The sequence below is a fragment of the Paeniglutamicibacter sp. ORCA_105 genome (genome assembly GCF_045798545.1).
Taxonomy (GTDB): Bacteria; Actinomycetota; Actinomycetes; order Actinomycetales; family Micrococcaceae; genus Paeniglutamicibacter; species Paeniglutamicibacter sulfureus.
In genome coordinates, this window is record NZ_JBIXLM010000004.1 from 110,435 (window position 1) to 167,745 (window position 57,311).

At 64.8% G+C, this 57,311-nt stretch carries 54 protein-coding genes (2 of these 54 running past the window's edge); 40 read left to right on the plus strand and 14 right to left on the minus strand.

What is annotated here, in order from left to right:
• Together ACIPUB_RS03300 and ACIPUB_RS03305 are read left to right on the plus strand one after the other, a co-directional pair.
• A protein-coding gene (locus ACIPUB_RS03300; protein ID WP_407606045.1) for a class I SAM-dependent methyltransferase crosses the window boundary here: on the plus strand, window positions 1-220 show its end. 431 nt of this gene lie to the left of the window's left edge; 220 of the gene's 651 nt are visible here — the last part of the coding sequence; the start codon falls outside the window, past its left edge; its stop codon occupies window positions 218-220.
• Window positions 221-389: 169 nt separating this feature from the next.
• Window positions 390-737 (plus strand): monooxygenase, encoded by a 348-nt coding sequence (locus ACIPUB_RS03305; RefSeq protein WP_407606046.1) that lies wholly within the window; start codon window positions 390-392, stop codon window positions 735-737.
• On the opposite strand, the gene ACIPUB_RS03310 is transcribed toward ACIPUB_RS03305, so the two are convergent.
• From ACIPUB_RS03310 to ACIPUB_RS03325, 4 genes are all read right to left on the minus strand, one after another.
• On the minus strand, window positions 734-1,921 hold the full coding sequence (locus tag ACIPUB_RS03310; RefSeq protein ID WP_407606047.1) for a siderophore-interacting protein: 1,188 nt from the start codon (window positions 1,919-1,921) through the stop codon (window positions 734-736). The two genes, ACIPUB_RS03305 and ACIPUB_RS03310, sit on opposite strands and share 4 nt — an antisense overlap.
• A gap of 124 nt (window positions 1,922-2,045) precedes the next feature.
• Entirely contained in the window at window positions 2,046-3,527 is a 1,482-nt protein-coding gene (locus ACIPUB_RS03315; protein WP_407606103.1) for a carboxyl transferase domain-containing protein, read from the minus strand.
• Between the two features lie 26 nt (window positions 3,528-3,553).
• Window positions 3,554-4,786 (minus strand): CaiB/BaiF CoA transferase family protein, encoded by a 1,233-nt coding sequence (locus ACIPUB_RS03320; protein ID WP_407606048.1) that lies wholly within the window; start codon window positions 4,784-4,786, stop codon window positions 3,554-3,556.
• Window positions 4,787-4,837: 51 nt separating this feature from the next.
• A complete protein-coding gene (locus ACIPUB_RS03325; protein ID WP_407606049.1) occupies window positions 4,838-6,202 on the minus strand; it encodes an SLC13 family permease in 1,365 nt (454 codons plus the stop codon).
• Window positions 6,203-6,338: 136 nt separating this feature from the next.
• On the opposite strand from ACIPUB_RS03325, the gene ACIPUB_RS03330 reads away from it, so the two are divergent.
• On the plus strand, window positions 6,339-7,040 hold the full coding sequence (locus ACIPUB_RS03330; protein ID WP_407606104.1) for a FadR/GntR family transcriptional regulator: 702 nt from the start codon (window positions 6,339-6,341) through the stop codon (window positions 7,038-7,040).
• Between the two features lie 21 nt (window positions 7,041-7,061).
• Here ACIPUB_RS03330 and ACIPUB_RS03335 read toward each other — a convergent pair whose 3' ends face one another.
• A complete protein-coding gene (locus ACIPUB_RS03335; RefSeq protein ID WP_407606105.1) occupies window positions 7,062-7,952 on the minus strand; it encodes a LysR family transcriptional regulator in 891 nt (296 codons plus the stop codon).
• Window positions 7,953-8,082: 130 nt separating this feature from the next.
• Between ACIPUB_RS03335 and ACIPUB_RS03340 the strand changes: the two genes are divergently transcribed.
• Window positions 8,083-9,498, plus strand: a complete 1,416-nt coding sequence (locus tag ACIPUB_RS03340; protein ID WP_407606050.1) for a M20 family metallopeptidase — start codon at window positions 8,083-8,085, stop codon at window positions 9,496-9,498.
• Window positions 9,499-9,522: 24 nt separating this feature from the next.
• On the plus strand, window positions 9,523-10,830 hold the full coding sequence (locus ACIPUB_RS03345) for an MFS transporter (RefSeq protein ID WP_407606051.1): 1,308 nt from the start codon (window positions 9,523-9,525) through the stop codon (window positions 10,828-10,830).
• Between the two features lie 70 nt (window positions 10,831-10,900).
• Here ACIPUB_RS03345 and ACIPUB_RS03350 read toward each other — a convergent pair whose 3' ends face one another.
• On the minus strand, window positions 10,901-11,800 hold the full coding sequence (locus tag ACIPUB_RS03350; RefSeq protein WP_407606052.1) for a LysR family transcriptional regulator: 900 nt from the start codon (window positions 11,798-11,800) through the stop codon (window positions 10,901-10,903).
• 85 nt (window positions 11,801-11,885) lie between these two features.
• Between ACIPUB_RS03350 and ACIPUB_RS03355 the strand changes: the two genes are divergently transcribed.
• Window positions 11,886-12,812 (plus strand): EamA family transporter, encoded by a 927-nt coding sequence (locus ACIPUB_RS03355; RefSeq protein WP_407606053.1) that lies wholly within the window; start codon window positions 11,886-11,888, stop codon window positions 12,810-12,812.
• Between the two features lie 257 nt (window positions 12,813-13,069).
• On the opposite strand, the gene ACIPUB_RS03360 is transcribed toward ACIPUB_RS03355, so the two are convergent.
• The 8 genes from ACIPUB_RS03360 to ACIPUB_RS03395 form a co-directional block, all read right to left on the minus strand.
• Window positions 13,070-13,408 carry a hypothetical protein gene (locus tag ACIPUB_RS03360; protein ID WP_407606054.1) on the minus strand — a complete coding sequence of 113 codons (339 nt, stop codon included), beginning with the start codon at window positions 13,406-13,408 and terminating at the stop codon, window positions 13,070-13,072.
• Complete coding sequence (locus tag ACIPUB_RS03365) at window positions 13,405-14,283, minus strand: 3-hydroxyacyl-CoA dehydrogenase family protein (RefSeq protein WP_407606055.1); 879 nt, start codon at window positions 14,281-14,283, stop codon at window positions 13,405-13,407. The genes ACIPUB_RS03360 and ACIPUB_RS03365 overlap by 4 nt, the downstream gene beginning before the upstream one ends.
• Complete coding sequence (locus ACIPUB_RS03370) at window positions 14,280-15,467, minus strand: thiolase family protein (RefSeq protein ID WP_407606056.1); 1,188 nt, start codon at window positions 15,465-15,467, stop codon at window positions 14,280-14,282. Before ACIPUB_RS03370 ends, ACIPUB_RS03365 begins: the two co-directional genes overlap by 4 nt.
• Window positions 15,468-15,533: 66 nt before the next feature.
• A complete protein-coding gene (locus ACIPUB_RS03375; protein WP_407606057.1) occupies window positions 15,534-16,781 on the minus strand; it encodes an acyl-CoA dehydrogenase family protein in 1,248 nt (415 codons plus the stop codon).
• A gap of 52 nt (window positions 16,782-16,833) precedes the next feature.
• Window positions 16,834-17,604: an SDR family NAD(P)-dependent oxidoreductase gene (locus tag ACIPUB_RS03380; protein WP_407606058.1), complete on the minus strand. Its 771-nt coding sequence runs from the start codon at window positions 17,602-17,604 to the stop codon at window positions 16,834-16,836.
• Between the two features lie 27 nt (window positions 17,605-17,631).
• Entirely contained in the window at window positions 17,632-18,645 is a 1,014-nt protein-coding gene (locus ACIPUB_RS03385) for an LLM class flavin-dependent oxidoreductase (protein WP_407606059.1), read from the minus strand.
• Between the two features lie 4 nt (window positions 18,646-18,649).
• Window positions 18,650-20,791, minus strand: a complete 2,142-nt coding sequence (locus tag ACIPUB_RS03390; RefSeq protein ID WP_407606060.1) for an acetate--CoA ligase family protein — start codon at window positions 20,789-20,791, stop codon at window positions 18,650-18,652.
• A complete protein-coding gene (locus tag ACIPUB_RS03395; RefSeq protein WP_407606061.1) occupies window positions 20,788-22,833 on the minus strand; it encodes an FAD-dependent oxidoreductase in 2,046 nt (681 codons plus the stop codon). Before ACIPUB_RS03395 ends, ACIPUB_RS03390 begins: the two co-directional genes overlap by 4 nt.
• Window positions 22,834-22,961: 128 nt before the next feature.
• Between ACIPUB_RS03395 and ACIPUB_RS03400 the strand changes: the two genes are divergently transcribed.
• The 34 genes from ACIPUB_RS03400 to ACIPUB_RS03565 all read left to right on the plus strand — a co-directional run.
• Entirely contained in the window at window positions 22,962-24,029 is a 1,068-nt protein-coding gene (locus ACIPUB_RS03400; protein ID WP_407606062.1) for an ABC transporter substrate-binding protein, read from the plus strand.
• A gap of 38 nt (window positions 24,030-24,067) precedes the next feature.
• Window positions 24,068-24,883: an ABC transporter ATP-binding protein gene (locus tag ACIPUB_RS03405; protein WP_407606063.1), complete on the plus strand. Its 816-nt coding sequence runs from the start codon at window positions 24,068-24,070 to the stop codon at window positions 24,881-24,883.
• A gap of 6 nt (window positions 24,884-24,889) precedes the next feature.
• Window positions 24,890-25,732, plus strand: a complete 843-nt coding sequence (locus ACIPUB_RS03410) for an ABC transporter permease (RefSeq protein ID WP_407606064.1) — start codon at window positions 24,890-24,892, stop codon at window positions 25,730-25,732.
• A 125-nt stretch (window positions 25,733-25,857) separates the two neighbouring features.
• Window positions 25,858-26,625, plus strand: a complete 768-nt coding sequence (locus tag ACIPUB_RS03415; RefSeq protein WP_407606065.1) for an enoyl-CoA hydratase/isomerase family protein — start codon at window positions 25,858-25,860, stop codon at window positions 26,623-26,625.
• A gap of 169 nt (window positions 26,626-26,794) precedes the next feature.
• Window positions 26,795-27,976 carry an acyl-CoA dehydrogenase family protein gene (locus ACIPUB_RS03420; RefSeq protein ID WP_407606066.1) on the plus strand — a complete coding sequence of 394 codons (1,182 nt, stop codon included), beginning with the start codon at window positions 26,795-26,797 and terminating at the stop codon, window positions 27,974-27,976.
• A 102-nt stretch (window positions 27,977-28,078) separates the two neighbouring features.
• Window positions 28,079-29,263, plus strand: a complete 1,185-nt coding sequence (locus tag ACIPUB_RS03425; protein WP_407606067.1) for an acyl-CoA dehydrogenase family protein — start codon at window positions 28,079-28,081, stop codon at window positions 29,261-29,263.
• On the plus strand, window positions 29,260-30,066 hold the full coding sequence (locus ACIPUB_RS03430; RefSeq protein WP_407606068.1) for an amidohydrolase family protein: 807 nt from the start codon (window positions 29,260-29,262) through the stop codon (window positions 30,064-30,066). The genes ACIPUB_RS03425 and ACIPUB_RS03430 overlap by 4 nt, the downstream gene beginning before the upstream one ends.
• Window positions 30,067-30,077: 11 nt before the next feature.
• On the plus strand, window positions 30,078-30,593 hold the full coding sequence (locus tag ACIPUB_RS03435) for a pyridoxamine 5'-phosphate oxidase family protein (protein WP_407606069.1): 516 nt from the start codon (window positions 30,078-30,080) through the stop codon (window positions 30,591-30,593).
• Between the two features lie 517 nt (window positions 30,594-31,110).
• A complete protein-coding gene (locus tag ACIPUB_RS03440) occupies window positions 31,111-31,536 on the plus strand; it encodes a nuclear transport factor 2 family protein (protein ID WP_407606070.1) in 426 nt (141 codons plus the stop codon).
• Between the two features lie 33 nt (window positions 31,537-31,569).
• Complete coding sequence (locus ACIPUB_RS03445) at window positions 31,570-33,126, plus strand: AMP-binding protein (protein ID WP_407606071.1); 1,557 nt, start codon at window positions 31,570-31,572, stop codon at window positions 33,124-33,126.
• A complete protein-coding gene (locus tag ACIPUB_RS03450) occupies window positions 33,116-33,559 on the plus strand; it encodes a hypothetical protein (RefSeq protein WP_407606072.1) in 444 nt (147 codons plus the stop codon). The genes ACIPUB_RS03445 and ACIPUB_RS03450 overlap by 11 nt, the downstream gene beginning before the upstream one ends.
• Window positions 33,556-34,023, plus strand: coding sequence for a MaoC family dehydratase (locus ACIPUB_RS03455; protein ID WP_407606073.1), 468 nt, complete (start codon window positions 33,556-33,558; stop codon window positions 34,021-34,023). The genes ACIPUB_RS03450 and ACIPUB_RS03455 overlap by 4 nt, the downstream gene beginning before the upstream one ends.
• On the plus strand, window positions 34,020-34,454 hold the full coding sequence (locus ACIPUB_RS03460) for an acyl-CoA thioesterase (RefSeq protein ID WP_407606074.1): 435 nt from the start codon (window positions 34,020-34,022) through the stop codon (window positions 34,452-34,454). The genes ACIPUB_RS03455 and ACIPUB_RS03460 overlap by 4 nt, the downstream gene beginning before the upstream one ends.
• Window positions 34,455-34,924: 470 nt before the next feature.
• The gene (locus tag ACIPUB_RS03465) at window positions 34,925-36,658 is read left to right on the plus strand and encodes an FAD-dependent oxidoreductase (protein WP_407606075.1); all 1,734 of its coding nucleotides are present in this window, start codon (window positions 34,925-34,927) and stop codon (window positions 36,656-36,658) included.
• Window positions 36,659-36,758: 100 nt separating this feature from the next.
• On the plus strand, window positions 36,759-37,937 hold the full coding sequence (locus ACIPUB_RS03470; protein WP_407606076.1) for an ABC transporter substrate-binding protein: 1,179 nt from the start codon (window positions 36,759-36,761) through the stop codon (window positions 37,935-37,937).
• Window positions 37,938-38,014: 77 nt separating this feature from the next.
• The gene (locus tag ACIPUB_RS03475) at window positions 38,015-38,902 is read left to right on the plus strand and encodes a branched-chain amino acid ABC transporter permease (protein WP_407606077.1); all 888 of its coding nucleotides are present in this window, start codon (window positions 38,015-38,017) and stop codon (window positions 38,900-38,902) included.
• Window positions 38,899-39,858 (plus strand): branched-chain amino acid ABC transporter permease, encoded by a 960-nt coding sequence (locus ACIPUB_RS03480; protein ID WP_407606078.1) that lies wholly within the window; start codon window positions 38,899-38,901, stop codon window positions 39,856-39,858. The genes ACIPUB_RS03475 and ACIPUB_RS03480 overlap by 4 nt, the downstream gene beginning before the upstream one ends.
• Window positions 39,855-40,628, plus strand: a complete 774-nt coding sequence (locus ACIPUB_RS03485; RefSeq protein ID WP_407606079.1) for an ABC transporter ATP-binding protein — start codon at window positions 39,855-39,857, stop codon at window positions 40,626-40,628. The genes ACIPUB_RS03480 and ACIPUB_RS03485 overlap by 4 nt, the downstream gene beginning before the upstream one ends.
• Window positions 40,621-41,337: an ABC transporter ATP-binding protein gene (locus ACIPUB_RS03490; protein WP_407606080.1), complete on the plus strand. Its 717-nt coding sequence runs from the start codon at window positions 40,621-40,623 to the stop codon at window positions 41,335-41,337. Before ACIPUB_RS03485 ends, ACIPUB_RS03490 begins: the two co-directional genes overlap by 8 nt.
• Complete coding sequence (locus ACIPUB_RS03495) at window positions 41,330-42,556, plus strand: ABC transporter substrate-binding protein (protein WP_407606081.1); 1,227 nt, start codon at window positions 41,330-41,332, stop codon at window positions 42,554-42,556. Before ACIPUB_RS03490 ends, ACIPUB_RS03495 begins: the two co-directional genes overlap by 8 nt.
• Before the next feature lie 43 nt (window positions 42,557-42,599).
• Entirely contained in the window at window positions 42,600-43,070 is a 471-nt protein-coding gene (locus ACIPUB_RS03500; RefSeq protein WP_407606082.1) for a nuclear transport factor 2 family protein, read from the plus strand.
• A gap of 177 nt (window positions 43,071-43,247) precedes the next feature.
• On the plus strand, window positions 43,248-44,822 hold the full coding sequence (locus tag ACIPUB_RS03505; protein ID WP_407606083.1) for an AMP-binding protein: 1,575 nt from the start codon (window positions 43,248-43,250) through the stop codon (window positions 44,820-44,822).
• Window positions 44,822-45,610, plus strand: coding sequence for an enoyl-CoA hydratase/isomerase family protein (locus ACIPUB_RS03510; protein ID WP_407606084.1), 789 nt, complete (start codon window positions 44,822-44,824; stop codon window positions 45,608-45,610). Before ACIPUB_RS03505 ends, ACIPUB_RS03510 begins: the two co-directional genes overlap by 1 nt.
• A 191-nt stretch (window positions 45,611-45,801) precedes the next feature.
• Complete coding sequence (locus ACIPUB_RS03515) at window positions 45,802-46,623, plus strand: SDR family NAD(P)-dependent oxidoreductase (protein ID WP_407606085.1); 822 nt, start codon at window positions 45,802-45,804, stop codon at window positions 46,621-46,623.
• A 41-nt stretch (window positions 46,624-46,664) separates the two neighbouring features.
• Window positions 46,665-47,714 carry an LLM class flavin-dependent oxidoreductase gene (locus ACIPUB_RS03520; protein ID WP_407606086.1) on the plus strand — a complete coding sequence of 350 codons (1,050 nt, stop codon included), beginning with the start codon at window positions 46,665-46,667 and terminating at the stop codon, window positions 47,712-47,714.
• A gap of 378 nt (window positions 47,715-48,092) precedes the next feature.
• On the plus strand, window positions 48,093-49,748 hold the full coding sequence (locus tag ACIPUB_RS03525) for an AMP-binding protein (RefSeq protein WP_407606087.1): 1,656 nt from the start codon (window positions 48,093-48,095) through the stop codon (window positions 49,746-49,748).
• Between the two features lie 37 nt (window positions 49,749-49,785).
• Entirely contained in the window at window positions 49,786-50,952 is a 1,167-nt protein-coding gene (locus ACIPUB_RS03530; protein ID WP_407606088.1) for an acyl-CoA dehydrogenase family protein, read from the plus strand.
• Window positions 50,952-51,842 carry an HpcH/HpaI aldolase/citrate lyase family protein gene (locus tag ACIPUB_RS03535; protein ID WP_407606089.1) on the plus strand — a complete coding sequence of 297 codons (891 nt, stop codon included), beginning with the start codon at window positions 50,952-50,954 and terminating at the stop codon, window positions 51,840-51,842. Before ACIPUB_RS03530 ends, ACIPUB_RS03535 begins: the two co-directional genes overlap by 1 nt.
• Complete coding sequence (locus ACIPUB_RS03540; RefSeq protein WP_407606090.1) at window positions 51,839-52,312, plus strand: MaoC family dehydratase; 474 nt, start codon at window positions 51,839-51,841, stop codon at window positions 52,310-52,312. Before ACIPUB_RS03535 ends, ACIPUB_RS03540 begins: the two co-directional genes overlap by 4 nt.
• Window positions 52,309-53,796 (plus strand): aldehyde dehydrogenase family protein, encoded by a 1,488-nt coding sequence (locus ACIPUB_RS03545; RefSeq protein ID WP_407606091.1) that lies wholly within the window; start codon window positions 52,309-52,311, stop codon window positions 53,794-53,796. The genes ACIPUB_RS03540 and ACIPUB_RS03545 overlap by 4 nt, the downstream gene beginning before the upstream one ends.
• Window positions 53,797-54,037: 241 nt before the next feature.
• Window positions 54,038-54,478: a nuclear transport factor 2 family protein gene (locus ACIPUB_RS03550; RefSeq protein WP_407606092.1), complete on the plus strand. Its 441-nt coding sequence runs from the start codon at window positions 54,038-54,040 to the stop codon at window positions 54,476-54,478.
• A gap of 112 nt (window positions 54,479-54,590) precedes the next feature.
• Window positions 54,591-55,544, plus strand: coding sequence for an alpha/beta hydrolase (locus ACIPUB_RS03555; RefSeq protein WP_407606093.1), 954 nt, complete (start codon window positions 54,591-54,593; stop codon window positions 55,542-55,544).
• Window positions 55,541-57,139, plus strand: coding sequence for a flavin-containing monooxygenase (locus ACIPUB_RS03560; protein WP_407606094.1), 1,599 nt, complete (start codon window positions 55,541-55,543; stop codon window positions 57,137-57,139). Before ACIPUB_RS03555 ends, ACIPUB_RS03560 begins: the two co-directional genes overlap by 4 nt.
• An 82-nt stretch (window positions 57,140-57,221) precedes the next feature.
• A protein-coding gene (locus ACIPUB_RS03565) for a GMC family oxidoreductase (protein WP_407606095.1) crosses the window boundary here: on the plus strand, window positions 57,222-57,311 show its beginning. 1,488 nt of this gene lie beyond the right edge of the window; only the first 90 of its 1,578 coding nucleotides appear in the window; its start codon is at window positions 57,222-57,224; the stop codon falls past the right edge of the window.

Sequence of the window (57,311 nt, forward strand, 5' to 3'; positions counted from 1 at the left end):
CCACGATGCCTCCAACCTCGAGCATGGGACTGGAGGTCCGCAGGATCCCGCAGTGCTGCAGACCCCGGCCCAGGTGGCCGGCTGGGTGCGCGCTGCGGGAATGTCCATCTTGTCCGCTGAAACCAGAACCAGGGCCGTGGCCGGCAAACTTCGCCCGGCCCTGGACTGCGTCGTCGTTGCCCAGGCTTCACCGGGCGACAATGAACGAAACCGTGCGTAGCGTCAATAGTTGACGCACCGCACCGCAGGGCCTCTTTTTGCGTGTGGCACGCCCCCGATAGTGTGGGGCTTGTCCCTGATGCCTGTGACAATCGTCCGCCCTGCCGGACTTCGGAACTCATTCAACTGCGGCACATCGTGCTCGCCACCATGGAAAGTGAAGCCAAACAATGACTACTACAAATAACGACGCCCTCCGGTCGGAAGAGAGCCTGTGGATGGTTCAGGTCGACTTCCCCACGGACGGGCCCTTTGGAGATGAGATGGCCAAAGGCTATGCCGAGTTGGCCCACAGCATCGCACAGGAACCCGGCCTGATCTGGAAGCTGTGGACCGAGAACAGCGAGACGGGCGAGGCCGGGGGAGTCTACCTGTTCACCGCGGAGGAAGACGCCCGGGCGTACCTGAAGATGCACAGCGCCAGGCTGACAGGATGGGGGATTACCGGTATCCGCGGGAAGGTCTTCCAGGTGAACCGTTTTCTGTCGCAGATCACCCGGGGCCTTCCGTCCGCCTAATCGACCGTCCCGCCGGTCTGTTGTTTGGACTCGGTGTGGGGACCGTCGGTGGCCAGCACTGGCCACATGCGCCCGGGGCGGCGCGCGGTCCAGTAGCTGGAAACGTGGATGTTGCGCTGCTCGATGTCCCAGTGCGAGGCCAGCTTGCGGATGTCGCGCACCGCGTCGCGCCCGCCCAGCGCCAGAACCTCGACGCGTCCATGCGGAGCCGGAATGTCCCGAAGCGCGTCGGCCAACAGGTTGCTGACGGCCGCGGGTTCGCCGTTGCGGTGGAGCCAGGTGAGTTCCATGTGCAGGGGTAGGTCGAACTCCTGTTCGTCCTCCGGGCCCTCCACATCGAGGAAGACCCTCCCCGATGCCGTGCGCGGCAGCATTTCCAGCGCCGCGGCGATGGCCGGGATCCCCGCGTCGTCTGCCGCGTAGAGGTGCTGCTCGGCCTTCGGATCGGGACGGAACTTGCCCTTGGACTTGGAGAGCACCAGCTGGTCGCCGGGCTGCGCGGCCGCTGCCCAGGCGGCGGCCGGACCGGCGGGCTCGTGGATGAAGAATTCGATGGCCAGTTCCCGGGCCACCGGGTCGTGGCGGCGGATCGTGTAGGAACGGGAAACCGGGAAGTCCTCGCGCCGCAGCGTCTTGCGCAGCGAACGCATGTCGTAGGGCGGGAGCAGCCCGAGGGCCGGGTTCGCGAAGTAGAGCTTGACGTACTGGTCGGCCGCGCCGTTGGACTCGAAGTCGTCGAAACCTTCCCCGCCGGCGACGATGCGCACCATGCTGCGGCTGGGCCTTTCCACACGCAGGACTTCCATCACGATCTGCGAACCGCTGATCCGCCGCCTGGGGACCGGCATGGGTTCATGGATCGGGCCCGGCGCGAACGGCGACCCGGTGGATTGGTGCAGGTCAGCCGGAACGGCGATCCGGTGCCCGGCCTTCCGGATTGCCTTGGTGGCGGCCGCGTATGCGGCCTTGCCGCCTGCCTTCTCCGCGTCCCGCAGCACCGATTCACGCAACGCCTTGGAGAGCTTGGTTCCGCCATGCCGGGAGGCCCGCTTCAACTTCTTCTTCGCGGCCTTTCGCCCGGCCCTGCGGCCGGCTTCCACGGCGACCTCGAGTATCCGAGCGTGCCCCGCGGCAAGGGGGTGGGGCACCTCCCCGGTATAGCGGCGCTTCTTGTGATGCGACATGGCTTGGCTCCTCCGGGCGGATGGGGGCGCGGGCGTCGCCCCTTACCTCGAGTCTGGCCTGAATATGGGCCGGACACAAGCAGGTGCCCAGCCCCCGATGGGACCGGGTGCCGCGGTGCGTCCGTCAGGCGCCCAGCGTCCGGAACTTTGCCCGGCGCCGGGCCAGTCGCTCGTTCTCCGGGATCGCACGGGCATTGGCCAGCTCCAGCTCGATGGCCTGGCCCATCCGGGTGCAGAATTCCCGCGGTTCAAGGGATGCATCCGGCCATTCCTCGACGACATGGTCGACGAGGCCGATGCGCGTAAGCGAGGCCACCTCGACGCCCTGTTCGGCGGCGACCTCCGGGGCATGCTCCGCGGTGCGGTGGATGATGGCGCTGGCTCCTTCCGGTGGCAGCGGGGAGAGCCACGAATGCTGGGCGGCAATGATCCGGTCCGCGGGCAGCAGCGCCAGTGCCCCGCCGCCGGTTCCCTGGCCCAGCAGCACCGACACGGACGGCGCCTTCAGGCCGATGAGCTCGTTGAGCGACCGCGCTATTTCCCCGGCGAGGCCGCCTTCCTCCGCCTCCTTGGACAGCGCCGCCCCGGCGGTGTCGATGATGGTCAGCAGCGGTAGTTGGAGTTCCTCGGCCAGCTGCATGCCGCGGCGGGCCTCCCGCAGCGAGGCGGGGCCCATCGCGGGGGTGTCTTTGTGCCGCGGGCGCTGGTGGCCCAGCACCACGCATGACTGTTGCCCGAACCTGGCCAGGGCCAGGCTCAGCCCCGGGTCCTTTTCTCCCTGGCCGGTGCCGTTCAGCGGCAGCGCATCGACCGCCCCGGCGGCCAGCAACATGCGCAGGTCCGGGCGCCGGGGGTTGCGGCTGATCAGGATGGATTCCCAGGCGCTCGCATCACTCGGGGCTCCGGAACGTACCTCCGGCACGATGGCCGGGTCCGGCCCCTGGGTGGGCGTGAGGATCCGCAGGGCGCGGTCAACGATCGCCGGCAGTTCCTCCGGCGTCACCACCGCGTCGATGAGCCCCTTGCGGTAGAGGTTCTCCGCCACCTGGACGCCGGGTGGGAACGCGGTGCCGTTGAGGGTCTCGAACACCCGCGGGCCCAGGAACCCGAGCAGCGCGCCGGGCTCGGCCACCGTCATGTGCCCGAGGGACCCCCAGGAGGCCATGACCCCGCCGGTGGTGGGGTGGCGCAGGTAGACCAGGTAGGGCAGCCCGCTTTCCTTGTGCCGGCGCACCGCATCGGTGATGGCGACCATCCCGAGGAAGGCCAGGGTTCCCTCCTGCATGCGGGTGCCGCCGGAGGCCGGGCCCGCCAGCAGCGGCAGCCCCTCGGCGGTGGCGCGTTCGATGGCCGAGGTGATGCGCTCTGTGGCGGCTTGGCCGATGGAGCCGGCGAGGAACCGGAATTCAGAGACGATGACCGCCACCCTGCGGCCGCGGATCAGGCCCTCGCCGGTGAGCACCGATTCATCGACGCCGCTCTTGGCCTCGGCGGCGGCAATGTCCGCCGCGTATTTCTCGGCGATGACCGGGCGCCGGACCGGGGCGTCCCAGGAGTTGAACGATCCCGCATCCAGGACGGTGTCGATCAGTACGGTTGCCGTCATGCGCTTCGCCTTCAGTTCGGTTGCAGTCACGGCCGTGCCTCCGTTCCCTCGTCCAACCAGGTGTGGATGGAGGAGGCGTCGGCGTCCAGCACCGGGGGAGCGGTGTGTGCCGTCCGGGTGGTCTCGACCTCGGTGGCGGGGTCGAAGAATCGAAGGGGCGGGCCGGGCAGGGTGATCTTCCCCAACACCGAGTGTTCCACATCCACCATCAGGCCCTGCGAGGCGACCTGGTCCCACGCGTAGACCTCGTCCAGGGTGCGGACCTTGCCGGCAGGGATGCCTGCGGCATCCAGTTTCGCCAGGAGGTCCGCCGGCTTGTGGTGCGCGAAGGCCGCCTCAATCTCGGTCAGCAGCAGTGCGTGGTGCTTGACCCGCTCGGCATTGGTGGTGAATTCCGGGCGCGTGCCGTCGAGCCCGAAGGCCTCGGCGAAGGCCAGCCACAGCTTTTGGCTGCCCACGCTGATCTGGACCTTCCCGTCCTTGCAGTTGAACAGCCCGTAGGGGGCAATCGAGGGGTGGTGGTTGCCCTGGGCTTGGGGCACCTGGCCCGCCACGGTGGACCTGGTGCCCTGGAAGGCATGTACGCCGACGATGGCGGCCAGAAGGGACGTGCGGACGACCTGGCCCTTCCCGGTTTTCTCGCGTTCCAGGAGGGCGGCAAGGGCGCCATAGGCCCCATACATTCCCGACAGCAGGTCGGCGATGGGAACCCCCACCCGCTGCGGGTCATCCGGCCCGGACCCGGTCAGGGACATCAGGCCTGCCTCGCCTTGCAGGATCTGGTCGTATCCGCTGCGGTGGGATTCGGGTCCGTCGTGGCCGAAGCCGGTAATCGAGAGGATCACCAATCGGGGGTTGAGTTCATGCAGTGCCTCGATGCCGAATCCCAGGCGTTCCAGGACGCCGGTGCGGAAGTTTTCCATCAGCACGTCGGAGCGCTCGATGAGCCGGGAGAGCGTTTCCTTGCCCTCGGCGCTCTTGAGGTCCAGCGCGATTGACTCCTTGTTGCGGTTGCAGGACAGGAAGTAGGTGGCCTGCGGGTTGTCCTCGGGTCCCACGAACGGAGGGCCCCAGCTTCGGGTGTCGTCCCCGGCGTCGGGGGTTTCGACCTTGATGACCCGGGCGCCGAGGTCGCCCATCATCATGCCCGCGTGCGGGCCGGCCAGTGCGCGGGTCAAATCCAATACGGTGTATCCGCTCAGTGGGCCGGTGGCCGTGGCGGGGATGGCGGGCAGCGCCTCGTACGCGGTGGTGCTCACGAAGACTCCTTGTGACTGGTGGTGAATGGGGAAAGAGGTAGGGGGCGGTGCCTAGAGCCAGCCGGGCAGGACCAGGGTGGCCCAGGCCAGCAGCGGCCCGACCGCGACGACGATGCCGCCGTAGCCAAGGATCTGCTTGTAGAAACGGTCCTTGTCGGTGCCCTCGGGGGCGTTGGCCAGCACGAGGGCGCCGTTGGTGGAGAACGGGGAGACGTCCACGATGGTGGAGGCGATCGCCAGGGCGCAGACCACGCCCACGGCGCTGACCGCGCCGGAATCCAGGAACGGGACCGCGAGCGGGATGAGTGCGGCAAGAATGGCGGTGGACGAGGCGAACGCGGAGACGACCGCTCCGATGTAGCAGATCATGAGGGCGGCGAGCAGCGGCATGCCCATGTTGGCGACGCCGTCAGAGACGTACTCGATGGTTCCGGCTTCCTCGAGCACCCCGACGAAGGTGAGCATTCCGCAGATCAGCAGCACGGTGGACCAGCTGATCTTGTTGACCGCGCCCTTCTGCGCCTTGGGGTTCACCAGCGCGAGGATCACGGCGATGGTGATGGATACGAAGCCGACGTCGACCTTGAAGCCCAGGGCGATGACCGCCAGTGCGATCAGGCCCAGGATCGTCATGACCTGGGGGAAGCGCTCCTGGGAGGACTTGGTGGCCGAGGCGCCGTCGCCGGCCGGGTCGCGGGGGCCATAGGTCCCGCTTCCCGAGCCCTTGAAGTCCACGTCCGCGGTCCGGGCGCCGACGGATACCTGCATGCAGGCCTCGGCAACGCGTTCGACCAGCTGCCCGGCGCGGGATCCGGCGAGCTTGCTTCCGCCCAGGACGGTGAAGAGCACCAGCGCAATGACGAGGTTGAAGATGAAGCTGGAGAGGAAGAGTGCTGTCGGGCTGAAGGCAAACCCTGTTTCGGCGATGAGTCCGTTGACGATGACGCCGTACACGGCGATGGGGGAGAACCCTCCGGCCTGCGCCCCATGGACGATGAGCATGCCCATCATCAGAGGGTTGATCTTGTACTTGGCGGCAAAGCTCAGGCCAATGGGCGCCATGATGGCCACGGCCGCCGGGCCGAGTGCGCCCACCGCGGTGATGGCGGCGGTGATGATGAACATGACCCACGGGATCAGCGCGATGCGGTTGTCGACAAGTTTCACCGCCTTGTTGATCAGCAGGTCGATGGTGCCGTTGTTTTGGGCTATGGCAAAGAGATAGGTGACTCCCACAAGGGTGAGGAACAATCCACCGGGGAAGCTCGCCAGGATGTCCTTGGAATCCATCCCCAGGAAGACCGCGCCCAGCAGGAACGCGCCAACGAACGCCAGCGCACCCATGTTGATCGGGAGCACCGTGGCAATCAGGAACATCACCGCCAGGACGATGATGGAAATAACGGCGGGGGACATATGCGCTTCCTTTGTTCGAAACCGATGCTTGTGAGTCGGGTCACGATGACACTGGACTAGCCTCCTAGACAGTAGGTGTCTTTGTCAATGGGTGTCCGGTGTAGATTGGACCTACTACTTGAATGCTGGGAGGTCTATCGTGGCTCGGGAAAAGCCTGCATCGCTGGGCAAGGTTGCGCGTCCGCGGCTCTATGAGCAATTGATGAAGCAGATTCTTGGCTACATCGAATCCGAGCAACTGGGACCGGGAGACCACCTGCCGGCCGAGCGCGATCTCGCCGAGCAACTGGGCGTCTCGCGCGCGACCCTTGCCCAAGCGCTGGTTGCCCTGGAGGTCCTGGGCGTCATCGACGTGCAGCACGGGACCGGCGCGGTGCTGGTTTACCGGCCCAGCATCGCAACTGTCCTGCGCGACCTGCGGGAACACCAAAACAGGCTTCCCGAAATCGTGGAGGCCCGCAGCACCCTCGAGGTGAAGCTCGCGGCACTGGCTGCCGAACGGCGCACCGACGAGGATCTCGAGCGGATCTACGAGGCCCTGGAGGTGATGGCGGGCGAGATCGCCAAGGGTGGCCGTGGTGAACGCGGCGACGAGCTCTTCCACGAGGCGGTGACCACGGCGGCGCATTCGCGCGTCCTGGCCCAGCTCATGACCTTCATCGCGGAAATGGTGCTCGAGACCCGGCTGGAGTCCCTCGGGCAGCCCGGCCGCCCGGAGCGTTCGCTTGAATCGCACCAGGTGATCGCGCGGGCCATCAGGAATGGCGACGCGGGGGCCGCGGCCGCGGCCATGCAGGCCCACATCGACCTGGTCTCCGACGTCGCGCTCCTGAAATAGGGGTGGCGCGGCCCGGGGCCCCTACGCCTCGCGCAGGACCTCGGTCATCTTCTGGATGAATGCCGCGGCCAGGGCCGATTGCCGGCGCCTGGGCATGGTGAGGATCTGTGCCCGGCGCTCGCCGAGCGCCGGGTGGTCCACGGGGATGAAGTGCAGTCCGTCGGTGAGACCCTCCCTCCTGGCAAAATGGCTCAACAGCGTTGCCCCGACGCCCGAGCGGGCGAACTCCATGGCCGGATTGATGTGGTCGGTGATCATCGCGATGCGCGGACTCAACCCCTCCATCTGGGCGGCGATGTCGAACAGCTCCCGCTGGCTGATGCCCTTGGCCGGAAGCGACAGCGGGTAGTGGCAGAGCTCGGCCAGGGAGACCTTGTCGTGCGCGGCCAGGGGATGCCCGGAAGCGACCACCGCATAGGCGGGTGCCGGGCAGGAGAACTCCACGGTGACGTCGCGCTGCGGGCCCAGGGCGAAAATCATGGCCACATCCGCGCTGCCGTCGACAATGCGGCGCGTGGCCTCCGGGGACGGGAGCACCGTGAGCTGGATCGAGACGTCCGGGTGTTCCCTGCAGAATCCGGCGATGGCCGCCGGGACCCGGTAGGCGGCCAGGCCCTCCGAGCTGACGATTTCCAGCATCCTTTGCTTGCCGGCGGCCTGTTCGCGCAATTCGCCGAGCAGTTCCTCGGCCTCCGCCTCGCTGCGCCGGGTGTGGGCAAGCAACAGCACTCCGGCATCAGTCAGCTGCATGCCGCGCGGATGGCGGCGGAACAGCTCGACGCCGGTGGAGCGTTCAAGCTGGGTGATTTGCCGACTGATGGCCGAGGCCGAGACATGCTGCGCTTCTGCAGCATCGGTGATCGAGCCGGTGCGGGCCACTTCATGGAAGTACACCAGGGACGTGGGCAACATCTGCACGATTGAATTCTCATCTCATCCGGTTTGACTTCAAGTCAACGGGGTTGCGAAAAAAGCTACTGGTGGATGCGGGTTGCACCTCTTAGTGTGATTCACGATACAACAACCAAAAGGATGTTCAGTCGTGAACAATCGCAACGAACTTATGAAGAAAGCGGCATCATTCATCGATGACGGCGGATTCTTCACGGAGCTGGCCGCATTGGTCGGGCACCGCACCGTCAGCACCAATTCCGCCAACCGCCTTGAATTGAATTCATACCTTAGCGACAAAATCGCCCCCAGACTCGAGAAGCTGGGCTTCGAGATCCGGATCCACCCGGAGTGGAACGGCGGGGCCAACAGCTTCCTGATCGGACGCCGGATCGAGAACCCGGAACTTCCGACCATGCTCTGCTACGGCCACGCCGACGTCGTCGACGGCCATGAGGGCCAATGGGATCGGAACCGGGACCCGTTCACGCTCAGCGCGGACGGCGAACGCTGGTACGGGCGCGGCTCGGCGGACAACAAGGGACAGCACCTGGTCAACCTCAAGGCCCTGGAATTCCTGCTCGAAGAGCACGGGAGCCTAGGGTTCAACGCGGTGTTCCTCTTCGAATCCGGAGAGGAAATCGGATCCCCGGACCTGGCAGAATTCGCCGCCGCCCATCGCCAGGAGCTTGCCGCCGACGTCTTCATCGCCTCGGACGGACCCCGGCTCTCGGCCCAGGCCCCGACGATCTTCCTCGGCGCCCGCGGTGGAGTCACCTTCGAACTCGCCGCCGACCTGCGCACGGAGAGCTACCACTCCGGAAACTGGGGTGGACTGATCCGCAATCCCGCCACTACCCTCGCCGCCGCCATTGGCGTGCTGGTTGACGGACACGGCAGGATCAAGCTCCCGGCGCTGCTTCCGTCCTCCTTGCCCGCCGCTGTGCGCAATGCGCTGGACGGCATCCAGGTTGCCACGGGTCCGAACGACCCGAAGGTGGATGCGGGCTGGGGGGATCCGGAATTGACCCCGGCCGAACGCGTCTACGGGTGGAACACCCTCGAGGTGCTGGCCATGGGGGCGGCGGATCCGCAGAACCCCGTCAACGCCATCCCCGGCACCGCGCGTGCCGTCATGCAATTGCGCTTCGTTGTCGGCACCGAGGTGCAGGACCTCGAGGGCCAGGTCCAGAGCGCACTCAACGAAGCGGGCTTCCCGATGGTCAAGGCAAAGGTGCGCACCAGCTTCCCGGCAAGCCGGATCGAACCCGATGACCCGTGGGTTTCCTGGGCGTCCGAATCCCTGCGCGAAAGCACCGGTCTGCCAACGACCATCCTGCCCAACATCGGCGGTTCGCTGCCCAACGCCGTCTTCGAATCGACCCTTGGCCTGCCAACCCTCTGGATCCCGCATTCGTATCCCGGATGCCTCCAGCATGCCCCGAACGAACACATGCTCGAACCGATCGCCCGACAGGGACTGCAGCTCATGGGCGGCCTCTTCCACGACCTGGGGGTCCGCGGCAACAGCCCGTTCGCGCCCAGTGTCCTGTCCACCCACGCCTGACACCGCCTCCCGAGGGGAACTCCCATGAACCGCAGTCAGAACCAGATCGACGCAACCCCGCAAGCACCGGGCGCCCCGGCGCCCCGTAAGCAATCCATGGCCCGCGGCATCGCCGCCGCCACGATCGGCAATGCCCTCGAGTGGTACGACATGTCGATCTATGCCCTGCTGGCGATCTATATCGGCCACAACTTCTTCCCCTCGGACAACCCGGCCGTCGAGGTGATCCAGGCCTTCGCGGTCTTCGGCGTCTCCTACCTGATCCGCCCGCTGGGCGGATTGATCCTTGGCTCATACGCCGACCGGAACGGCATGAAGAAGGGCCTGATGCTCACCATCCGGTTGATGGTGCTCGGGACGGCGGTGATCGCCTTCATGCCCGGCTACGACGCCATCGGGATCCTGGCCCCGATCGGCCTGATCCTGGGCCGGCTCATCCAGGGCTTCTCGGCCGGCGGCGAGTTCGGGGCAGCCACCTCGTACCTCATTGCGCAAGGCGAGGGAAGACGCGGTTTCCTGGGCAGCTTCCAATTCGCCAGCCAGGGCTTGGGCGCCCTCATGGCCGCCATCACCGTGGTCATACTGACGTCGATGTTCAGCGAGACCGAGATGAACGCCTGGGCCTGGCGGATCCCCTTCATCATCGGGCTGCTGGTGGGCCCGGCCGGCTGGATGATCCGCCGCTACGTGGACGAGGCCCCGCTGGCCGAGGTGGCGCCGGAGGAAAAGCACGCACCGGTTCGCGACGTCTTCGTCTCGCAGAAGGCAAGCGTCCTCATGGCAGGCGGTGCCTTGGCGATATCCACGGCGCTGAACTTCGTCATCCAGTACATGCCGACCTTCGGCATCAAGCAATTGGGGATCAGCCCGTCGATTTCCTTCACCTCGCTGATCCTGACCGGTGTCATCCTCACGTTCCTCACCCCGCTGGTCGGTCACCTTTCCGACAGGTTCGGACGCATCCGGATCATGGTCCCGGCCGCCATCGCGATCGCGGTGCTGACCATCCCGCTGTTCATGTGGCTCATTGCCGGCCGGACCTTCCTGGTGCTGGCGCTGGTCATGATCGTCCTGGGCCTGCTGAAGTCCGTCTACTTCGGGGCCTTGCCCTCCGTCATGGCGGATGTCTTCCCGGCCAAGACCCGCGCGACGGGGCTGTCCTTCAGCTACAACGCGGCGGTGGCGGTGTTCGGTGGTTTCACGCCCATGATCTGCGCCTACCTGATCGAGGTCACCGGCCAGCCGATGGCACCGAGCTACTACCTGGCGGTGCTCGCCGGTGTCAGCATCGTCGCGCTGGTCTCCGCCGTGAAGTTCCGCGCGGTGCGCTAGCCGGACCTGGCTTCGCAACCGACGGCAGGGCCCCACATGTGGGGCCCTGCCTTGGCGTATGCCGGTCCGGTCAGCCGTTGCCCAGCCGCTGCAGCACCAGGGCCAGGGCAGGCCAGGCGCTGCGACCCCGGCGCGTCCGGGCATAGGCGCGCAGGCGCAGGTCGGGATTGCGCAGCGGCAGGATCGTGATCCCCGCCCGCGGCGGGCGGTCCTCCGGAAGCAGCCCCACCCCGAGCCCGGCGAGGATCAAGTCCTCGACCAAATCCAGGCTGTCGGATTGGTGGCGCAGGGCAGGAACAAACCCGGCCATCGAGGAGACGAGCCGCAGCACCGTCTCGTCGGCGATGTTGCGCGAGTTCCCGATCCAGTCGTGCTCCCGGAAGCCGGAGAAGACCGCCGCTGCGTCCGGCATAGGTCCGACCGCGGTGAACCGTCGCGCCTCGGCGCTCGGCACGCCCAGGCCCCACGCGGTGCTCCACAGCTCGATGGTTTCAATGTCGGGCCCCACCTCGTCCGGGGCAAGGTTGTAGTCGTAGGTCAGGGCCAGGTCGAGGTCGTCGGCGGCCAGCAGCTTCAGCGCCTCCGCCGGTTCGTGTTCGAGCACGGCGATCCGCACCCGGGGATGCTGCACTGCCAGTTCCCCGATGATCGGCATCAGCGTCCTGCGGATAGCGGTGGCGAACCCCGCCACCTTCAGCGTTCCCGAGGGCTCGGCCCCCGAGTCGAGGTCGAGCCGGGCGGCATCGACCGCGGCGAGGATGGTCTGGGCATGCTCGGCCAGCCGGCGTCCGGCCGGAGTGAGCCGCACCCCGCGCCCGTCGGGCTCCAGCAGCCGGGCGCCGGTTTCCCGCGAGAGCTGGGCTATCTGCTGGGAGACGGTCGAGGTCGTGGTGCCCAGGATGTCCGCCACCCCGCGCATCGACCCCATGCGGGAGAGCTCGTACAGGTACTGCAGGCGCCGGGTTTCCATATGAACTATTGTGCAGGATTGGCGAACGATATGTTGATGATTCTCTCGTGGACATGGACGGCGCATCTCCGGTCTACTGGGAACCATGAGTCAAGCACCAGCCCCCGCCACCCGTTCCGCCTCCGTCGGATCGATGATGGCGTTTGCCGCGATGGGCTGCGTCCAGCTGGGCCTGGCCGCATCGATCGGGCTGGCCGGCTCCCTGGGATCCGAGGGCGTCGCCTGGCTGCGCCTAGCTTGGGCAGCTGTCATCCTGGTGGTCATCGCTCGTCCCTGGCGCCTGGCATTCAGTCGCGCCACGCTGGGGATCTGCGGATTGCTGGGCTTGGCCACCGCGGGCATGACGCTGGCGTTCATGAAGGCAGTGGAAACGATCCCGCTGGGCACCGCGAGCGCTCTGGAATTCATGGGCCCGCTGGGAGTTGCCATCATCCAGGGCCGGGGCGCCGGGCGATGGTGGGCGCTGGTTGCCGCGGCCGGGGTGCTAGGGCTGACCGAACCCTGGCACGGTGCCGCGGACCTCACCGGCGTTCTCTTCGCCCTGGCGGGCGCCGCCTGCTGGGCCGTCTACGTCCTGCTCACCCAGCGCGCCGGGGACGCCGTCGACGGCATCGGCGCGCTGGCCATCTCGATGCCGGTCGCGGCCCTGGCCGCGACGCTCGTGGTGGGCCCCGGCGTGATCGGGCGCATGGACGTGCAGGTGCTGGCGATCGGGTTCGCGCTGGCGCTGCTGCTGCCGGTGATCCCGTTCAGCCTCGAACTGCTGGCGTTGCGCCGGCTGACCACCGCGGCGTTCGGCACGCTGATGTGCCTGGAACCGGCCATCGCCATGGTGGTGGGGTTCCTGATCCTGCACCAGGTCCCGCGCCCCGCCGCGATCCTCGGCATCGTGCTGGTCATCATCGCGGGCGTCGGTGCCACGCGCACCGGCCGCCGCGACCCCGCGAAGTCAGAGAGTTCCGTGGATCGGCCGGCATCATCCATCGCGGGGACAGTGGATTCCCACCGGTAGATGACAGTCGTTCCGTGTCGCGAAGCAGACACCGATTTTTAGAAGTCTCCATCGCCCAAGAAAAGAGATTCCGTGATGTGATGGAGTGTGTCCCCAATACGGACTCCATCCACCGCAGAGGCTTGTGTGCAGATGGTGTAAAAGTGAGGGACGAGCGTGCGGCGGAAAGCCCGTACAAGGGCCCCGTATTGACTGCTAAAGGAACATCCGACGGCCACATAGAGCCGGCGTGGCGATCCAAGGAAGCTGTTTTGTCGTTAGCGTCTGCAGCTGACCCAGACTTGGTAGTCTTCGTCCTTATGCACTAGCATCCTGCCGAGGTTCCCTTCCTGCGCCAGCCAAATGGCCGCACCATCCCAGGTGATGTCCTCGACAATTCCTCGTCGTATGGGAACTTCTTGGCGGCGGATTTGTACGGGCATCCCCAGCAGGGTGCGCCAGTCATCGACCAGTCGAACAGTATCTTTATCCGCGTATGGATTCCAAGAAGCTCCACCAAGCAGGGGCGTTGCCCTGTGATCTTCCGATCGCTTAATCGTGCTGGCAATCTCTCCTACAACACCAGATGATGTTTCATCGACTTGTTCCTTTCTCATACCCCCGCTCCATTCATCCGTTTGGGTGGCAAGATGCCCTGCCCAGACTTTGCTCCGAGATGCCCTGCCTCGACAAGCCGCCGCAAATTACTTGGCACAACCAGTGCCGGGTCGCGGGACTCCGCGTACATGGCGTCGGCGGCCGCGCACACCACATCCAAGCCAATGAAGTCCGACAGCTCCAGCGGCCCCATCGGATGGCCGGCCCCGAGCCGCATACTCGCATCGATACTTTCAGCATCCGCATAGCCACTGTCGAGCATGCGTGCCGCGGCAAGCAGGAGCGGTATGAGCAGGGCATTAACCAAGAATCCGGGACGGTCCCCGATGACGATCGGGCTCTTGCCCAATATGGACTCCACAAAGTGTCGCGCCGCCGTCACACTCGAATCATTGCTGTGAACGGTTCGCACAACTTCCACCAGCGGCATGCGTGCCACCGGGTTGAAAAAGTGCAGTCCCACGAATCGGGAGGGGTTCCTCAATGCCTTGGCCAGCGAGGTGATCGGGATAGACGAGGTGTTGCTGGCGATGACGGCAGAGTGAGACACCTGGTCCTCAATCGATGCCAATACGGCCAGTTTGATTTCGAGGATTTCAGGAACAGCCTCGATGACCAGTTGGCAGCTAGCCAGGGCGGCGGGGGTTTCCACCGGATCAAGGCGTGCCAACAAATCGGAAACTTCCTGGGCGGAAAGGTGCCCTCTATCCACCGAGCGATTCATACTGCTCTCGATGCGCTTCCGGGCTTCGCTTAAGGCGTTCGGGGACGAATCGTGAAGGACAACCCGGGCGCCTGCCCGCAGAACACTCTCTGCGATGCCACGCCCCATTGTTCCCGAGCCGACGACCCCTACGGCTGTCAGGGCGCTCAATTGGCATCCCACCTACGGAAGAGTGCGGCGATGGCCTGCCCGCCCCCAATGCAGAGCGTTGCGATGCCGTATTCAAGCTCGCGCCGCTGCAGGTCCTTGGCCACCCGAAGCGCCAGGATCGCCCCGGTGGCACCGACAGGGTGGCCCAGGGCGATGGCCCCGCCATACGGATTCGTGGTTTCCGGGTCGAGACCCGCGTCGCGGATGACGGCCACCGCCTGGGCAGCAAATGCCTCATTCAGTTCGACTGTGCCGATGTCGCTGGGATTCAGACCCGTCTCTGCGAACAGTTTTTTTAGGGCAAGCGTCGGGGCATAGCCCATAAGGGCTGGGTCGATACCGGCAACTGCGACATGTTCGAGTGTGGCGAGTGCGCTCAGTCCACGATTGCGCAGGGTGGTTTCACGCATCATCACCAGTGCGGCGGCTCCGTCGTTGATGCCTGACGCGTTTCCGGCGGTGACTGATCCCTCACGTCGGAAGGCAGGACGCAGGCTACTCAGGCTCGCCAGCGTTGTGTCGGGACGAGGATGCTCGTCGTCGGTGATGGTCGCAGGGTTCCTGCCCAGTACCTTTACCGGCACAATTTCCTCGGTGAAAGCCATCCGCGCGGCGTTGGTGGCCGCTCGTCGCTGGCTTTCCAGCGCGAACTCGTCCTGCTCGACACGACTGACGCCGTACTTATCGGCGACGTTCTCGGCGGTGATGCCCATGTGCTCGTTGCTGAAGGGGTCCGTCAGCATTGCGAGGGTCCCGTCGACATGGGTGCGGTCGCCCAGGCGGCCATTGGAACGGGAGTCGAAGTCAAGGAAAGGCATGCGGGACATCGACTCGTTGCCCCCGGCGATGACGATGTCAGTTGAGCCCCAGCGCAACTGCTGCGCTCCCGACCACACCGCCTGCAGCCCGCTTCCGCAGAGCCGGTTTATGGTCATCGCGGTGGCGGACGGCGATACACCTGAGGCAAGTGCAACTCTCCGCGCGTTGTAGGCATCGGGCCCGACCTGGCCGACGCAGCCCATAACGACTTCGTCCACGTCCTGCGCGTCGACCCCGGCGCGCTCCAGAGCCGCAGTGGCCGCGATGGCCCCCAGCTCGTGGGCCTGCAGGGACATCAATGCCCCGCCGTACCTGCCCACCGGTGTCCTGGCACCATCAGCAATGACAATCTTTTCCTGCGACATAGTGCCTCATTTCTCTTCTGTCCGCCGTCGTGGCGGGAATTGGTCTGGGGGTGTGATTCGTGATGCTCAGCCGGCGACTTCGCGGCCGAGGAGCTGACGGGCAATGATCCACTTCTGGATCTCGTTGGCGCCTTCGTAGATTTCGGTGACCTTGCTGTCGCGATAGAGCGCCTCGACAGGACTCGTCGTTCCATCGGCGCCGAGCTCCTGGGTGAACCCGAGCCCGCCGAAGAGCTGCACCGCGTCACGGGCGATCTCGACGGCCAGCGACGTCCCGGCGACCTTGGCCATAGCGGCTTCGGGTTCGGGAACGGTGACGCCCTGGTCCATCCTCAGGGCGGCCTTGATATACAACGACCGGGCCGCCTCGAGTTCGATGGCCCGGTCCGCCATGAGGAATTGCCAGTGCTGGAAGCGGCCGAGTTTTTCCCCGAACGCCTCGCGCGTGCAAAGCCGGTCGGTCATGTGGTCGAAGGCCGCCTGGGCCATCCCCACCCCGGCAGCGGCAATGGCGATTCGCCCGTAGGTGAGCATCGACAAAGCGAGCTTTAGCCCCGCTCCCTCCACTCCCAGAAGCGCGCTGTCAGGCAGATCCACGTCATGGAGGAGCACATCGGCGGTCAATTGCCCCTTGTTGCCGAGCTTCCGGTCCGCGCGGCCCACGCTGACCCCCGGCGCAGCGGCAGGCACGATAAACATCGAGAGGCGCTCCCCGGTGCGTGCCAAGACGAGGATGACGTCCGCGACAGGAGCGTTCGTGATCCACCGCTTATGGCCCTGAAGCCGCCAACCGGTGGCGGTGCGCGTCCCTACGGTCTGCACGGACTGCGGACTCAGGTTGCTTGACGAGCCCGGTTCGCTGGTCGCGAAGGCGCCGATAATTTCCCCCCGGATCAGCGGTCCCAGCCATTGTCGCCGCTGTTCGGCCGAGCCCTGGTTCAATGCGGTCCCGGCCAACACGCAGTGGACGTCGTAGATCGCCGCCACCGAGTTGGAGTGGTAGGCCAACTCTTCGATGGCCGCGACGGTGGACGAGGCGGGTCGTTCCAATCCCAGCCCTCCCATATCGGCGGGAAACGCGATGCGGAAGAGGTCTTCGCGAGCCATTGCGTCGAAGACATCGGCGGGAAAGCCGTCTTCCACCTCGTCTCCCGTCGCGATCCGACTGGCGGCGGGGGCCACGACGGCATCGGCAAAACGGCGCACTCGTTCACGAACCGCTAGGGTTTCGGCGTTGGAAAGCAGGTCGTGGTAGATCCGGTCGGCCTGCCGGGCGGGTTTGTGCAGGGTATTTGCCGTACTCGTGGTGGTCATGGGATCCTCCTGGTGCTCGTGGGGCGGGGTGATTGGCGGTTGCACAGCGGCGTTAGCTGCTGGTGTAGCCGGCATCGGCGTGAAGGGTGCTTCCAGTGATATAGGACGACAGCTCCGAGGCGAGCCAAAGTGACGCCTGGGCGACTTCGTCGGCCGTGCCAAACCGGTTTAACAGACTCAGTTTCGGCGCTACGTCTGCCTCCGCCTGACCGCGTCGGGCCAGCGACGCTGCCAGCATGGGAGTATCGATGGCGCCGGGGGCGACGCAATTGACGCGGATGTTCCGCGGGCCGTTCTCCATGGCCGCTACCTTGGTCAGTCCGACAACGCCGTGCTTGGCGGCTACATACGCCGCCGCATTGGGCTGCGGTCGGAAGCCGCGGATCGAGGAGACGTTGATGATGGATCCGCCGCCCCCCTGCTCGATGAGTTGGCGCAGCTCGTACTTCAGCGACAGCGCGACGCCCTTGAGATTGACCCCCATCAACCGATCCCAATAGTCCTCGTCGAATTCGGACAGCGGGGCGACATCCGGGGTGATGGCCGCGTTGTTCACTGCCACGTCCAGTCGGCCATAGGTCGCGACGACTTGATCTACCATCGTTTTCACCTGTTCCGACTGGGACACGTCGACCTTGACGTAGCAGGCGGCGCCCCCAGCCGCTTCGATATCGGCGACGGTCCTCTCGCCTGCTTCCTCATTGAAGTCGGCCACGGCCACGCGGGCCCCGGCGCCGGCGAAGAGCTTGGCCGTCGCCGCCCCCATGCCCATGCCGGCGCCTGTCACCAAGGCGACCTTGTCCTGCAGTATCGGATACGTCATTGTGTGCTCGATTCAGGGGGCTGCCGGCTAGCGGAAGGATGGGAGGACTTCGTTCTTGAACATCTCGAGGGTGCGAAGGACCTGCTCCTGGCCCAACTCGTACCACTGCATGCGCAGCACGATGTAGGTCAGGCCTTGGGCCTCCAGCTCCTTGAGCGCGACTACGGCCGAGGCCGGGTCGGAGAACAGGTATGAGGCGTCGGCAGTCTGTTCCGCCGCCTGGTCCGAAGCCAAGTGTGAGTAGTTCCCTGTCTGGTCCGGTGCGTTGTACTTGGCGTACTCCCGGCTCAGCGCGTTGCGGGCGCCGAGCCCGATCGAGCGTGCCCGTTCGGCATCGGGGTCCAGCACCAGCTCGCGGCGGACCACGAATTCGGAGGCCGGGCCGAGGTCGAGGCGCTCACGTTCCGCCCGATAGTGTCCGAGGACGACTTCGAGCTTCTCGGGCGAGGTGTGCGGTGGAACGATCCAGGCGTCGCCGAGCCGGGCAGCCCGTTCCGCGCCCTTGCGGTGGGCTCCGGCCCCGATCCAGATCGGCGGCCCGCCGGGCTGGACCGGAGCGAGGCTGATCCGCTCGTCGTCGAGCTGGAAATGCCGGCCTGCGAAGCTGGTCCGTTCCCCGCTCCAGAGCTGGCGCACCAACTGGATGCCCTCCTCAAAGCGTCCGATGCGCTCCTCCATGGGCACACCGAAGGACTTGAACTCGTTTTCGCGGTAGCCCATCCCGAAACCGGCGATAGCATTGCCGTTGGTGAGGTGGTCCAGCGTAGAGAATTCCTCTGCCACCCCGACGGGGTGGCGCAGCGGCAGGATGTACATGTTGGTGCCCAGCTTCATGTTGCCGGCGTCTTGTGAAAGCGCCGAAAGCAGGTGCACTGGCTGCAGGGTGGGCATCCCGCCCAGATAGTGCTGCAGCACCCAGAGCGAGTCGATGTCGGCGTCGCGCGCGGCGCGGACCTGTTCGCGCAGCATCGAGATGCGGCTTGCAGGCACCACGTCCTGCGGAAAATCGTTCATCAGGGCCAGCCCGAATTTCAGTGCCATGTGCTTACTCCTTGGTGGGTGGGGTGAGGACCAGTGCGGCGTCGACAATCACGGCGCCGCCTGTCGGGGTGTCTGCAACTATCACGGGATTCAGGTCCGCCTGTGCCAGCCAGTCCGAGGCCGCGAACAGCTCCGAGAAACCGACAATGATCTCGACCAGGGCGTCCCTGTCGTACCCGGTGCCGCGGTGGCCGCGGAGCAGCAGGCCCACCGCGAGCCCGTCGAGCGCGGATTCGGCTTCCTCCCGGGTGAGCGGGCACAGACGGAAGACGACGTCATCGAGGAGCTCGGCCAGCACTCCTCCGGCACCGATCATCAACAGCGGACCGAACCGGGGGTCGCGGATCCCGCCGACGATGACCTCGGTACCCCGGTGGAGCTCGGCAAGCAGCAGTCCCTCGGGCTTCAGGCACCGGACTGCCATGATCTGCGCGAAGTCACGGACGGCCTGGTCGAGCTCGGCCTCGTCGCGCAGTCCCACCCTCACCAGACCCAGGTCGGACTTGTGGACCACTCCCGCGCAGAGCTGCTTGGCCACCAGCGGGAAGCCAATCTCTGCCGCAACGCCCGCTGCACCGGCCGCGTCGGCGAGCAGGACCTCTCGGGAGACCGGCAAACCCTGCCGGCGCAGGAAGGCCTTGGACTGGTGCTCGGTGGGCAATTCGGGCAGTTCGCCCGGGCGCGGCAACGCAGGCCCGGCGAGGCGTTCCGGCGGGGCCTTGGCGGCCGCGGCACGGAGCCGGGACCAGCGGGCAAGATTGGACAGGGCGGTCAGGGCGGCATCGACCGAACCGAAATGGCCGGCGTCGCCGTCCGCGAGCACCGATTCGGCATGCTCGGTCAGGTTCGCTGCGGTCCATGCCGAGATGACCGTCGGTTTGGTGCTGGACCGTGCGGCGGCAATGAACCCCGGCAGCAGCCGCTGTGCATCGTGCGGGCCCCAGGTGGGGATGGCGTAGAGCACCATGTCGAATTCGGGGTCGCGCTCGAGTTCGCTCAGCACGTCGGCCAGGTATCCGGCGTTGCCGACGACCTGGCCGGTCAGGTCCAGGGGATTGCCCGGGGTGCCGAAGCGCATGTCGGCGGACAGGGCATCGATGCTCCGTGCGGACAGCGGCGGGACCCGCAGCCCCAGTTCGGTGGCGCGATCGGCTGCATGGCTGCATTCCCCGCCCGAGGGGGAGACGATCAAGAGCCGGTTCGAGGCCGGCGGTTCCACCCGGGAGAGCAGGTCCGCGCTGTCGATCAGCGTGTCGACCGAGTCGACTTCCAGGACCCCGAGCTGTTCCATGACGTCGCCGAACACCGCGTGCGAACCGGCCAGGGCCCCGGTATGGGTCAGCGAGCTGCGTGCCCCGGCCTCCGAACGGCCCGCCTTGAGCGCCACCACGGGCTTGCCCGCGCGATGCGCCTTCGCCACGGCCGCTGAGAAGGCCGGGACATCGCGCAGTTCCTCGACGAACAAGGCAACCACCTTGGTGTGCTCGTCGTCGGCAAGGGCGTCGATGAGGTCCGCGACGTTGATATCGGCCTCGTTGCCGACGCTCACGACGCCGCGGATCCCGATTCCCCGGCCCTGGGCCCGGTTGAACAGGTTCACCGCCATGCCGCCGCTTTGGCTCACAATGGCGATGTTCCCGGGGGTGAAGACCTCGGTGATGTTCAGCGTTGGGCACCCAACGACGTTTTCAACCACGTCGAACGCCCCGATGCAGTTCGGGCCCAGCAGCCGGCTGCCGCCGGTGCGGGCCAGGTCCACGAGCTGCTCCTGCCGGGCCTGGCCTTCCTCCCCGTCCTCGGCGAAGCCGGCCGAACAGACAGTGATGACCTTGACCCCCGCCGCGACGCAGTCGCGCACGGCATCGGCCACCAGCTCGCCGCGGACCAGCAGGATCGCGGCATCGACCGGCTGGCCGACGTGTCCCACGCTCGGGTAGCACGGCAGGCCGGCCAGCTCGGTGTGCCGGGGATTGACCGGGTAGATGCTGCCCGAGTAGCCGGTGCGCAAGAGGTTGGTGAGGCTGCGGGAGGAGTACCCCTCCGGGTTGGAGGAGGCGCCGACGATGGCGATGGAGCGCGGCGCGAGCAGCGCTTCCAGGTCCAACGCCAGACGCCCGGGTGCCTGGGAGGCCGTTTCGATGTTCAACGGGTGGCTTCCTTCGCAAGGGGGCCGGCCTCTACCGGGAGGAGCCGGCCAGGGTTCCGCAGGAGCTTGGCCAACGCATAGGCCTGGCGCGTGGCAAAGACCAGGCGGCGCGGGGCGTATGCATCGCCCAGGAGATGGACGTCGCCGCGAAGGCCATTCAGCTCTTCGAACAGGGCGCTTTCCGAGACCCCTCCGCAGGCCAGCACCACCGAGTCGAAGTCTTCCACCGCATCCTCGACCCCGGAATACACGTTGCGTGTGGTCAGGCTCCCGGCGGCGATGGAAATGACCTCCTCCATGAATCGGAACTGCACCCCGTTGGTGCTCAGCCGGCCCAGGATTCCGCCGACGATGTAGCGGCCCAGCAGCTGGGCCGGTCCGTTGGTGGCGTAGATGACCCGGACCTTGTGGCCACGGGAACTGAGGTGGTCGGCCAACGCCAGCGGCGGCATGTGGTCGTCCTGGGCAACGATGACGACGCGTTTTCCGGGAACGGACACGCCGGTGAGGACATCGCGGATTTCCAGCACGGATTCCCCGTGCGCCCCCGGGACATCTGGCCTCCGGGCCGAGGCGCCGGTGGCCACGGCCACGGCGTCGGCCTCCTCCGCCAGGACGTTGTCGACGGTGGCGGGGTGGTTGAGCCGGATTTCGACGCCCAGGCCGGCCAGCCGGTCCCGCTGCCAGTCCAGGTACTTTGCGAAGCGCTCGTGCTTGGGTGCGGCGGCCGCGATGCGCAGTTGCCCGCCCAGCTCCGGCTGGGCCTCCCAAAGCTCGACCTGGTGTCCGCTCTCGGCCGCCAGGCCCGCAAGTTCCAGTCCTGCGGGGCCGCCGCCGACCACCAGCAGGCGCCTGGGGCTGGGGGAGGGGAGCCAAGGGCCGTCGATCTCGTTGCTGGTGTGTGGATTAACCGCGCAGCCGAACGGCAGCCCGTCCACATATCGCCGGTTGATGCACTCGTTGCCGCCGACACAGGGGCGGATCTGCTCGGTTCGGCCTGCGGCGGCCTTCAGCAGGAGATCGCCGTCGGCGATGTGCGCCCGGGCCATGCCGATGACGTCTGCGTTGCCGGCTGCCAGGATGGCTTCGGCGGTTTCCGGGGAGTTGACCAGCCCGGTGTGGACGACGGGCAGCGAGACGGCGCGCTTGAGGTTCCCAGCGAGCCCCGACCACTGCCCAGCGTCGAAGAAGTGCGGTTGGATGTAGCTGGGGTTCCCCCAGGGCGTGCCGACCACCGCGTGGATGAAGTCGATCATTCCGGTGGATTCAAGGTACTGGGCGATCTCGATGCCGTCTTTGGCGTCATAACCGCCGGGAACGTCCTCTTTGAGATTCAGCCGCACGCCCACGGCCATGGAGGTGCCCACGGCCTCGCGGATCGCCGTGAGCACCTCAACGACAAACCGCGCCCGGTTCTCCGGCGATCCGCCGTACGCGTCCTGGCGGTTGTTGGTGAGGGGAGAGAGGAACCATTCGAGCATGTCGTCGTGGTTGACGTGCAATTCGATGCCGTCGAGTCCCGCCCGGAGTGCCTGGCCGGCCGAGAACCCGTATTCCTTGACGAACCAGGCGATCTCCTTGGTCGTGAGCACATGGGGCAGCTGGTTGGTGACAGGCGAGCTCAGCCGGGCGGAGGGTGCATGCGGGAATCCGCCGATCATGGTCATTTGGCATGTCACCACCGCCCCGGCGGCGTGGAGCGTGTCCGTGGCCTGCTGCACCCTGTCGACGAAGTAGGGCAGCCGGAAATAGCCCTTGGTTTCCGCACTGATGCCGGAGGGCTCGAATCCGGGGATGAACTGGTTGCGGATGCGTCCGGTGATGCCGCCGACCCAGGCCACACCAGCCTTGGCCCGCGACTCGAGGTAGGCGATCGCCCGATCGGCTTCGTGTTCGTCAGTTCCCCAGAAGTTTCCGATGGCCGAATTGTGTGGAGGCATCATGACCCGGTTGCGTAGTTGCATCGGGCCCAAGTCAATGGGCGAGAACAAGTGCGTGAAAGCCGACGCGGCCCCGGAGTTTAATCCATGGTCATGATTCATATAGTTAACTTAGATCTTAGCCCCAGTGAGGTCAAGGAGGTTGGAGGGTTGCGGTCTAGTGTTGACTAACCATATTAATCATGTTCACTATTAGGGCATCAGAAGCAAGTGTTTTTCGAGGAGGACTTATGAAACACCAACCACGTCGCTGGCCGGCGTCCCGTCGCATCGCAGTCCTGCTTGCGGCGGGCGCTTTGGCGTTGACAGGCTGTGGAAGCAACGGCGTCTCCGCCGCTGCGGAGTCTTCTGACGGTCTTGCCACCGTGCGTGTGGGGCTCGCCATCCCGACTTTCAACACCGCGCTCATCAATTACGTCCTCCAAGAAGACATCGATTCTGAACATGGTCTGAACATGGTTCCGACGATGGGGGGCGCGGGTAGTACGAATCTCGTTGCTGCTCTTCGCTCGGGATCATTCGATGTCGTGGGAATCGGTACAGCGACGGCCGTGGATGCAAATGCCGAGGGCGCGGGACTCGTTGTGGTCGGAGGGACCGGCGGGTTGATCAATAACATTGTGCTCAACTCCAAGGTCGCGGAGGGGCTTGGGGTTGGTCCTGACGACCCCATTGAGGATCGAATAAGGGCATTGAAAGGTCTGACCATTGCGTCTTCGCCCCCGGGCTCCAGTAGCAATTCGACACTGAGATATTTGGTGGAAAAGTACGGTTTGAATCCCGATCGGGATCTCAGCATTGTACCTGTCAGTGATCCCTCGGCCATTGTTGCGGGAATCCGCCAGGGGAAATTCGACGGGAGTTTCTTTGGCGTGGGCATAGCCGACGTCAATATTGCCGATGGATCTGGTGAGCTGTGGGTTTCCTTGCCCCGAGGCGACGTCGAAGCTTTCGATGATCTGGTTGGAGTGGTGCTGGTTACAACCAAGAAATACCTCAGAGAGAATCCGAAAGCCGTCGAAGCAGTGCACGCCTCTTTGGCTGACGCGCAACGGCGGGTCGAAGCCGACCCGATAAAGGTAGGCGAGGCCTTGCATGAAAAGACGTTCGAGAAGCTTGACAAGGATGTCTTTGATGCAGCGTGGGAGCAAGCGAAGGACGGATTCCCGGATGGAGCTGCATTCACGTCGGAAAATTGGCAGACGTATCAGGATCTCTTCCAGCCCAGCTCGGAGAAGGACTTCTCGGTGATTAAATATGAGGACCTCGTTGCCCCGCCTGCACGTGGTGTGTCGTGAGAACTCGCAGTGATAGGAATGCAGGGGACGCGCGCCTGTTGAACGAACCTTTAGCTCAGACGCAGGTCAACGGAAACATCTTCGAAGTCGCGGATTTGTGTATTGGCTTCGGAGACAGGGAAGACATTCTCCGGAACGTCACCATGAAAGTTCGAGCAGGAGAATTTGTGACCTTGCTCGGTCCTAGCGGATGCGGTAAAACCACCATCTTGAACTTGGCCGCTGGCCTGATCCGACCGCGAAGTGGCCACGTTAGGTTCGAAGGAAAACCGATCGAAGGGTTCAATACTTCGGCCGGGTACATGACCCAAGATGACACTCTCTTGCCGTGGCGAACGGTGGCAGCAAACATCAGCCTTCCCCTGCGTCTTCGGGGCGTACCGAAAGCTGAGATTCGGTCCAAGGTTGATAGTTATCTTCGGATGCTTGATCTGGAACACGCCCGCACACTTTTTCCAGGCCAACTCAGCGGCGGCATGCGTCGACGGGCACTGCTGGCGAGAAGCATGATCTATGAACCCACCTTGCTTCTGATGGACGAACCATTTGCGGCGTTGGATGCGCAAATGCGTCAGCTAATGCATATGGAACTCCGACGAACGGTGACGCGCCTGAATCAGGCGGTTCTTTTCGTGACGCACGATATTGCCGAGGCTGCTGCCTTGTCGGATCGAGTGCTCGTCGTTGGTGGCGGGCCGCCCGGTGGCATTGTCGCCGACATCGACCTCCCTTTCGGCCGAGACCGGGACCTTGCAGCCCTTCGGTTCGACAAGGAATTCTTCGAAGTAGAACGCGAGCTCCACGACATTCTGTTGACGGCCAAGCTTCGGGCCTCAGCGGGCACTGAGAGGTGACAAATCATGGAAACTCTGACAATTGATGACAAGCAATCGCAGGGTGCCGAGGCGACCGCGAAGAATCTGAGTCGCCGGAGGACCAAACGCGCCCACCGGACCGGCAAGGTGCGCCTGGCTCAGGCACTGATCGTCATTGGCTTCCTCGCTCTGTGGGAGTATAGCTCCGGGCGCTGGGTCGATGATCTATTGGTGAGTCGCCCTTCAGCGGTCTTTCCGGAGTTATGGTCCTGGATCGTAAACGGAGAGCTCTTTTATCATGCTGCGAGTACGTTCAAAGATTCAGCCTTGGGTCTGCTCTTGGGTGGTCTTGCAGGTCTTACCGTCGGATGCATCCTGGGTCAGTCGGCCAAGCTGGCCGTCGTCTTCGAGCCCTTCATAACGGCTCTGTACACAATGCCGAAGCATGCTCTGATTCCCTTGTTCATAATGTGGGTCGGCATCAACTCGGAGCTGCGAGTGTTGACTTCCAGCACCATTGTCTTCTTTCTAATCTTCAACAACACGTTCTTCGGAATCAGGGACGTCAGCCCGGCTTTGGTCAGTTCGGTCAGGATAATGGGCGGAAGCAGTGCTGACGTTTTATTTCGCGTCAGCCTGCCATCGGCATTGATCTGGGTCGTCGCCGCGATGAAGCTCGCCGTGCCACAGGCGATTGTTGGAGTGGTCGTGGCGGAGATGCTCGCTGGCGATAGGGGCCTGGGATTCCTAGTGGCGATGAATGCAGGGACTTTCAACACGGCGGGCACATTTGCTGCAATAGTGGCGCTATTGGTGGTCGGATTTATCGTCGACAGGGTCGTCGGGCTGGTGACTCGAAGGGCACTGTCTTGGAAAACGGTTGTCTAAAGCAGGCTTAAATGGCAGGACACAAGTATCTCTTGCACTGGTTCGCGACCGGCCGTTCGGCGGGTGGCTGCGGGTTCTGTGCATCTACATAGTTTGGAGTTGGGATGTCGTCAGTTGGCGTAAGTGTGGAAGAAAGCGGAGGTGTTGTCCGCATCAGGCTGGAACGCCCGGAACGGCGCAATGCCTACGACCTGGACATGGCCAATGCCATGATCGAGGCACTGCACTCTGCTTCGAGGGCGGAGGCCGTGGTGATCACTGGCAGCGGCGGCTCCTTTTGTGCCGGCGGTGCACTGGGGCAGTTGAGCGATCCGGATCCGGAGGAATTGCGCGACCTGTTTACCACTTCGTTGCGATTGGTTGACGCCATCCGTGCCTGCCCACGGCCGGTCATTGCCGCGGTGGACGGGGCGGCGGCCGGGGGCGGCAATGAGCTTGTCATCGCCTGCGACTTCGCCATTGCAACCGAGCGATCCACCTTTGGCCAGACGGGCCCGAAGGTCGGATCGGCCCCGGTGCTCGGGGCCACGAACCTGGCTGCGGTCCAGATAGGCGAGAAGCGCTCCAAGGAGATGTCCTTCATGTGCCGGCGCTACAGCGCGGATCAGGCCTACGCCATGGGCCTGATCAACGAGGTGGTCCCGGACGGGCAGCTCGACGAGGCCGTCGGCCGCTGGCTCGCGGAAATCCACGAACTCAGCCCGCGTTACCTGGAGATCGCCAAGGTCAGTTCCAACATGTGGTGGAACGCCTCGAAGGACAACATGCAAGCAGGACTCGAGTCCCTCATCCAGGCGATCGGCAGCGAGGACATGCGGGAGGGCGCCCAGGCGTTCATGGAGAAGCGCAAGCCCCGTTTCCGCGAGGCCCGCCAGCCGGCCGGCAGGCCATAAGGTTCGCGGCAACTCCTCCTTCCTGCCTTTGGGCATGGGAGGGGGCTTTGCTTTTGGGGCCTAATCTAGGATAATGAATACAATAGACGCTCGGAATTGCGGACTGGGTCAAGAAAACCCCAGGCTTTTCCGGCTCGTCGACCGCACCTCGGGGCTTTCCCGTAGATCGATGAAATTGGAGGTGGAGGCCGTGACGGTTTCCGTTGTTGATGAACATGCCGAGATCCGCAAACTGGCAGCTCAGGTAGCCGAAGAGGTCTATGCGCCGATGGCCGAGGAATTGGATGTGACTCGGACGCCCATTTCCCTCGAAGAGCGCAAGCGACTCGGGGACTTGGGTTTCCTTGGCATTGCGCACCCGGAGCGCTTCGGCGGCTCCAATGCGCCACTGTCCCAGGCGCTCGCCGTCATCGAGGAATTCGCCAAGGTCTGCCGGCCCGCGGCATTCCAGGTCTTTGAATCGAACACCGGCCCGGCCCAGGTCATCAACCACCTGGGAACCGAGGAGCAGCGGGAGCGGCTGTTGCCGGACATCATCACCGGCGATAAGACGATGGCCGTGGCGATCTCCGAGCCCGACGCCGGTTCGGCGGCGACCGATGCCAGGACGACCGCTCGTCCTGTCGGCGAAGGGTTCGTGGTGAACGGTGCCAAGCGCTGGATCTCGAACGGCGGCGAGGCCGACCACTACCTGGTCTACGCACGTCTTTCCGATGCCCCCGGGGCGAAGGGGATCGGTGCCATCATCGTGGACAAGACCATGCCGGGGGTCAGCTTCGGTGTGCCCGAACGACTGATGGGCTTCCGCGGCATTCCGTCCGCGGACGTCATGTTCGACGACGTGCTGGTCCCGAAGGAAAACGTCGTGGTTCCGGCTGGAGAGTTCAGCTCGCTCTTTGGCGCTTTTTCGATCGAGCGGATGGGCAACGCTACGATGTCCTTGGCGATCGGGCAGGCGGCGCTGGATAAGACGCTGGCCTACGTCCAGCAGCGCGAGCAGTTTGGAAAGCAACTGGTGGAATTCCAGTCCATCCAGATGATGGTTGCCGACATGGTGTTGCAGGTCGAAGCAGCGAGGCTCCTCGTCGAACGGGCGGCCAGCAGCGTCAAGAACGGCATTCCGGACGCGCTCCAGGTTTCCCTGGCCAAATGCACCGCCAACGAGATGGCGAAGAAGGTCACCGACCTGGCCATCCAGGTCCATGGCGGCAACGGATACACCGAGGAATATGGACTCGAGCGGTTGCACCGCGACTCGCACGGCTGGGCGATTGCCGGTGGCACGCCGTCGATGCAGCGCATCCGGATCGTCTCAGAGGTGCTTGGCCGGCGCTTTGACCAGCGCCGCTGATGTCCTTGGTCCGGCCGCCGTGCATGTGGCGGCCGGACCCGGGGTGTGTGTTCGAATGGTATTGGTTTTGGGTAATTCTTCGACAGAGGGACAGGAATAGTTGTGAGCGTTGATCTGGGTAGGGACATGGAAGCCGTGGTCGATTCGCTGCGGCCGTCATTTGACTTGGGCGAAGAGCATCTGGCAATCCGGGAGCGGGCACAGGCGCTCGCCGCGGTGCTCGAGGCCGTGGCCGGGGAAGCCGATGCGATGTCGGAGCTCCATGAGCCCACGCGCGCTGCGTTGGCGGCCTCCGGGCTGGCCCGGCACGTGGTGCCGGCGGCCTACGGCGGGGTTTCGGAGACCCTGGACCCGCTGGAGATCACCGTGATCCGTGAAGCGCTGATGTATTCCTCGGCGCACCTGGACTCACTCTTCGGGGTGCAGGGCATCGGTTCCTACACCCTGACGGTGGGGGGAAGCGAGGAACAGAAACAGTACTGGCTTCCCAAGGTCGCCTCGCTGGAGGCCATCGCCTCCATCGCGCTGACCGAACCGGAGGTTGGCTCGGACCTGCGCGGAATCACGACGACAATCGAAGAGGTGGAAGACGGCGGCCTGCGGGTGCGCGGCCGCAAGTCCTTCATCACCAACGGCGGCGCCGCTTCCTTCTACTGCGTCCTGGGCCGCGAGGGCGATGGCTACTCCATGGTCTTGGTCCCCGCCGACGCCCCGGGGCTCACCGCGAATCCCGGTGACGACCTGATCGCACCGCACATTCTCGGCGAACTCGAGTTCGACGACGTCGTCGTGCCCGCCGGCAACCGGCTGGGTGTCCCGGGTAAGGCCTTCTCCTTGATGCTCCAGGCCCTGGCTGTATTCCGTGTCTCGGTCGCGGGCTCGGCCGTGGGATTGGCCCAGGCGGCGCTCGACGAGGCGCTGGCCCACGCGAAGGAACGGGAACAATTCGGCGCCCCGCTCATCGAGCTTGGCGCGGTCTCCCAGTCCCTGGCCATGTGCTGGACCGAAGTCGAGACGGCCCGGGCCATGGCATACCGGGCTGCCTCCCTGGCCCGCACCGACCCCCTTGCCAACATCCACTTCTCTTCGATGGCCAAGATCGCTGCCACCGAGGCGGCCGGCCGCGTGGTGGACCGCGCCGTTCAGGTCATGGGTCGTTTCGGACTTGTTCGCGGCTCGAAGATCGAACGGCTCTACCGCAATGCCCGGGCGCTGCGGATTTACGAGGGCTCCACCGAGGTGCTGCTCGATTCATTGGCCAAGCGCCTGCGTAAGGCGGCGAAATGAAGCCCGAACTCATCATCGACGCGCATACCCACGTCTGGCCTGACAAGATCGCAGGGCTGGCACTGAATTCCAACCCGGTGCCGGGGCTCGAGCCGCGCGGCGACGGCACGGTCTCCGGCCTTGACGCGGCCATGGACAAGCACGGGGTCCAGGCAAGTTGCTGCCTGGGCATTGCAAACGAGGCGCGGCACGTGGACTCGGTGAACCGCTTCGTCGCGGCACTCGCAAGCAACCGGCGCCACCCGGTGGGCACGGTGCACGTTGACCTGTCACTCGAAGAGAACATGGCGAGCCTGCGGCGCCACGGGATCAGGAGCGTCAAGCTGCATCCCTTGTTCCAGAACTTCGCGCTGAACGATCCGCGCCTGTGGCCGATCCTCGAGGCCTTCGGCTCGGAGATCTCCGTCATCACCCACGTGGGCGAGGGCGGGGATGCGCGCACCAACGCGCTGTCGAGCCCCAAGATGATTGCGGACATTGCGCGGCGGTTCCCAGACCTGACGTTGATGGCGTGCCATTTCGGCGGCTACAAGATCCTCGACGATGCCGAGGAAATGCTCTCCGGCGCCGACATCATCCTCGAGACTTCCTGGCCTCCCTCGTTGACCACGCTTGCCCCGGACCGGGTCCGGCGGCTCATCCGCAACCACGGAGCCGAAAGAATTGTCTTTGGATCCGACTGGCCGATGACCAACCCGGGCGAGGAAATTGCGGCTATCCACGGCCTCGGGCTCACCGACGAGGAAACCCGCCAGGTGCTGGGCGGAAACCTTGCCAGGTTCCTTCAGCTCTCTCCCTTGTAGGGGCGGTAGGCATGGGAGAGACCGGGATCGACAACATCGAGGACCTGCGTGGTCTTGGCATGGGCAAGGACGACCGCTCCGAACTCATCGGCGCGCAGACCGAATGCACATTCGTCTTCACGAACGAGGACGGTTGGGCCAGCGGGGTCGTGATGAGCTACGTCGAGTTTGACGGGTCCTTCTGGGTGACCGCTGTGGAAGGACGAGGGCACGTGCGCGGCGTTGAAAAGGATCCACGCGTCAGCATGGTGATTTCCAACGCCGGCACGTCCCTGGCCGGACGGCGCATGCTGTCCATGCGGGGGACGGCCATTATCCACCGCGACCCCGCCACGAAGGCAAGGTTCCTGGGGCCTTTTGCGGCCCGGCACCAGCCGGATGACCCGGAGAGCTTCATCCGGCTGTTGGACAGTCCCAACCGCGTCGTCATTCAGTTCCATCCCGCGGCGGGGACTGTCAGCCACAACTCCACCAAATTGCCGGGAAATGGCCGGGGCGGGGCTTTGCCACAAGCCAAACAGAAGTAAACGGTGCCACCTGCGGAACTAGCAGAACCCTGGCAGGGAAGCATGCCCCGGCTGCCGCTTCCCTGCGCCCCGGTGCCCCGAGACCGGTGAGATCCTGCTTGGCAGCCGTCGGCCCGGTGGACGGTGCGGAGCTTCCCGGGTGAACCGCACCGGTCCACGGACGCAGCGCGGGCAAACTCCCGGACAAGAACCACAAGATCCCTCCATTGCTATGGACATGATTCGTCGCCTGACTTACGATCTATCTTAATCATCCGCATCAATTGTCGGATTTTGCGTGTTGGTTCTTGGGGTTCAATAAGCGCTTTCGCCTTGGATTTCCGAGGGCCAAGGTTTGGCGATCATGCGTTCGACACCCCGGTCTTCGTCAGCCTTCCACCGGGGCCGTGACTCGAAAGACCAGTCGAAGATCGTGTGCAGTGCCGCCGTGGAATGTCGTATGCAGTCCACGGAATCCCGAAAAGTTCCTTCAGCGGGATGTGCGGTATTGCGACAACCACCGAATGAGGAGAGAACCATGACCGACGTTACCCAGGCAACCATGACCGACCGCATTGCGATCGAGACGCTGCTCAACACCTACTCCCTGGCCTATGACAGCAGGGACCTGGCGACCATGGAATCCTGCTTCGCCGCAGACGCAGTCTTCAGCATGCAGATTGCGGGGCAGGAACCGGTGTCCTTCGACGGGCGTGCGACCATCATGAAGTTGATGACCGATTCGATGGCAAGCCAAACCGACCAGCGTCGACACATCAACTCCAATCTTCTGGTGTCCGAGGAAGACGGAGTAGTCCGGACCACCAGCTACCTCACGCTGGTTGCGACGGAAGGAAACCAGATCCAGTTACTCAGTTCGGGGGTATATAGGAATGAGATCGTCGAGGACGGCGGGGTGCTTCGGTTCCGACGACTCCACCTTGACCTGGACAAGTCCTACTAAGCCGCGCCGTAACCTCGAGAACTGGAGAATGACATGGCGAACCTGGGACTTATCCCGGCCAAGTGGGCCGCGCTTACACCCAATGCCCAAGCGGTTTATGACGTGCCCAATGACCGCCGGATCAATTGGTCCGACCTAGACTCCACCGTGCGGCGTCTGGCGAACGGGCTGCTCGGGCTGGGCCTGCAGCCGGGTGACCGGGTGGCCATGCTCTCGAAGAACAGCGTCGAATACCAGGCCCTGTATTTCGCCGCCGGCCGTGCGGGCCTGGTGACACAGCCGCTGAACTGGCGTCTGGCGTCACCTGCACTCACGGAGGTCGTGCGCGATGCGGCGCCCAAAGCGGTCATCGTCTCCGACGAGTTCCTCGAGGTGTCCCGTGACTTGCAGCGCGCCCTGGACATCCCTCACTGGTTCGAGTTCGGTGCCGGCGGCGACGGCAGCCTGGAGCGCCTGGTCGAAAGCTCTTCCGATCTGGAACCGGAGACTACATCCCGGATCGGCGACGATGATCCCTTCTTCATCCTCTACACCGGAGGCACGACGGGGAAGTCGAAGGGGGCGCTGCACACGCATCGAAGCGCGGGAGCCGGGATGCTGAACCAGACCGTAGCGGAGCGGATCGTCCCCAGCGATGTCTACATGCTGACCGGGCAGATGTACCACATTCCGATCATCCTCTCCATGAACTACCTGAAGCATGGATGCCCCCTGGTGCTCGTGAACTTCGAGGCGAAACAGGCGCTGGAGATCATTGAAGCGGAGAGGGTCTCGGCGTTCCTGGGGATCACCACGATGCTCAACTGGATGATGGCCGTGGACGGTTTCGAAAAGTACGACCTGAGCAGCCTGCGCAACATCCAGTACGGCGGCGGGCCGATGCCTTCGTCCATTGTGCGCCAAGCCCTTGATTCCTTCCCATGCACCCTGATCCAGGGCTATGGGCAAACCGAGGGGACCACCATGTGCTTCCTCTCGCAGGAAGACCACGCCAACGCCCTCGCGGGGATCCGTCCCGAACGTCTTCGCTCCTGCGGCCGCGAGGGGTTCCTGACCAGTGTCCGCGTCGTGGATCACCTGGGCCGGGAGGTGCCGCGTGACAGCAAGACACCGGGGGAGATCATCGTCCGTTCGGAGGCCAACATGGTCGGATACCTGAACCAGCCCGAGCTGACCGCCCAAACCCTGCGTGATGGATGGATGTGGACGGGCGACGTGGCGACCTGGGACGAGGATCGCTACATCTTCATCGTCGACCGCGCCAAGGACATGATCATCTCCGGCGGGGAAAACATTTTCAGCGTCCAGGTGGAGGAGGCGATCGCCAGCCATCCCGCCGTCTTGGAATGCGCCGTCATCGGGGTGCCCGACGAAGAGTGGGGCGAGTCGGCCAAGGGGTTTGTCGTACTCAAACCGGGCCACCACGCTACCGAGCAGGAGATCATCGAGCAGGCCAAGACGCAGCTGGCCAGTTACCAGAAGCCCCGTTCGGTGGAGTTCGTGGACGAACTGCCCAAGGCCCCCACGGGCAAGATCTTGAAGCGCGACCTCCGGGCCCCCTACTGGGAGGAACGGGAAAGTGCTGTCTGAAACGGTTCCGGCCCCCCATCCGCTGGTCGGGAAGGAATTCCCGGGAGGAAGCTACACCCTTGAGCCCTGGCGGGCCTGGCTCCTGGCCGATGCCTTGGGCGATGACCCCGCCCAGGAACAGCCCCACCCGGTCATGGCGTGGATGGCGGCAGTGGGGGGAATGGGCATCACCTGGGACGAACTCTTCGAGTGGTTTGATGCCACGGCGGACGACGGCCCCATGTTCGGCGAGCACCGCACAACCCTGCACATGCCGCTGCGATCCGGGGCGACCTACCACGTGAGCGGAAAAATCACCTCGGTGGACCGCAAGTCGGGACGGCGGGCGGGCACCTTCGACATCGTGGGCTACGAGCTGTACCTCCACGACGGAGACGGGCACGTGGCTACCTGCTGGAATTCGCTGGTGCTCCCCAGGAGGTCCGAGGCATGAGCATCGGCGTGGGAACCGCGTTGCCGGTGCACGAGGTGCTGGTGGACCCCCGACCAATGAAGACCATGGCCGCGTTGCTCAACGATCCCAATCCCATTCACTGGGACGCGGGTGCGGTCTCAGCGCTGGGCATGGGCGATCGGCCGGTGAACCAGGGGCCGCTCAACATGGGCTACCTCATGACAATGCTGGCCCGCTGGTCCGGAGGCAGGGACCGGATCCTTGACTTCAGGGTCAGGTTCCTGGGCAATGTCTTCGCCGGGGACCGGGCCCGGGCGGGGGGCACCGTGACCGGAATCAGAACCACGAGCCAAGGTCGGGTGGCCGACTGCGAGATCGCACTGAACGTAGTTGGCGGGGACGCGGTGCTGTCCGGAACGGCCTGCGTGCTGCTCGAGCCAATCGGCTCGGACGAAGGCCGCTCCAGCCACGGGCAAGACCAGAACGACGGGAAGGGAATATGAGCGTGATCGGTTCGAAACTCGATTTCCAGCTGGCCTACGGAGATTGCGACGCCGTGGGCATCGCCTACTTTGCCATCTACTATCGCTGGATGGAACGTGCCTACTCCTCGTGGCTCTTCGGCCAGGGAATCCGCAGTGGCGAAATGCAGGACGAACTTGGCGTGGTCACCGTGGGCATCAGCTCCGGCGCCCGCTACCATTCCACCGCCAAGGTCTTTGACCACCTCAGCTGCCAGGTCGTGCTTGACCGGCTGGGCACTACGTCGTACCGGGTCGGGTATGAGTTCACCCGGGACGGTGAGCTGGTCACCCGGGGCCAGATGAGTTATGCCTGCCGAAATGCCGGGGACTTCACGAAGGCGCCCCTTCCCGAGCGGCTGCACGGAATCCTGGGCGGGCTTCCTGCGCCCTCGTTCGACACCGAGGTGTGATCGGCCGCTGATCCTGCTGCCGCTTGGATGGTGTGGGGGATTGTCTGCCGGGTGCGTGGTTCTCGGTTCGTGACTGGCCTGGAAATGCCGGGTTCCCGTGGTTCCGGGCCCAAGCCATCGGCGGCTGCCGGGTCGAACCCGCCTCGGCGCGATGCCGGAGGCATTTGTCCGACGTCGGCGCGGGACGGTTCGCGGGTGCGAACCTGCAGCCGCCCCGCTCCAGTGGCGTGCCCTGCGGCAAATGCCCGGCCGGGGCCCGTATTGTTCGGGCGGAAGCCGGCATACGTTGCCCCGAGTCTGGCATCCGTCTCTGAAAGTGGATCCCCGGGATTCGCACTGATTTGGGCGTTGCCTTGCCTCGCCGCTGCGAATAGCCGTTGAAGGCGAAAATCTTGCATGACAACGATTGACATATCCATGATCATCATATCAACTAAATGCATCTATTGTTCGAGAGAAGAGGAGTCATGATGGCTGAGGGGATCCGCACGGAATCCAGCGAGGGTGCCGAGCATGTGGTTGTGGTCGGAGCGGGCCTTTCCGGACTGGCCACGGCGCTGGGAGTGGCATTGCGTGGCGGCAGCGCCACCGTGCTTGAGGCCGCGGACCTCGTGGGAGGCGCTGCGGCATACTCCGGCGGTCAGGTGTGGTCCGGGGCCAACCACGTTGCCGAAAGGAACGGCATCAAGGACTCGCTCGAGCTCACCGAGCAATACATCCGTGCCATCGCCCACGACTCGCCGGAGCTGCTCGATGAAGCTGCTATGAAGCGCTGGATCGAGACGTCCCCCGAAGCCATGAAGTACTGGGAGGAGACCGGTGCCATTCAATGGGCCATGATCCCCGGGCTGGCCGATTACCACAACGAAGCCGAGGGTGCCTTGCCCGAGGGCCGGTACCTCACCAATGCCGTCATCGACGGCAGCGTGCTCGGGTCATGGCGCGAACGGCTTCGCTACAGTCCGTACTTCCCGGTCGGTCAGACCTATGACGAAATGCTGGGCAAGGGGCGCCGCGCCAGCTACGTCGAGGAGGACGCCCCGGCCAAGCACGGGCACGTCGGGCTGCCCGCCTTCGGCCTTGCGGACGGATCCCACGGCAAGAACGAGTCGGAAGACGGCGACCCGCTGACCTTCGGCACCGGCGTAGTGGCCTCGTTCCTGGCCCGCGTGATCGCCGAACCCTCGATCGAGATCCTGCTCGAGCACCGCGTCAGCGAGCTGCTAACGGACTCCTCGGGCGCGGTCATCGGTGTGGAAGCGGAATCGCCCGCTGGGCCCGTACAGTTCCGCGGCCCGGTCGTGCTGGCCACAAGCACCTACGACTGGGATCCCGAGCTCGTGCGCGAAATGCTCGGCATGGACCCGGAGGACTTCGGCAGCGTTGCCCCCGAAACCTTGCGCGGCGACGGCATCAGGCTGGCCCGCGCCGTGGGCGGGGACATTACGAAGATTCCGCCCACGGCCGTGCCGATCCTGCCCGGCTGGCGCTCGCAGGTGGGCACGGGTTACGGCTACGGGCCAGAGTACGCGATGCCGCACTCGATGATCGTGGACGCCAGAGGCAACCGCTACTGCAACGACTCGTACTGGGTCGACATTGTCGCCAAGACCCTGAATCCCGATGACCGGCACCTGCCCTTCTTCCTGGTGTGGGATGACCAGCACCGGCAGAAGTACGGCCTGGCGGCCACGCCTCCGGGCGGCGAATATCCCGATGGCTGGGTTGACTCCGCGCCGAGCCTCAAGGATTTGGGGCAGAAGCTGGGCATCGACGGGGACCAGTTGGCTCGAACCGCTGAGCGTTTCAGCGAAAACGCCCGCAAGGGCGAGGATCCGGACTTTGGCCGGGGGACCGTCACCTACGTCAACAAGTTCGCCGGGGACCCGGCGAACAAGCCCAGCCCCGTGTTGGGCGAGATCGCCCAGGGCCCCTTCCACGGGCTGCGGTTGAAGTTCGTGGGGACGGGGATTGGCTCCAGCGGGGTTCGCATCGACGGCGACGGGCGCGCCCTCGATGGCCAGCGGAACCCCATTGAGGGCCTGTATGTCGTCGGGTCGGCGGCGGGAATGTCGACAACCGGCACCGGGTACAACAGCGGCATCGCTCTCGGACGCGGGTTGACGCTGGCGTACCTCGTTGCGAACCAGCTCTCGGGAAGCAGGGACGCCGCCTCGGCGGACCTGCGTGAGGCCGTCCGCTGACGAAAGTCGAAAAAATGGCCTCGTCGGGGGTAGCAAGTACCTGCTTACGGAGTTAGTATCTATATAAATCATTCGCATCATTAGGATGGACAAAAATATCATGGAAGCACGAAGGACACGACGTCAGTTGCTCAAGGCAACGACCGCGCTCGCAGCGGTTGCATTGCTTTCCGCCTGTGGCGGGGGCAGCCAGGCCAGCACCGCGGGTGCGGCCGGACCGGGCGGCATCGCAAACGAAATCAAGCTCATGGGGGTTTACGACACCACCGGGCCGGTGGCCTACGCAGGTGTGGGTGCTTCCAAGGGAATGAAGCTGGCGATGGACGAGATCCAGGAGCAGGGGTTCCTGGGCAAGGACGTCAAGATCACCCTTGATGAGGCGGACTCGGCCGGGTCCATCGAACGGGCCTCCAGCGAAGTGTCCCGCGCCATCGCCAAGCCGGAGATCAATGCGATCTTCGGCCCCGTCTCGGGCCAGCAGGCCGCAACGGTGGCCCCGATGGTTGAAAAGGCCGGCGTGCCGACCATCTTCAACCAGGCAGGTTCGGACGGCGTGGTCATCGGGGACTACACCTTCCGCGGGACTGCTCCCATGCACAGCTACTACGACATCGGCGCCGAGTATCTCGCTGACAAGGGCTTGACCAATGTTGCGGTGCTGTACAACGGAACATATCCAACCTTCGCCGAGATCGGCCAGAAGGTGTTCCCCAAGCTTGCCGAAGAGCATGGCCTGACCATCAGCTCCTCCTACGCAGTCCAGAGCAACACCCAGGATTTCACCGCGCAGGCGCAGGAAATCGCCAAGAACAAGCCGGACGCCGTGGTCATGCTCCTTATCGCCCCGCAGTCGGTGACCGCCCTGACGCAGCTTGACCAGGCGGGATACAAGGGCCAGACCATCGCCACGTCGGTCCAGTCGGCGGGCAACGTGGCCCAGGCGGGCGAACATGCAGCGGGTCTCGTGTACCCGGTCGATTTCTCCGCGGCACAGGAAGGCGAGCTGGCCGTGAATTTCATCGAGGGATTCAAGAAGAAGTACGGCGAGGACCCCGACCCGTACGCTGCGGAGGGATATGACTCGATGTGGTGGATGGCCCGGGGCATCAAGGCCAGCGGCGACTCCAGCCGTGCCGGGATCCAGAAGGGCATGCAGCAGGTCGCTTCGGAGGGCTTCGAAGGCGTCATGGGTCACCTGACCTTTGAGGGCAACGACATGCGTGTCAATGGCGTTCTGGTGCAGTGGGATGGCTCCAAGGAGCATCTCGTCAAGAAGTGATTCGCTGATGCGGCCGGGCACCGGGTGCCCGGCCGCACCCCGATCAACACCACAGTCGAGTTGAAAGGACAGCCGGCGTGCAAGAGTTGCTCAACACCCTGACCCTCGGGTCCGTCTATCTGCTCTTCGCCCTGGGCATGGCCCTGGCGTGGAGCACCATCGGCATCTTGAACTTCGCGCATGGGGCCATCTTCGTGTTCTCGGCGTTCAGTGCACATTTCATTTCGGTGCACGTGGCATTGCCCATGCCGTTGCTCATCCTGATTTCCGTCGGGGTGGGGGCCGTCCTGTCGGCTTTGACCCAGTGGCTGGCGTTCGAGCAGATCCTCAAGAGATCCTCGAACCACCGCTCAGCCGAGTTGCGGATCTTGATCGGGGGCATCGGCGTCGCCGCCATCCCGATTGCGATCGTGGACCGCGCGACGGCTTCTGCACCCTTCGGCTTCGCCAACTCCACCTACAAGACCGAGGTCTATGAGTTCCTGGGGCTTCGCATGACGAACACGGCGGTGATCGTCATCATCGCCGGCGTCGGGATAGCAGTTGCGTTGACACTCTGGCTGCGGGCCTCGCGCCAGGGCCTGGGGCTTCGTGCCATCGGAGTCGACTCGGAGACCGCCTCGCTGATGGGCGTCAACCGCACGGCGATGGCCATCGGGACGATGGCAATCGCCGGCGGACTCGCCGGCCTGGCCGGCGCACTCCAGGTCTTCCAGCTCCAGGCAATGGGCGTGGGCACCGGTGACCAGCTGCTCATCAAGGCGTTCGCCATGATCGTCCTGGGCGGCCTCGGGTCGATGGCCGGCGTGATCCTGGGGGCCTTCGTCCTGGCGGGGGCGGAAACGCTGATCTTTGCTGCGAACCTCGGAACCTGGGTTGACGCAGTCTCCTTCGGACTTATCTTTGTCGTCCTGCTGGTTCGTCCGCAGGGCATCTTCGGACGCCAGGAGGTGCGTCGGACATGATCACTTGGTATGCCACGAATGCAATTGTCGTCCAGGCGACGATGACAACGCTCTTGCTGGCCCTGAGCATCCAGCTCCCCCTGCGAATGGGCGTCTTCTCCTTTGCCGGCATCGGCTGTTTCGGAATCGGCGGCTACACGGCGGCCATCATGTACACAAAGTTTGACGTGGGCACCTGGACGGCGGTGGCACTGGGAACCCTGCTCGCCGGCATCATGTGCTACCTGCTGGGCCTGGTCATCCACAAACTGTCCGGTCTGTACCTCGGCATGGCCACGATCGCATTCACGCTGATCGTCGCCGTCATCGCCACCAACGGCGGCAGCTTGACCGGCGGGGCTTCCGGAATCTTCGGGGCGCTTGGCGAGATCAACAACCTGCACGTCTTCCTGCTGTTGGCCTTGGTCATCGGTGGCCTGGCCATCTCGGAATTCGGAGGCTTCGGGCGAAAGATCGACACCGTTCGGGAGGATCCCGAACTGGCCGCGGCGCTGGGCATCAACGTCGCGCGGTACCGGAAGCTGACATTCTTGGCCAGCGGCCTGATCGGCGGCCTGGCAGGTGCGGTCACCACGCTCCTGCGTTCGACGATCACTCCTGCCGAGATCAATTTCCACATGGTGGTCATGGCGCTGACCGTGATCATCATCGGCGGCTCCATCTCATGGCTGGGCGCCCTCATCGGGGCAGTCATCATCACCTGGCTGCCCACCGTGCTGAGTGTCGTGGCGGAATGGGAATCGATCATCTACGGCATCCTTGTCGCGCTGGCCGCGATCTTCCTCCCCAACGGCGTTCTCGGCCTGGCCAAGGACTTGTTCCGCCGCAGGCGGCCACGGGGCCGGAGCACGCCACCTGCACCTCGTGCGGCTGAACCCCGCAACGATCCCGATGACAAACCAAGCCCGCCGGAACCGGAGCACAGTCTCGCATCCATCCAAGGAGGAACATTGTGAGCCGCCCACAGAATGAGAGCGCAGCACCACGGATGATCTTTGAGGCCGAGGATGTGGCGGTTCACTTCGGCGGGGTGAAAGCCGTGGACGGATTGACCTTCGGACTGCCCGAAGGCAAAATCACCGGAATCCTGGGTCCGAACGGCTCGGGGAAGAGCACCCTTGTCGGCGCCATCACCCGGCACGTGCCCCTGACCCGGGGAACGCTGAAGTTCCTCGGCGAGGACTATGCCCGCGACCTGCCGCACTCGGTGCCGCATCGTGGCATTGCCCGGACCTTCCAGACGGTGCGCATCCTCGAGGAGCGCAACGTGCTGGAGAACGTCTTGCTGGGAACCGATTCCTTGGCCAAGGGCGGCCGCGCCGAACGCAGGCGGGCGCACGAACGGGCGGAACAGGCCATGGTCCGCACCGGCTGCGACCACCTGGCCAAGGAGCGCCCCGACGAGTTGTCCTACGGGAACCGTCGCCGCGTGGAGATCGCCCGCGCCATCGTCATGGAGCCCAAGCTGCTGCTCCTGGACGAGCCCACGGCCGGCATGGGCCGCGCCGAAAAGGAAGAGGTCTCCGCCCTCATGCTCTCGCTCAAGGAAGAGGGCCTCACCCAGCTCATCGTCGAGCACGACGTGCAGATGATGGTGGAAACCTGTGACAGGTTGCTGGCGATGAACTTCGGAAAACTGATTGTGGAAGGTGATCCCCGGGAGGTCGTGCGCCATCCGGCGGTCCAGGAAGCCTATCTGGGAAAGCAGGCGGTCAAGCATGCTTGAAGTCAACAACCTGCACGTGAGCTACGGTGCGGTCAATGCGGTGCGCGGCGTATCGATGTCCGCGTCGGCAGGCAGGATCACCCTCGTCCTGGGTTCGAACGGCGCGGGAAAGACGACGTCCTTGCGGGCCATCCACGGGCTGCTGAAGGCCAAGAGCGGTTCCGTTAAGCTGAACGGCAAGGAGATCCTGGGGCAATCCGCCCACCGGCAGGTGCGCCAGGGTGTGGTCATGGTCCCCGAGGGACGCCGGATCTTCGCTTCCCTGACGGTCGAGGAAAACCTCCGGATGGGTGCATACACCGTCAGCCGCGCCGCCGCCCAGCGCACCGTGGCCGAGGTCTACGAGAAGTTCCCCATCCTGCTGGAACGAAAAGCGATGCCCGGCGGGCTGCTCAGCGGAGGCGAGCAGCAAATGCTGGCCTTTGGCCGCGCCATGATGGCGCAGCCAAAGGTGGTCCTGCTCGATGAGCCGTCCATGGGCCTGGCACCGGGAATGGTGGACAGGGTCATGGCCCGGGTGCGCGAGATTGCCGACACCGGGATCGCGATACTCATGGTGGAGCAGAACGCCGATGCCGCACTGGCGGTGGCGGACGACGTGGTCATGGTTCAGCGCGGGGAGGTCGTTTGGACCGGCACTGCCGCCGAAGCCCGGACGGACACGGCCCTGGTCCATGCCTTTCTGGGCGAGGCGGCGATCGATGCTTGAGCACGGAGCGTTCAAACGCGTGGAGAACCTTGTCGGACGCAACCGGAGCGGCGTCGGGAACCGAGCCTCGAAGTACAGGAAATCGGTTGCACTGCTCGCGGTGCCGGCCATGCTGGCAATTGCCGGGTGCAGCAGTGCCCCGACAAACGCGGCGACCGAAACCGGGATCGCCAAGGAGATCAAGATGGTCGGCGTGCGCGACCTCACCGGGCCGGTCGCCTATGCCGGAGTCGGCGCCGCGCAGGGCGCCAAGCTTGCCGTGGATCAGATCAACGAGCAGGGGTACCTCGGCGAGGGAGTGAAGCTGGACCTCAAGGAAGTCGACAGCGCCGGGGCGATCGAGCGCGCCGCCTCGGAGGTGACCCGCGCACTGTCCGATCAGGACGTCAGCGTGATCCTCGGACCGGTCCAGGGCCAGCAGTCGGCCGCCGTCGCACCCGTGGTGGAAGCGCGGAAGGTTCCGGTGGTCTTCACCCAGTCGGCCTCCGACGGAGTGGTGATTGGGGACTACACCTTCCGAGCCACCGCACCCATGCACACCTTCTACCAGCATGCGGCCGAATACCTTGCAAAGCAGGGACTGAAGAACGTCGCGGTGCTTTACAACTCGACCTATCCGACGCTCGCCGAGCTCGCCACGACGCATTTTCCCGAGATGGCCGCCAAAGAGGGCCTGAACATCGTCAAGAGCATCCCCGTGCAGACGACCACCCAGGATTTCACCTCTCCGGCCCAGGACCTTGCGCGGGAAAAGCCCGAGGCCATCGTGCTTTTGCTGTTGTCTTCCCAGTCCGTGACCGCCATGTCGCAATTGCGCCAGGCCGGTTACGAGGGGCAGTTCGTCGGCAATACCAACAACGCCGGGGGGAATGCGGCCCAGGCGGGGCAGGACGCCGTCGGCATGGTCTATCCCGTTGACTTCTCCGCGGCCCAGTCGGACTCGCACGCGAAGAAGTTCGTCGATTCCTATAGGAAGGAATTTGGCGAGCTGCCGCAAACCTACGCCGCGGAGGGCTACGACGCTGTCTGGTGGATTGCGCACGCGATCAAGGCCAGCGGCGATTCATCCCGTGAGGGCATCCGCAACGGATTGGAACAGACCGCGCGCGAAGGCTTCACCGGTTCGATGGGCGAGATCACCTTCGACGGCAATGACATGCGGGTCCCCGGAGTGCTGGCCCAATGGGACGGCAGCCGGGAAACCGTCATCTCCGACTAGCGTCCCGCGCCACGGGGCGGCACAACCATGGAAAGGCAGAAACATGCACGAGACGGACATGATGCTTCACCACTTTCGCGCCCAGCGGCTCCTGACCGCCTACACCCGCCTGGTCGACGAGAAGGATGTCGACGGGCTGCGCGAAATAGCCCACCCGGACATTATCTTGGTGCGCAGCGCCGACGATGCACCCCGCGCGGGCCGCGAGGCGTTTTTGAACCTCTACCGGGATTTCACCGACTCGGATGTGCAACAGAGCCAGCACATGACGACCAACCTGTCGGTCACCGACCTGGGTGGCGGCACGCTGGGCGTGGCCGCCTGCTTTCTGGCCATCACCACGCACCCGGATGGCGCGCGGGCCACATGGGGCCGTTACAACGACGAAATGGCGCAGCGCGAGGGCCAATGGGTCTTCACCACGAAGCGCATCCAGGTGACGCGCACCGCCCTGATCGGCGAAGACATGCTGGCCCCGCTCAACGCCAGCTCGTTTGACCCGATGCCGAGCTGAGACCCGGGGCAGGTGCGGTTTCGGCCCCGGCCGAATCAGTATCTGCGGCCTGGCCCGCAGGCGGCTACAGGACGGGCCGGGACCCGCTGCCCCGGCTGATTGTCGCGGCACTTCAACCTGGCCATGTCCGCAACATGGCCCCGCAGCGGTGGACCACCGCAAGGAAAGGGCCCGAAAATGACCTCATATGCAGCCTCCGGGCAGCAAGCATCCATCGGATCCTGGCTCGCCGGTGCGGCCGAGCGGCACCCGCAAGCCACCATCCGGGTGGAAGGGGACGCCAGCACGGTCGCCGACCTTGACGCCGCGACCCAACGGGTCGCGACCGGCTTCCGCGCGCTGGGCCTGGTTCCGGGGGACCGGGTGTGCGTGGTCATGCCCGCCAGCCGGGAGTCACTCCAAACCTGGTTCGGGTTGGCGAAGGCGGGCTTGGTGGAGGTGCCGTTGAATCCGGGCGGCGGTTCTCAGCTGCTGCGCTACTGCATCGAGCAATCCGGGGCCAGGGTGGTCATCTGCGATGCCGAGCGCGAGGCGCTCGTGCGCGAACTGCTCCGGGGCCTTGGGACGGTCCGGCACCTGGTCGTCGTCGGCGGCGTCCCGGGGGCGTCGGCAGGGGTCAACAAGGTGGTCTTTGACGAGCTGCTGGCCCATTCGGCGGACCCGGGGCAGGAGGTCGACCCGGCATCCGCGGCGGTGATTCTCTACACCTCGGGGACCACCGGCCCACCGAAGGGAGTGCTGCTCAGCCACCGCGCCAACGTCAACCTGGCCCGGCACACCACCGGGCTGCTCGGATACACGGAGGCCGACCGCCTCTACTCGGTCTTTCCCCTCTACCACAGCAACGCGCGCTACTGCAGCGTCATGGCGGCGATCGATGTCGGCGCCGACCTGGTGATGCACAGGAAGTTTTCCGCCACCCGGTTCTGGGACATTTGCCGCGAGCACGGCATCACCGCCTTCAACTACCAGGGCGCGATGATGACCATCCTGCACAAGCAGCCGGTGCGCGTGGACGACGCGCAAAACCCCGTCCGGATCGGGTTCGGGGCACCGTGCCCACCGGAAATCTTCGAGGATTTCGAACGCCGATTCGGCCTGCGGCTCACCGAGATCTACGGGAGCACCGAAGTCTCCATCGTCACCGACATGCCGCCGGCGCGGCGCAAGGTCGGCACGGCCGGCCGGGAATCGGCGAACTATGAGGTCGCCGTCGTCGATGGCCGCGACGAGCCGGTGGCCACCGGGGGAACCGGTGAGATCGTGGTGCGCCCGAAGAAGCCGGGCTGGATGTTTGACGGCTACCGCGGACAACCCGAAGCCACCGCCGTGGCATGGCGCAACCTCTGGTTCCACACCGGTGACCGGGGGCATCTGGACGCGGACGGTTTTCTCACCTTCGTGGACCGCGTCAAGGATTCGATCCGGCGCCGCGGGGAAAACATTTCCTCATGGGAAATCGAACGGGTCATCGGCGGGCACCCGGACATCGCCCAGGTAGCGGCCTTTGGCGTGCCCTCCACGCTCAGCGAGGAAGAGGTGATGGTCGCGGTGGTGCCGCGCGAAGGCAAGATCCTGGACCCGGCGGAGCTGTTGGAACACTGCGAAGGTGAACTCACCTCCTTCGCACGTCCACGATTTGTCAGGTTTGTCTCGGCGTTGCCCATGACGCCGAGCCAACGCGTGGAGAAGTATCGGTTGCGGGCCGAAGGCATTACCCAGGACACTTGGGACAGCGAGGCGGCATTGTGATGAAAGAACCCCTGCAGCGCTTCACTATCGTGGAGCACTCCACGCATGTGATCGAATTGCGCATGTCGCGCCCTGAGAAGCTCAACGCCATGGACCGGCAGTGGTTCCACGAACTGACGAGCGTGATGTCCGGGTTCGGCGTTGAGGACGAGGTCCGAGCCGTCGTGCTCACCGGCGAGGGCCGGGCCTTCTCGGCGGGCGGGGACATTGACATGTTCCACGACCTGGCCGGGAACATCCAGCAGGTGCGGCCGCACCTGAAGCGGGTCTACGATGCGTTTCACTCCGTTGAGCGCTGTGCCGTTCCGGTCATCGCCGCAGTACACGGCCTCGCCTATGGGGGAGGCACCGAACTCGCCTTGGCGTGCGACATAGTCGTTGCCGGGGAATCGGCCCGCTTCGCCTTCAAGGAAATCACCGTGGGGCTGCAGCCCGGATTCGGGATGGTGCGCGCGCCGCGGATGCTTGGCCCCCAGTGGGCCAGCTACCTGGCCCTGACGGGACGGGACCTCGACGCGGACCAAGCACGCAGCTGCGGACTGGTCCAGGAGGTCCACCCCGATGGGCAGCTGCTGGAAGGCGCACTCGGGCTGGCCCGGGAGATCGCCGCGAAGCCGCCGCTCGCGGTCCAGGTGGGCAAGGCCTTTATCAACCGCCACACCACCGACGACTTCAGTGAATCCGTGGAGGCGACGGCGCTGCTTTTTGGCACTGCCGAGCACGCTGATGCCGTTGCCGCGTTCCGCGGGCGCGTCGGCGCCGGTACGGGCGGAAGCGGGAGCAGGTAACAAGGGAGCCATCGCACATCGGTGGCGACGGGCAAGAAAGGCGGTCCGGCGGGTTCTTCCCGCCGGACCGTTTCACGTCTTCCCGCCGGACCGTTTCACGTCTTCGGGGTGGATGCGGACACCTCTTGTGGTGCGACTAAAGATCAGTAATAATGATGATTATGGAATAGGTCGTAAGGGTGGAAGTTCGGTTGCAATTGTTGCACCCCGGCCCACTCGTCGGCGCACCGATCGAGCATCTAAGAGGGAAAAACATGTTGCAGAATAAAGTTGCGCTGGTCACTGCCGGCGCTTCCGGGATGGGAAAGGCTGGCGCGGAGCGCTTTGCCGAGCAGGGGGCGTTTGTCTACGTCGTTGACCGGGACGAGTCGGCCACCAAGACCGTTGTCGACGGGATCCGGGAAAAGGGTGGTCAGGCAACAGGGATCGTTGTTGATGTTCGAGATTTGGATGCATTGAAAGACGTCGCCGAGCAGGTGCGCAAGGAGCACGGAGTGCTTCACGTCCTCTACAACAACGTCGGAATCCCCGGTGCCGCGGGCCTGGACCTGAGTGAGGAGGAATGGAACGCCCTGATCGAGATCAATGCGCGCGCCAGCTTCTACCTCACCCATTATCTGACCGATCTGCTCAAGGCCGCTGACGGCGCATCGGTGATCTTCAAGAGCTCCAGCTCTGGTCTTGTCGGTTCGCCGTGGAGTCCCCTGTATTCCTTCACCAAGGGCGGCCTTATCGCCCTGGTGCGTTCGCTGGCTCTGGCTTTCGCGTCCGACAAGATCCGTGTCAATGCCATCGCGCCGGGTTCCGTCGACACGCCGGGGCTCCCCGGGTTCTTCCGGGCTTCTCCGGAGGAAGTCGAGGCGCGCAAGGAGGCCTTCTTTGCGCAGATCCCGATGGGCCGTGCCTCGCAGCCGGAAGAGATCGCAGGCGTTGCCTTGTTCCTGGCCAGTGAACTATCCAGCTACGTCACGGGCATCACCATCCCCGTTGATGGCGGCCTGACCGCCAAATAGACCTACGCCCCTTTCGGGGCTGGAAAGCAAGGGAGAAGAACATGGAATTCGGCATCCTTATGGGCGACCAGCCGGTCGAGTCTTCACCGACCGAGCATCTCGACCTCATGCTGCGAAAAGTGGAGGCAGCGCAAGAGGCGGGGTTCAAGTACCTCACCATCGGACAGCACTTCATGTACGACGGTTTTCGCTGGCTGCAGCCCATCCCGCTGCTGAGCCGGCTCGCGGCCGAGCTTGACGACGACGTCAAGATCGGGACCACCGTCCTGGTCGGACCGGTCCACCACCCGGTGATTCTTGCCGAGGAGCTCGCGACCCTGGACATCATCACTCGCGGCAAGCTTGTCGTCGGGATCGGCACGGGATACCTGCCCAAGGAATACGAAACAATGGGCGTGCCCTTCAAACAGAGATATGGGCTGCTTGAGGAACTCATTGAGGTCATGACCAAGCTCTGGACACAGGACAGGGTGACCCACCACGGGAAGTTCTGGAACATCGAGGACGCCCCGACCCATATCCGCCCGGTGCAAAACCCGCGGCCGCCGATCTGGCTCGGTGCCATGAAGGCGACCGGAGTGCGCCGCGCCGCCCGTCTGGGCGATGTCTGGACGATCACCCCTCAACAGACCTTGGACCAGGTGGAGGAGCTTATCCGGATCTACGTGGACGAAAGGGTCGATGCGGGCCTGCCGTTGAACAAGTTGCCGCTGCGGCGCGAATTGATGATCGGTGACGACTTTGACGACGCCGTGAACAAGTTCGCTTCCGTGGCCCGGGTGAAATACGAGGCATATGCGGACCGGGGCATGGACCTGCTCTCCGACGCGGCGGTCCGCGACGGGTTCGTGGACACGGTGCGTGACCATGTGCTGCTTGGTTCGGCCGAGGACGTGCGCAACCAGATCGCGGAAATCGCCGACCGGCTGCCGATCGGTCCGCTGCTGATCCGCCCCCACTGGCCGGGGATGGATGCCGAGCAGACGGCTGCCTACCTCAAGAAGGTCGGTGAGGAAGTGGTCAAGCCGCTGGCCGGGTTGGAAAGTTCCTCGTTCGACAAGGTGATGGGTTCGTCGGTGGGCGCCGTCTAGGCGCGTGCCGTCGGCCGCGCGCATCGGCGGCACGGGTTGCCGATGCGAGGGCCTAATGGAGGGGGCCGGGGACGGTTGACGCTGTCCCCGGCCCCCTCCTGCCGTCTTCGGGAGGGACGCGGGGAGGCCCGCCGGGGCCTTCCGGGTGCCGTGCCGTGCCTTCGCCACCCGGTGCCCGGGGCGTCCTGTAGGGGCGTGCCTTGGAGGTCGACGGCAATGCTGAGACTTAATCTAGTCGCATCATTGTCAGGAACCGTTGGTCGGTGCTACGGTTTTGAAGTGTTAGCCAGCTAACACTGCGGCCGCAGAGTACGGCCGCGGAAGTGCCGCTATCTTGCGGATGGATGTCAAGGAAGTTTCGATGCATGGAGGCAGTCGATGAGCCAGCGGCAGTTCTACACAGACCTTGTTCCCACGTTCCCGGACCCGGAAACCTGGACACTTGACCAGGTCCTGCGCCACCACGCGGCGGTGCGCCCGGAGGCCGTGTGCTTGGACGCGCCCGTGGAGGATGCACGCTGGACCTACGCCCAGGCCCTGACCAGTGCCGAGCGCATCGCCGGCAGCTGGCTGACCGCGGGCGGCAACGCCGGGGACCGCGTGGCAATCATGGCCATGAACTCCTCTCAGTTGGTCCGCTCCTGGTGGGCGGCGGCGGTGGGAAACTTCGTCGAGGTGCCGATCAACACCAACTATGAGGGCGAATTCCTGCGCCACCAGCTCAACGTCGTCGGCGCCCGTTTCGCGGTCATCGACGATTCGTTCGCACCCCGTTTTGTCTCGATCAAGGAGCAGGCGCGAAACATCGAGCGCTTCTGGGTCATCGACACTGGCACCGGGCTGCGCGATGCCGCGATCGAGCTGCTGCGTTCCAACGGCTGGGAAGCCGCTGCCTGGGAAGAACTCGAACAGGGCCCGGTCCTGGAAATGCAGCCGCCACGCGCCCAGGACCTGGGTGCCATCTTCTTCACCTCGGGCACCACCGGCCCTTCCAAGGGAGTGTCGATGCCGCATTCGCAGCTCTACTTCTTTGCGCAGGAAGTGGTCTGCCTGACCCGGTTGACGGATGCCGACACCTATCTCACAACGACACCGCTGTTCCATGGCAACGCGCAGTTCATGGCGGTTTACCCGGTGATCATCGCCGGGGGCCGGGCCGTCATCCGGCCCAAGTTCAGTGCCAGCCGCTGGATCGACCATGTCCGCGACTCGGGGGTCACCGTGACGAACTTCGTCGGAGTGATGATGGACTTCGCCTGGAAGCAGCCGCCCCGCGAGAACGACCGCGACAACGTCCTGCGTGCCGTCTACGCCGCGCCCACGGCCAGCACGATCGTGGAGCAGTTCAAGGAGCGCTACGGCATCGAGGCGTTTGTCGACGCATTCGGGCTCACCGAGACCTGCGCGCCGATCCTTTCCCCCTATGGCGTGCCCAGGCCCGCCGGAGCGGCCGGCCTAGCCGCGGCGGAATGGTTCGACATCCGGCTCGTCGATCCGGAAACCGACCGCGAGGTGGCAGTGGGCGAGGTCGGCGAGCTCGTGGTCCGCCCGGTCCAGCCCTGGACCTGCAGCAACGGCTACTACGGCATGCCGGAAAAGACGTTGGAGGCCTGGCGGAACCTGTGGTTCCACACCGGCGATGCCCTGCGCCAGGACGAGGACGGCTGGTTCTACTTCGTTGACCGGTACAAGGACGCGCTGCGCCGCCGCGGGGAAAACATCAGCTCCTATGAAATCGAGGAAGCCGTCATGGGCCACCCGGCAGTTGTTGAATGTGCTGTCGTCGGCGTCCCGGCTGATGTCGAGGCCGGCGAGGACGAGGTGTTGGCCGTCGTGGTCGTGAGGGAAGCGGTGGAACCGGCGGAGATCCTGGCATGGTGCGAGGGCCGGATCCCGGGCTTCGCGATTCCCCGCTACCTTCGCGTCGTCGACGAGCTGCCCAAGACCCCGTCGCAGAAGATACGCAAGGCGGTGCTCCGCGCGGAGGCCATTGACGCGGACACCTTCGACCGCCAAACCCTCCCGGTTTCCTGACTCCCCGACGCTTCACGAGAAAAGAGAGAACAAAACCATGGAACTTAGCCCGAACTCCCTGCACGACGACATCCGCTCCTCCGTGCGGGACCTGTGCAAGAACTTCCCCGACGAGTACTGGATGGAGCACGACGAGTCAAAGGAATTCCCCTGGGAGTTCTACAACGCCGTGGCCGAGGGCGGTTGGCTGGGCCTGACCATCCCCGAGGAATATGGCGGAGGCGGCCTGGGCGTCACCGAGGCCGCCATCGTCGAACAGGAGATCGCCGCATCGGGCGCCGGAATGGGCGGCTGCAGCGCGGTGCACATCGGCATCTTCGGCTTCGAGCCGATCATCCACCACGGCAGCCAGAGCCTCAAGGACCGGTTCCTGCCGCGCGTGGTCACCGGCGAGCTGCACACCTCGTTTGCCGTGACTGAGCCGGACGCGGGAACGGACACGACGAACATCTCCACCTTCGCCAGGAAGGTGGAGGGCGGCTACCTGATTTCCGGCCAGAAGGTCTGGATCACCAAGGCCCAGGAGGCCGAGCGCATGCTCATCCTGGCCCGCACCACGCCCAAGGACCCGAACGGGAAGCGCACCGCCGGCATGACCCTGTTCTTCGCGGAAATGGATCCGCAGAGGGTCACCATCCGCCCGATTCCGAAGATGGGCCGCAATGCCGTTGACACCAACGAGCTGTTCATCGAGGACCTCTTCGTCGCCGATGAGGACGTGGTGGGGGAGGTGGACCACGGGTTCCGTGCCATCCTCGGCGGCCTAAACGCCGAGCGGGTCATCTCCGCAAATGCCGCCCTGGGCATCGGCAAGGCCGCCCTGCGCCGCGGCGTGCGTTACGCCAACGAGCGCGAGGTCTTTGGCCGTCCCATTGGCAAGAACCAGGGAATCGCCTTCCAGCTGGCCGAGGCCCAGATCAAGCTCGATGCCGCCGAGGCCGTCGTCCAAAAAGCGGCGTGGATGGTGGACAACGGGATTCCCTGTGGCCGGGAGGCCAATGCTGCGAAGTACCTCTGCGCGGAGGCCGGATTCCTCGCGGCCGACGTGGCCCTGCAGGTGCACGGCGGGTTTGGCTACGGCAAGGAGTTCCACGTGGAGCGCTACTTCCGCGAGGCCCGCCTGATGCGCATCGCGCCGATCAGCCAGGAAATGGTGCTGAACTACTTCTCCGAGCACGTGCTCGGGCTGCCGAGGAGCTACTGATGCGCGCCTACCGCTCCATCCTCTTTGTCCCCGGGCATCGTCCGGCATGGGTGGAAAAGGCGGTCGATGCCGGTGCCGACTGCGTGGTCCTGGACCTCGAAGATTCAGTTCCCGCGGCCGAAAAGACCGGCGCCCGCGAGCTGGTGGCCGAATCCATCCGCCGCGTGCGATCGGTGAACGCGGAGGTCGGCCTGTTTGTGCGGGTCAATCCGCTGGCCACCCGGTTGACCGGCGGCGACCTCGAAGCGGTGGTGGTGCCCGGGTTGACCGGCATCTTCGCCCCGAAGATCGAACAGGCCACCGACGTGCTGCAGTACGACGCCCTGCTGGACCACTTCGAGGAGCGCAACGGGGTGCAGGGCCTTGAATACATCGTTCCGGTCGAGACCGTCCAGGCCATCCAGAATTGCCGCGAGGTGGCGCTCGCTTCTCCCCGCGTGGGCGCCATGATCGGCCCCAGCGCCGAGCACGCCGACATCGCGCGGGCCGTCGGCTATGAATGGACGCCGGAGGGCACCGAGACCCTCTACCTGCGCAGCCGGGTGCTTTTGGCCTGCCGCGAGGCGGGCATCCACGCCCTCACCGGGCTCTGGGAAGACCTGGAAAACCTCGACGGGCTGCGGGAGTTCGCGATCCGCGGCCGGCAACTGGGCTTCCGCGGCATGATCGCGATCCACCCGAAGCACGTGGCGACGGTGAACTCGGTGTTTTCACCCTCGGCCGAGGACATCTCCTTCTATGAGGGCATGGCCAAGGCCTACGAGGCCGCGGCCGCCGACGGAACCGGCGCGTTGCGCTACCGGGGACTGCATATCGACAAGGCACATTACGACAAGGCCGTTGAGTGGCTCGACCGCGCGGCACAAATCACGACAGGAGCAAACCGATGACAATGCGCGGACTGTGGTTCGAGGAATTCGAAGAGGGCGCCCACTACAAGCACGCCTTGACGCGGACCATCACGGAAATGGACAACGTGATGTTCACGTCCCTGACGATGAACCTGCAGCCCCTGCACCTGGACGAGGAGTTCTCGAAGAATTCCATCCACGGGCAGCGGGTCCTGAACAGCCTTTTCACCGTGGCCCTGATCGGCGCCTTCCATGTTCCGGAGCTGACCATGGGCACCACCCTGGGCAACCTCGGATACGACTCCGTCAAGTTTCCGAACCCGGTGTTCCACGGGGACACGCTGCGGGCCGAGACCACCATCGTCAAGAAGCGCGAGTCCAAGTCCCGCGACGATTCGGGCATCGTCTGGTTTGAGCACATCGGCCTGAACCAGCGCGACGAAATCGTGTGCAAGATGACTCGCGTCGGGCTCATGGCGAAGAAGCCGGTCGAGGAGGCAACGGCATGAGCGTGGGCACCGAAACAGCGCGGAACCCGCTGCAGGACTGGGTCCCGGAGACCCGCACGCTGTTGATCGGCGGCGACGAGGTCCAGCCCGAGGGGGAGAGCTGGGATGTGTTCAACCCGGCCACCGAGGCCGTTATCGGCACCGTCGCCGGCGCCTCCGGCCGGCAGGTCGATGAGGCGGTCGCCGCGGCCCGGAACGCGTTCCCGGCCTGGGCCGCCCTCAGCGGCGAGGAGCGTTCGCGCCATATCCACCGCCTCGCCGACGTCCTGGAGGCCGCGGCCGAACGCCTGCTGCCCTCGATCGTCAACGAGGTCGGCACGCCGGTGGCATTGGCCGAGTACCTGCAGGTCAAGATGGCCGTCGACGAGCACCTGCGCTGGGCCGCCGAGGCCGCAAAGCAGGACCGCATCCAACACCTGGGGGGCTACAACAAGCCGCATCCGACCATGAGCGACGTCGTCCACGAGCCTGTGGGGGTCGTGGCCGCGATCACCGGATACAACTATCCGCTGAACCTGGCAATCTTCAAGTTCGGCGCGGCGCTTGCGGCTGGCTGCACCGTTGTCCTGCTGCCCTCGCCCCGCACCCCGCTGACCACGTTGTTCATGGGCGATTTGATACGTGAAGCCGGATTGCCGGCGGGCGTGATGAATGTGATCATCGGCGGGGCGGACGTCGGCGCGCAGCTGACCTCGCATCCGGGAATCGACAAGGTCTCGTTTACCGGGTCCGACGGAGTCGGCGCCAAGATCATGGCACAGGCATCCACCAACCTCACCGACGTCACCCTCGAATTGGGCGGCAAGTCCCCGACGCTTGTCCTGCCCGGGGTCAACGTGCAGGAAATCGCGGTCGAGATGCACCTGCGCTGGGCACGCAACGGCGGCCAGGGGTGTGCCGCGTTGGCGCGCATCCTCGTGCACGAGAAGCTTTACGACGAATTCCTCGAGGCCGGGGCCTCGGCCTTTGACCAGATGGTCGTGGGCGATCCGTGGGACCGGGCGACCAATGTCGGTCCGATGATCCGTCCGGACCACCAAGCCCGTGTCCAGGGCTTCATCGACGGCGCGGCGGCCGAGGGCGGCCGGAAGCTGCTCGAAGTCACCAAGCCGTTGCCGGAGAAGGGCTGGTACGTCAACCCCGTGCTGCTGGGCGGTCTTCCGCACAGCGCCCGTGCCGTGCAGGAGGAGATCTTCGGCCCGGTGGCGGTGATCGTCCCGTTCAAGGACACCGAGGAAGCGATCCGCTTGGCCAACGACACGCGATACGGACTCGCGGCCAATGTCTGGTGCGGCGAAGACCTGACGGAGGGGCGTCGCGTCGCTGAGCAGATCCGTGCCGGCACGGTGTGGATCAATGGCGGCGGCGCCATGCGCCCGGATGCCCCGTTTGGCGGCTACGGGCTTTCGGGTGTGGGCCGCGAGCTCGGCGAGTGGGGTGTGCGGGAATACCTGGAGACCAAGCACATCCAGTGGCGGGTCTAGGAACCAACCCCAAACGGCCCGGCAAGTCGCAGGACTTGCCGGGCCGTTTGCTGTCTCGGGGGAGGGCTTCCGGCGGGCAAAAATGATTTTCGCCAGGTCGTTGACGTGTCCCAAAACGTCAAATATGATCTTAATCATAGTCAGGAATTGGCCGACGGAACACCGAAAAATCCCCGTGAAGACCCACCCGCCGGGTGGGGCGAGGATGCACGAACCGTCTCCACCAACGCAAGGAGCATGCATGTTGACGACGCAAGAAGCACTCCAAAACACCGAACTTGACGTTGAACAAATACGCCGCCTCACGCACGAATACTCGTGGGCGATCGACAACTCCCGGCTGGAGGACCTCGTGGGGTTGTTCACCGAGGATGCCGTGTTCGATATGCGCGGCTTCGGGGCCCCGGCGGCCCTGGAAGGACACGAGGCGCTCCACGCGGGCTTCGCGGCGCTGATTGGTGGCCTCTCCGGCTGCGTCCACCTCATGATGAACCACCTGATCGATGTTGCCGGCGATACCGCAACGGGCACCGTGAACTGCCATGCCTTCGTTCTGGACAAGGACGGCAACCGGGCCGAGAACCTGCCCCTGTACACGGACTCCTACCTGCGCACGAGCCAGGGATGGAAGTTCAGTTCCCGCGTGGTCAACCCGCTGCTGCCCGCGGATCCCGACGCCTAAGGCCGATGCCGTACCGCCCGGCCGCGCCGGGTGCCGGGGCACATTTGCCCCCCCCCTGCGTTTCACCACCCTGTTTTATTTCCTCCAGTCAACGCAATGAAGAGAGCAAACAATGGCACTTGATTCAGCAACGACAGCATTCCTCGCCGCGGCCGCAGAAGCGGCCGGATCCGACGCAAAGCCGATGTGGCACATGGAGCCCCTTGAGGCCCGCGCGGCATCGGCCGGAATGGACGCCATGTTCGGGACCGGGCCCGAAATGCACCGGACGGAAGACCACATGCTCACCGGGATCGACGGCGGGCAATTCGAGGTCCGCGTCCATGTTCCGGTTGCCGAGCCGCAGGGTGTCTTCGTCTACCTTCATGGCGGCGGCTGGGTCATCAGCAACATCGACAGCTTCGATACCCTCGGCCGCCAGCTGGCGGAGAAGTCCGGATGTGCCGTTGTGCTGGTGAACTACCGGAAGGCGCCGGAATCACAGTACCCGATCGCAGTGGAAGACTCGTGGACGGCACTGCGCTGGGCTGACGAAAACATGGAGCAGCTTGCGGGGAAGCGGGTTCCGCTGTTTGTCGGCGGGGACAGCGCCGGCGGAAACCTGTCCGCAGTCGTTGCACTTCGTGCACGGGACAACAAGGGTCCGGAGCTGGCCAAACAGATCCTTATCTATCCTGTCACGGATGCCGACTTCACCCGCGGATCCTACCTGGAAGAAGAAAACCAAACACTCCTGACCACAGAGTTCATGGAATGGTTCTGGAACCACTACGCTCCGAACACCGCTGACCGCGCCCACCATGAGGCCTCGCCCCTGCGGGCCGAATCCCTCGAAGGCGTTGCCCCGGCACTGGTCATCACGGCCGCACACGACGTGCTGCGGGACGAGGGGGAAGCCTACGCCCAACGGCTCAAGGAATCCGGGGTACGGACCGAACAACTGCGGTGGCCGGGTCAAATGCACGGCTTCTTCTCCATGGTCAACGTGCTTCCCGCCGCCGCCGAAGCCATGGACTTCGTCGTGCAGTCCGTCCGTGCGGAGCTGAAGAAGGAGGCTGCCAAATGAGCTTGGAGCGCGAAGTGGACGTCGTTGTCGTCGGTGCCGGGTTCTCCGGACTCTACATGCTGCACAAGCTGCGCCAGCAGAACCTGGACGTGGTGGTTTTCGAGCGGGGCGACGGCGTGGGCGGTACCTGGTTCTGGAACCGCTACCCCGGTGCCCGGTGCGATGTGGAAAGCCAAGATTATTCCTACTCCTTTTCGCCCGAACTTGAGCAAGAGTGGGAGTGGACCGAGCGCTATCCCGCGCAGCCGGAAATCCTGAACTACCTGAACCACGTGGCCGACCGATTCGACCTGCGGCGGTCCATTGAGCTGGAGACCGAGGTCACCAAGGCTGCATTCGACGACGGCGCAAACCAGTGGTTGGTGACGACCGATCGCGGCGAGAGCATCAAGGCAAAATACGTCGTGATGGCCACCGGCTGCCTATCCAACGGCCGGGTGCCCGATTTCGACGGCATGGATACGTTCGGGGGCGAGATCTACCACACCGGCTCTTGGCCGCAGGAAGGCGTCGATTTCACCGGAAAGCGTGTGGGAGTCATCGGCACCGGATCCTCCGGCATTCAGGCCATCCCGGAAATCGCCAAACAGGCCGAACAGTTGACAGTGTTCCAGCGGACCCCGGGCTTCAGCGTCCCGGCCCGGAATGCTCCCATTGACCCGGAGTTCCTCAAGGAAGTGAAGGCCAACTACCCGCAACGCCGGGAGTTCGCACGACGCTCGGCCACGGGATTGCCGTTCAACGGGGGCACGGAGACGGCCATGGAGGCCACGGATGAACAGCGCAAGGCCACCTACGAATCCCTCTGGGGAGAGGGCGGATTCAGGATCGGGGCGGCCTACGCCGACCTCATCGTCAACAAGGATTCCAACGACACTCTGGCCGCCTTCATCCATTCAAAAATCGACGAAGCGGTCGATGACCCCCGGACCGCCGAGAAGCTCAAGCCCCGCGACTACCCGGTGAGCACCAAGCGGATCTGCGTCGACACCGACTACTACGCGACCTACAACCGCCCCAACGTCAGCTTGGTAGACGTGCGGCAATCCCCGATCGTTGGATTCGACGAACGCGGACTGAAGACCCAGGACGCGGAGTACGAATTCGACGTGGTCGTCTTTGCCACCGGATTCGACGCGATGACCGGCGCGCTGCTGGGCCCGGACATCACCGGGGCGAACGGCCTCTCCCTGCGCGAGCACTGGCATGCCGGCCCAAGGACGTACCTGGGCCTGTCCACGGTCGGTTTCCCCAACATGTTCATTGTCGCCGGGCCAGGCTCCCCATCGGTGCTGACCAACATGGTTTCGGCAATCGAGCAGCACGTCGAGTGGATCAGCGACCATCTTGCCCACCTGGAAGACCGGGGGCTGCAGCGTTCCGAGGCCTTGTCGGAGGCGGAGGACGGATGGGTGGCCCAGGTGAACGGCATCGCGGAGTCGACATTGTTCAACACCGCGAACTCTTGGTATCTGGGAGCCAATGTGCCCGGGAAACCCAGGATTTTCATGCCCTATGCGGGAGGCTTCGGCGCCTACCGCGAAACCTGCGACGCGGTGGCCGCCGACGGCTACCGGGGATTCGTACTGAGCTGACCCACATCGAGGATCCACCAACCGACACATGCGGTCCCTCAGCGGGTCTGGGGGACCGCGTCCCCGAAACAAGGAGCTTTCCATGAACACCGTGATTATCGGAGCCGGCAGCGGCGGTGCGGCCCTTGCCGCACGACTGACAGAGGACCCCAGCCAGCACGTCATCCTCATC

Bases quoted from the DNA above. Each gene is read 5' to 3' on its own strand.
- ACIPUB_RS03380 (WP_407606058.1), bottom strand. From the start codon at position 17,604: ATGACGTATCCGATACTGCAGGACAAGGTCGCCTTGGTGACAGGCGCC.
- ACIPUB_RS03505 (WP_407606083.1), top strand. From the start codon at position 43,248: ATGACCTCATATGCAGCCTCCGGGCAGCAAGCATCCATCGGATCCTGG.
- ACIPUB_RS03395 (WP_407606061.1), bottom strand. From the start codon at position 22,833: ATGAATCATGACCATGGATTAAACTCCGGGGCCGCGTCGGCTTTCACG.
- ACIPUB_RS03540 (WP_407606090.1), top strand. From the start codon at position 51,839: ATGACAATGCGCGGACTGTGGTTCGAGGAATTCGAAGAGGGCGCCCAC.
- ACIPUB_RS03350 (WP_407606052.1), bottom strand. From the start codon at position 11,800: ATGGAAACCCGGCGCCTGCAGTACCTGTACGAGCTCTCCCGCATGGGG.
- ACIPUB_RS03455 (WP_407606073.1), top strand. From the start codon at position 33,556: ATGAGCATCGGCGTGGGAACCGCGTTGCCGGTGCACGAGGTGCTGGTG.
- ACIPUB_RS03420 (WP_407606066.1), top strand. From the start codon at position 26,795: ATGAAATTGGAGGTGGAGGCCGTGACGGTTTCCGTTGTTGATGAACAT.
- ACIPUB_RS03310 (WP_407606047.1), bottom strand. From the start codon at position 1,921: ATGTCGCATCACAAGAAGCGCCGCTATACCGGGGAGGTGCCCCACCCC.
- ACIPUB_RS03560 (WP_407606094.1), top strand. From the start codon at position 55,541: ATGAGCTTGGAGCGCGAAGTGGACGTCGTTGTCGTCGGTGCCGGGTTC.
- ACIPUB_RS03530 (WP_407606088.1), top strand. From the start codon at position 49,786: ATGGAACTTAGCCCGAACTCCCTGCACGACGACATCCGCTCCTCCGTG.
- ACIPUB_RS03370 (WP_407606056.1), bottom strand. From the start codon at position 15,467: ATGTCGCAGGAAAAGATTGTCATTGCTGATGGTGCCAGGACACCGGTG.
- ACIPUB_RS03435 (WP_407606069.1), top strand. From the start codon at position 30,078: ATGGGAGAGACCGGGATCGACAACATCGAGGACCTGCGTGGTCTTGGC.
- ACIPUB_RS03375 (WP_407606057.1), bottom strand. From the start codon at position 16,781: ATGACCACCACGAGTACGGCAAATACCCTGCACAAACCCGCCCGGCAG.
- ACIPUB_RS03500 (WP_407606082.1), top strand. From the start codon at position 42,600: ATGCACGAGACGGACATGATGCTTCACCACTTTCGCGCCCAGCGGCTC.
- ACIPUB_RS03345 (WP_407606051.1), top strand. From the start codon at position 9,523: ATGAACCGCAGTCAGAACCAGATCGACGCAACCCCGCAAGCACCGGGC.
- ACIPUB_RS03555 (WP_407606093.1), top strand. From the start codon at position 54,591: ATGGCACTTGATTCAGCAACGACAGCATTCCTCGCCGCGGCCGCAGAA.
- ACIPUB_RS03535 (WP_407606089.1), top strand. From the start codon at position 50,952: ATGCGCGCCTACCGCTCCATCCTCTTTGTCCCCGGGCATCGTCCGGCA.
- ACIPUB_RS03520 (WP_407606086.1), top strand. From the start codon at position 46,665: ATGGAATTCGGCATCCTTATGGGCGACCAGCCGGTCGAGTCTTCACCG.
- ACIPUB_RS03510 (WP_407606084.1), top strand. From the start codon at position 44,822: ATGAAAGAACCCCTGCAGCGCTTCACTATCGTGGAGCACTCCACGCAT.
- ACIPUB_RS03445 (WP_407606071.1), top strand. From the start codon at position 31,570: ATGGCGAACCTGGGACTTATCCCGGCCAAGTGGGCCGCGCTTACACCC.
- ACIPUB_RS03460 (WP_407606074.1), top strand. From the start codon at position 34,020: ATGAGCGTGATCGGTTCGAAACTCGATTTCCAGCTGGCCTACGGAGAT.
- ACIPUB_RS03335 (WP_407606105.1), bottom strand. From the start codon at position 7,952: ATGTTGCCCACGTCCCTGGTGTACTTCCATGAAGTGGCCCGCACCGGC.
- ACIPUB_RS03490 (WP_407606080.1), top strand. From the start codon at position 40,621: ATGCTTGAAGTCAACAACCTGCACGTGAGCTACGGTGCGGTCAATGCG.
- ACIPUB_RS03480 (WP_407606078.1), top strand. From the start codon at position 38,899: ATGATCACTTGGTATGCCACGAATGCAATTGTCGTCCAGGCGACGATG.
- ACIPUB_RS03470 (WP_407606076.1), top strand. From the start codon at position 36,759: ATGGAAGCACGAAGGACACGACGTCAGTTGCTCAAGGCAACGACCGCG.
- ACIPUB_RS03305 (WP_407606046.1), top strand. From the start codon at position 390: ATGACTACTACAAATAACGACGCCCTCCGGTCGGAAGAGAGCCTGTGG.
- ACIPUB_RS03495 (WP_407606081.1), top strand. From the start codon at position 41,330: ATGCTTGAGCACGGAGCGTTCAAACGCGTGGAGAACCTTGTCGGACGC.
- ACIPUB_RS03355 (WP_407606053.1), top strand. From the start codon at position 11,886: ATGAGTCAAGCACCAGCCCCCGCCACCCGTTCCGCCTCCGTCGGATCG.
- ACIPUB_RS03410 (WP_407606064.1), top strand. From the start codon at position 24,890: ATGGAAACTCTGACAATTGATGACAAGCAATCGCAGGGTGCCGAGGCG.
- ACIPUB_RS03545 (WP_407606091.1), top strand. From the start codon at position 52,309: ATGAGCGTGGGCACCGAAACAGCGCGGAACCCGCTGCAGGACTGGGTC.
- ACIPUB_RS03430 (WP_407606068.1), top strand. From the start codon at position 29,260: ATGAAGCCCGAACTCATCATCGACGCGCATACCCACGTCTGGCCTGAC.
- ACIPUB_RS03385 (WP_407606059.1), bottom strand. From the start codon at position 18,645: ATGGCACTGAAATTCGGGCTGGCCCTGATGAACGATTTTCCGCAGGAC.
- ACIPUB_RS03465 (WP_407606075.1), top strand. From the start codon at position 34,925: ATGGCTGAGGGGATCCGCACGGAATCCAGCGAGGGTGCCGAGCATGTG.
- ACIPUB_RS03360 (WP_407606054.1), bottom strand. From the start codon at position 13,408: ATGAGAAAGGAACAAGTCGATGAAACATCATCTGGTGTTGTAGGAGAG.
- ACIPUB_RS03550 (WP_407606092.1), top strand. From the start codon at position 54,038: ATGTTGACGACGCAAGAAGCACTCCAAAACACCGAACTTGACGTTGAA.
- ACIPUB_RS03525 (WP_407606087.1), top strand. From the start codon at position 48,093: ATGAGCCAGCGGCAGTTCTACACAGACCTTGTTCCCACGTTCCCGGAC.
- ACIPUB_RS03325 (WP_407606049.1), bottom strand. From the start codon at position 6,202: ATGTCCCCCGCCGTTATTTCCATCATCGTCCTGGCGGTGATGTTCCTG.
- ACIPUB_RS03315 (WP_407606103.1), bottom strand. From the start codon at position 3,527: ATGACGGCAACCGTACTGATCGACACCGTCCTGGATGCGGGATCGTTC.
- ACIPUB_RS03400 (WP_407606062.1), top strand. From the start codon at position 22,962: ATGAAACACCAACCACGTCGCTGGCCGGCGTCCCGTCGCATCGCAGTC.
- ACIPUB_RS03440 (WP_407606070.1), top strand. From the start codon at position 31,111: ATGACCGACGTTACCCAGGCAACCATGACCGACCGCATTGCGATCGAG.